Raw genomic sequence first — 57671 nt, forward strand, 5'->3', positions numbered from 1 at the left:
GGCTGCGCTCCGGCTGCCTGTCGAGCCGGTCCCGGTCGAGTTGCTCGCTGAAGCTCAGATCACCGTCATCGCCGTCCGCCACGACGTCACCGCCCGCCCGCGTTCTGCCGCCGCGCCGCGCGCAGCGTCACCAGGTCCGTCACCGCGATCAGCGGGATCGCAAGCAGCACGAACAGTACGGCCGCGACCACGTAGGGCGTGAAGTTGAACGCGTCCGCGGTCTCGATCTGCGCGGCGCGCACCGCGTCCACCAGGCCGGCCACCGACACCAGACCCACGTCCTTCTGCAGCGCCACCATGTCGTTGAGCAGCGGCGGCGCGACCCGGCGCACCGCCTGCGGGAGCACCACGTGCCGCATCGTCTGCCGGTAGGTGAGCCCGAGCGAGCGCGCGGCCGACCACTGGCTCGGGTGGATGCTCTCGATGCCGGCCCGGAACACCTCGGCCAGGTAGCCCGCATACGTGATGATCAGCGCGATCGCGCCGAGCACAAGCACGCTCGGCGTGCCCTGCAGACGCAGTCCCGGCACGCCGAAGGTCAGCAGGTACAAGCCGATGATCAAAGGCATGCCACGAAGCGTGTACGTGTACCCGGTGGCCATCGCCCGCAGCGGGAACAGCACCGCGCCGCGCGTGGTCCGCAGCACCGCGATCAGCATGCCGAGCAGCAGCGCGCCGGCCGCGCACACCACGAGCAGCTGGATGTTGAGCCAGAGGCCGCGCAGGATCGGCGGCAGCGAGTCGAGCGCCACCTGCGGATCGAGGAACGACGCCCGCACCCGCGGCCAGCCCGGCGAGCCGGTGACGAGCAGCACGACAAGCGCGCCCGCCACCGCCGTCGAGACCGCGCCGACGATCACCGACTGGACCGACTGTTTGCGCCGGTAGGCGAGCCGGGCCCGCTGCGCCTCACTCGGCGCGTAGGCCTCACCCGGAGCCTGGTCGAGGGCGGTCACGACAGCTCGGGCGCGCCCGCCACCTGGGCGAGCCACTGCTTCTCCAGGCTGGTCAGCGTGCCGGCGGTGCGCAGCGAGTCGACCGCCTGCGTCACACAGCCGGTCAGCGGAGAGCCCTGGTCGAGCACGAGGCCGAACTGCTCCGGCACGCCCACCTGCGGCATCTGGCCGACGATCTTCGCGTCGGTCAGCTCGGCCGCGGTCATGTAGAACGCGGTCGGCAGATCCACCACCAGGCCGTCGATCGTGCCGTTCTCAAGCGCCTGCTTCGCGTCGTCGTTGCTGTTGAACACCTGCGCGGCCTGACTCGGCTTGATCAGGTCGGTGATCGCCTGGTAGCTGGTCGTGCCGACCTGCGCGCCCAGCTTCGCGTCCTTCAGCCCGGCCAGGGACGTCGCGCCCGCGATCGGCGACGCGTTCTTCGCCACCACCGCCTGCCGCACCAGGTAGTACGGCGACGAGAAGTCGACGGCCTTGCGCCGCTCCTCGGTGATCGAGAACTGGTTGATGTCGAGGTCGAACGCCTTCGGCCCCGGCGCGATCGCGCTGTCGAACCGCACCCGCGCCCACACCACATCGTCCTTGGCGTAGCCGAGCGCGCCGGCGACCGCGTAGGCCACCGCGGACTCGAAGCCCTCGCCGTTCTCCGGCTTGTCGTCCTTGAACCACGGCTCGTACGCCGGCTGGTCGGTGCCGATCGTCAGCTTTCCCGCAGTAAGCGTCCTCAGCGAGGCCGGATCGCAGGACAGCGCACCGCCGCTTGTCGTCGCCGCGGGCGCCGCATCGGTGCCGGAGTCCTCCGGAGCACACGCGGACACCCCGGCGACCGTGGCGAGCAGCAGGGCGGCGGCGGACACGGAGGTTCTACGCATGGTGGGAAGCATATTGGCTGCCCGGGTGTCCCGGGGCCGGAGGGGGCTGCGAGAATCGTCTCCCGTGAAGACCTTCGACGAGCTGTTCGCGGAACTGCAGGCAAAGGTGGCCGCCGGGACTCCCGGGTCCGGCACCGTGGCGGCGGTCGAGCGCGGCGTCCATGCCATCGGCAAGAAGGTCGTCGAGGAGGCGGCCGAGTCGTGGATGGCCGCCGAGCACGAGGGTCCGGAACGTGCCGCCGAGGAGATCTCCCAGCTGCTCTACCAGGCCCAGGTGCTGATGCTTGCCACCGGGCTGGAGCTGAAGGACGTCTACCGACATCTCTGATCGTGCTGAGGTCGGTTCCCCCTTCTTTCTCCCTGGAGTCTCCCGCATGCTGCGCATCGCCGTGCCCAACAAGGGCGCCCTCTCCCGGCCCGCAATCGAGATGCTTCGCGAGGCGGGCTACCGCCAGCGTGGTGACGACCGTGACCTGGTCTGCCAGGACACCGCCAACGACGTCGAGTTCTTCTATCTCCGGCCGCGCGACATCGCGGTCTATGTCGGCTCCGGCGACCTGGACCTCGGCATCACCGGCCGCGACCTGCTCCTCGACTCCGGCGCCCCCGCGCTGGAGATCATGGACCTGGCGTTCGGCGGCGCCGCGTTCCGGTTCGCCGCCCGCCCGGAGACGCTGCAGTCCGTCGCCGAGATCGACGGCCGCCGGATCGCCACCGCGTTCCCCGGCGTGGTCGGTCACTACCTGGCCGAGAACAACCTCAAAGCCACCGTGGTACGCCTCGACGGCGCGGTCGAGAACGCCATCCGCCTGGGCGTCGCCGACGTCATCGCGGACGTCGTCGAGACCGGCGCCACGCTCCGCCAGGCCGGACTTGTCACGATCGGTGAGCCGCTGCTGCGCTCCTCAGCGATCCTGATCGGCCGGGCCGGCGCGCCGACCTCCCAGGAGCACGGCGCCGCCCAGCTGCTGCGCCGCCTGCAGGGCGTACTTGTCGCCCGCCGCTACGTGATGCTCGCCTACGACGTACGCGCCGACCTGCTCGACCAGGCGACCGCACTGACCCCCGGCATAGAGTCCCCGACCGTCTCCCCGCTGCACCGCGAGGGCTGGGTCGCCGTCCAGGCCATGGTCCTCCGCGCCGACATGCACCGGATCATGGACGAGCTCTACGACCTCGGCGCCCGCGCCATCCTGGTCACGGACATCGCGGCCACCCGTCTCTGAGCTGTGAGGTGCTACACCTGCCACCGCGGCGGGAGCGTGTCCGCTCCCGCCGTGGGAGCCGGTGGCCGCGGACGCGCTCGTCCTCTCGAGCGCCGGCCTGACGCCGCCACGCTGTCGTAGGCCGGATGGTCACCCCTCGCCCGTCACACGTAGCGTCAGTGTCGACAGGAACAATCGGTAGATCTCGGAGTGTGTGATGAGCTGGACTGAAGCCGACGGCGACGCGTTGTTCCGGCAACCCCCGGGCGACAAGGCCGACGACGAGAAGCAGGGCGCCTTCGACGGCGGCCCCGAGGCCATGCGCCGCCTCCGCAACCCGTTCGAGACCGACCGCCAGGCCGACGAGAAGCCCTCGGACGACGACACCTCCCGCTAGGGCGACTGCCGCAGCCCATCGGCATCCGCGGCGCCCGGCGGCGGCGCCGCGCGGACGGCCTGACGCCCTCGCCGGCCGTGCGGCACGATGAAGACGGATGAGGCGGCTGAGCCCCGTCAGGGCGTGTGCCGCGGTCCTCGGCGGCCCCGCCGGACCGCGCGGTCGCCGCCGACATGCTGCTGAGCTACGTCACCGGCTTCGTACTCCAGGAGCAAGCCGATCCGGCCTCCGCACCACCGGCCGCCGGCGATCTGGCGGCGCTCACCGCGCGCTTCCCGCTGACCATGGGCAACGGCCCGGCTTTCGACCGGGACGTGATGTTCGCCAGGAGCCTGCGCCTGCAGTACGGCGCCCTGGCCCACGGTCAGCGCGGGTAGAGCTCAGGGTGCACCAGGTGGCCGGAGACCTCGCACGAGCCGGCGCTCGGGACCTTCCGGTCGACAGGCGTGCGGACCGCGTCTCATCGGGTACCGGAATGACCGTTTAGGTGGTATCGCCGCGGGTACGCGCCGCTCGTACCGACCACGCCCTAGGTCGTGAACGACGTGGTGGGCCTGCATGGCCCACCGTGGCAGCGCATCCGGCCTGCCGTCTCACCAGACGTCGTCCACTCGGCAGCGAGGCGGCCCACCGGCCGCCGTGCCGGCCCGAGGATGAAGGACCGGCGACGTGGGGCAAACAGAGGAGGATCCATGGATCTGACAGCCACCACCACAATCCGCAAACCCAGGTCCGAGGTGTACGCGTTCTGGCGCGATCTGGAGAACCTGCCGACGTTCATGACGCATCTCGAACGGGTCAGCACGACCGGCGCCCGGACGAGTCACTGGTCCGCCGCCGCCCCGTTCGGCAAGGACGTCGAGTGGGACGCCGAGATCACCGAGGAGACGCCCGGCGAGAAGATCGCGTGGCGGTCGACCGGGAACGCCGACGTGCCGAACACCGGCACGGTCTCCTTCGTGCCGGCGCCGGACGAGGTGAGCACCGAGGTGCACGTGACGCTTGTGTACGACATTCCCGGCGGCTCGGTCGGCAAGGCGGTTGCGAAGTACTTCGGCGAGGAGCCGCACCGGCAGCTCGACGACGACCTGCGCCGGCTCAAGCAGGTTCTGGAGACCGGCGAGGTGGTCCGGTCCGACGGCGCTCCGTGGGGCAAGCAGGCCCGCAAGGAGTTCCCGCAACGCCCGGCGCAACCGCTGTCGGACGCCGAGCTCGCGAAGGGAGCAGAGGCATGAGGGCGAACACCTGGGCAGGCCGCAACAAGGTCGAGGTCCGCGACGTGCCGGACCCGAAGATCCTGAACCGCCGCGACGCCATCGTGCGGATCACCTCCACCGCGATCTGCGGCTCCGACCTGCACCTGGTCGACGGATACGTACCCACGATGCAGGACGGCGACGTCCTGGGTCACGAGTTCATGGGTGAGGTCGTCGAGGTCGGCTCCGGCGTGGACGCCAGTCGCCTGCGGGTCGGTGACCGGGTCGTCGTGCCGTTCCCGATCGCCTGCGGTGCGTGTGCCGCCTGCGCGAAGGAGCTCTACTCCTGCTGCGAGAACACCAACCCGAACGCCGGCATCGCGGAGAAGATGTTCGGCCATCCGGTCGCCGGCATCTTCGGCTACTCCCATCTCACCGGCGGCTTCGCGGGCGGGCAGGCCCAGTACGCCCGGGTGCCGTTCGCCGACGTCGGCCCGCTGAAGATCGACTCCGATCTGACCGACGAGCAGGTCCTGTTCCTCTCCGACATTCTGCCCACCGGCTACATGGGCGCGGAGATGTGCGACATCCAGCCGAGTGACGTGGTGGCGGTGTGGGGGGCCGGGCCGGTCGGGCAGTTCGCGATGGACAGCGCCCGGGTGCTCGGCGCCGCGAAGGTCATCGCCATCGACAAGGAGCCGTACCGGCTGCAGATGGCCGAGCGGGCCGGCCACATCGCGGTGAACTTCGACGAGGTCGACGTACGGTCCCGGCTGCTGGAACTGACAGGTGGACGCGGGCCGGACAAGTGCATCGACGCGGTCGGGATGGAAGCCACCCACGGCAGTGCGCACGTCGCCGCGTACGACCGGGTCAAGCAGGCCGTCCGGTCCGAGACGGATCGCCCGCACGCGCTGCGCCAGGCGATCATGTCCTGCCGCAGCGGCGGCATCGTGTCGGTGATCGGCGTCTACGGCGGGATGCTCGACAAGTTCCCGGCCGGCGCCTGGATGAACCGGTCGCTGACCCTGCGCACCGGCCAGTGTCACGTGCAGCGCTACATGGAGCCGCTGCTGCAGCGCATCGAGCGCGGGGAGATCGATCCCACCCGGATCATCACCCACAGGCTGCGGCTCGACGAGGCCGAACGCGGCTTCGAACTGTTCAAGAACAAGGAGGACAACTGCGAGAAGGTCGTCCTCACACCATGACGGACGACAGCGGTCGTACTGCCGTGCCGGCCTCCGTCGGCAGGCTGTTGTCGATCCGCCGGGTCTCACTGTCCCTGGCCGCGGGTATCGCGGCCGGGGCGGTGACCGCCCTGCTCGGTGCCCCCGAACTGAGCATTCTGCTGGGCTGGATAGTGACGTCCGGGTTGATTCTCTTCCTGGTGTGGCGGATCAGCTGGCCGCAGGGCCCGGACGGAACCGAGCGGCTTGCCGAGGCGGAGAGCCGGTCGCGCTCAACCGACTCGGCCGTCCTGATCGCCAGCGTGGTGAGCCTGGCCGCCGTGACGGAGGCACTTGTGCGGTCCTCCGGTGGCCGGGATGCCATCGCGGTGGCGTCCGTCATCTGCGGCGTCGTCGCGGTCATCCTGTCGTGGGCGCTTGTCAACACGGTGTTCGCGTTCAAGTACGCCCGGATGTACTACCGCGACACCGACGGCGGCATCAACTTCCCCCAGGATTCCCCGCCGCGCTACAGCGACTTCGCCTACATGGCGTTCACCGTCGGCATGGCGTTCGGCGTCGCCGAGACCGAGCCCACCCTCAGCAGTGTGCGGCAGGTGGCGCTCGGGCATGCTCTGCTGTCCTACGCCTTCGGTACCGGCATCCTCGCCGTCGCCATCAATCTCGTCACGAATCTCGGGCAGTCGTCCTGAGAAACCCGCGGCCCGGTACCGGCGGCAGTGCCGGTACCGGCCGTCAGGGTGTGTAGAGCTCCGCCAGCCGGACCGCGACGCCGTCCCTGGTCGTCAGGCGGACCAGGTGCTGGCCTTCGCCGAGCCGCTCGGCGAACTCGCGGCCGGACACCTCGCCCGAGCCGGCGCCCTTCTCGTCAAGGCAGGCGCTCAGGTCCGCCTGGTCGACAAGCGCGAGGACCGCGTCGTCCGCCCGGGGCAATGTGATCGTGGCCTGGCTGTCTGCGGTGTTCCAGGCGTTGGCGCAGCGCCGGTCGTCGAGCGGGATGTGGAAGGCCTCGCAGAAATCCGGATTGATCATGAAGATGACCGGCTCGACGACGACGGCCTGGTTCGTGCCGGCGGTGAAGGAGAGCAGCTTGACGATCGAATCGGTGTCGCCCTTGCTGACGTCGGTGAACGCGGGCACGGCCCCGGCGGACGGCGACGCGGACATGGACGGCGACGCGCCCGGGTCCGCACCGTCCGTCCCGCACGCGGAGAGCAGCACGACGATCGGCAGCACCAGCGCCAGCGCATGAGACTTCACAGCGTCCGGATCTCCACATTCCTGTAGGCCACGCTGCCGGTCGGGGCCTCCGCGTCCGGCTCCGCCTCCAGCCCGAGGCGGAACCAGCCGGTGACGGCCCGCCGGTCGTCGACCGCAGCCGTTGCGATTGTGGCGCCGTCCACGCGCACGGTCGCCACCTCGTCCCGGATCTCCATCGCGACGCGGTGCTCGCCGCCGCCGGCAAGCACCGCGGTCTCGGTCGTCCCGATGTCCTCGGCCCGGTCGTCCGCGTGCCGCTCGACACCGATCGCATCCGCGCAGAGCCTGAGCAGGTAACCGTTGTACTCGTCGTCCGCGGTCAGCCGGAACGCGACGAACGCGCAGCTGCCCGGCTCCAGCAGCGCCACCGTCACGGCGATCGACGAGTCACCGGCGAACAGGTCGTCCGGCCCGTCGCAGGCGTGCCAGACCGGCTCCACGTCGCTGATGACCAGACGCCCGCCGGTGTACGCGCAGCTGCCGTCCTCGCTCGTTGCCGCGGGCCACTGGCCGGGCCGGTCCAGCCGGTCGATGATCACCGGCCCGTTGCCCAGAGCCGGTGCCTGCGGTGGCGACGACGGCGCGGGGAGGACCACGGCGGCGGTGTCGTCCCGCAGCGCGGCCCACGCCCCCGCCGCCCCGGCCACCGCGACCGCGAGCACGCCGGCCAGCACCGCCGCGAGCACCCGCGCGGGACGGCGCCCCCGCCGGCTCTGCGCGCGCGCCGCCTGGGCGGCCACTTCCAGCTCCGGCCGGCCGGTCAGGTCCGCCACGCTGTGCGATCCGGTGTCGAGCAACAGTTCCAGCAGCTCGGGCGCGGTCGGCCGGTCCACCGGGTCCTTGGCAAGCGTGCGCGCCACGATCTCGCGCAGCGGCGACTGCAGGGCGCCTTGGCGAGCCGAGGGCGAACAGCACGTTGCGCGGCTTGAGATCCCGGTGGATGACGCCGGCCCCGTGGATAGCGGTAAGCGCGGTCGCCACCCCGATCGCCACGCTGTGCAGGTCGCCGCCGGACAGCGGGCCGCGCTCGGCGACCACCTCGCCCAGGCTGGGACCGTCCACGTACTCGACGACCAGGTACGGCGTGGTGTGCTCCGGGTCCGCGTCGAGCACGGCCGCAGTGCAGAACGGCGGCACCTGCCGGGCCCGGCTCACCTCGCTGCGGAACCGGCCGCGGTACTCCGGCTCGTCGGCCAGATCGGGGCGGATCGCCTTCACCGCGACCATCCGGCCGTCAGCGAACTCGCCGAGAAAGACGGCTCCCATGCCGCCCTCGCCCAGGCGGCCCAGCAGGCGATATCCACCGAGTTCACGGGGATCGCCGGGACGCAGCGGATCAGCCATGCCGGTCCTCGTGGCACATGGCTGGTCAGCGTACCGGACCCGTAGGCTTGGGACATGATCACACGAGCGGACGTGGACGCGGCGGCGATACGGATCGGCGGCCGCGTACGGCGTACCCCGGTGCTCGAGGTGGCCGACTCCGGCGCGACAATGTTCAAACTGGAGCAGTTGCAGCACACCGGCACGTTCAAGGCGCGCGGCGCGCTGAACCGGATCCTTGCCGCGTCCGAGAGCGGCGAGCTGACCGGTGCGGGCGTGGTCACGGCGTCCGGCGGGAACGCGGGCATCGCGGTGGCGCACGCGGCCGCGCAACTGGGCGTGCCTGCCGAGATCTACGTGCCGGTGATCTCGTCGCCGGCCAAGGTGCGGCGGCTGCACGAGCTTGGCGCGGTGGTGGTGCAGGTCGGCAACGAGTTCGCGGAGGCGTACGAGGCCGCGCGGAAGCGGGTCGCCGACAGCGGGGCCACGTTCTGCCACCCGTACGACCAGCCGGACATGGCGGCCGGCGCGGGCACGCTCGCGCTTGAGCTGTGGGAGCAGACCGGCGGGTTCGACACAGTGCTTGTCGCGGTCGGCGGCGGTGGCCTGTTGGCCGGCGTCGCGGCCGCGCTTGAGGGCCAGGCCCGCACGGTCGGGGTCGAGCCGACCGGCGCCCGCGCGCTGCACGACGCGCTCGCGGCCGGACGCCCGGTGGACGTGCCCGTCTCCGGGGTGGCGGCGGACGCGCTCGGCGCGCGGCGGGTCGGCGACATCGCGTTCGAGGTGGCGCGCCGGACCGGCGTGCGGTCGCTGCTTGTCGAGGACGCGGACCTGATCGCGGCCCGCCGGCACCTGTGGGACCACTACCGGATCGTGGTCGAGCACAGCGCGGCCGCCGCGATGGCCGCGCTCACCTCCGGCGCCTACCAGCCGGCCGGCGGCGAGCGCGTCGCGGTCGTGCTCTGCGGCGCGAACACGGACCCGTCCGACCTGGTGTGAGCCCGCTGTTCCCCGCCCCGGACCGTCGTGCCGGCCACGATCTCCGCGGTACCTGCGGCGCGCTGCTCGCCGGGCGGCACACGCCGCCGCGCGGTATCTCCTAGGCTCGCTCCTCGTGGAGCTCGAGTTCAGCGGTGAGATGTGGTTCTGGCGCGGGCCGGCGCCCTGGCACTTCGTGACCGTACCGGATGAGGAGGCTGCGGTGTTGCGGTCCGCCGCGGCCGCGGTCTCCTACGGCTGGGGCATGATCCCCGCCGCCGTCCACATCGGAGGCACCTCGTGGGAGACCGCGCTGTGGCCGAAGGACGGCCGCTACATCGTGCCGATCCGGACGAACGTCCGCCGCGCCGAGAACCTCGATGTGGGCGACGTCCTGACACTGCGACTGTCGGTGGCTTGCGAGGTTCCCCTACGCTGAGGCGATGGACGGGCTCTCCGTGTTCCTGCTCTGGCTGATCGCGCTCCTCCCGCCGGTGGCGCTCGCGATCGCCGGCAACCGCCTGACCCGGCACACCCCCGGCGAGCACGCGGTCGCGGTGTACTGGTCGGCCGGCCTCGCATTGACAGTTGTCGCGGCGCCAGCCGTGTTCTCCGCGGCCGGCACGGTCGCCGCGATGGGCGGGGCCGCGCTCGGCGAGGGTCCCTGGCTGGTCATGGTGGCCGCGCTTACCGGCGCGGCACTGACGCTGATCTCCACTGTCACGCTCGGCATCGAGCTGCTCTTCCTGCTGCACCGCCCGTCGGCCGAGCCCCCGGCCGCCCCGGCGGAGCCCGCGTTCGTCCCGCGCCCGCAGCCTCCGGCGCCGGCTCACCTTTAAGTTAGAGGTTCTTACTAAAGCGTTGACTCGTGCGCCCAAGCGGTTATAACCTCTAACCGCAGGAAGGAAATCTACGAAGGAGCCGCCGTCATGGCAGGAAAACGCCGCATACCGTTACCGCTCACCATCTCCGCCTGGGCTGTCCCGGTCCTCCTGCTCGGGCAGTTCGCGCTTGTCGCGGTCGTCCCGGTTATCACCGCGGTGATCGTCGCCTTCACCCGGACCACGGACCGCGCGATCCGGATCGCCGCCACAGTGCTCGCCGCCGTCTACGCGGTGCCGCTGGCCGCCTGGATCATCCGGCCGGAGGGCTCGCCGAGCCTGTCCAAGCACATCCACCCGGTCGCGGTCGCGCTGATCGTCGTCGCGTCCCTCGCGCTGATCGTCGCCGTCCACCGCCCGCGCACCCGCCTCGAAGGGGCCACATCATGAACCGCACCGCCGACCGCATCGGACGGGGCCTGATGGGCTTCGACGCAGTCACCACGCTCATCCCGCTGGTCAGCGGCCTCCTGGTGCTCACCACGGTGCCCGACGACCGGATCATCACCGAGGCCTGGCGCACGTTCGCCTACGCGGTCTTCGCCGGACTCTGGGCGATCCTGGCGATCTGGCCGCGCACGCTTCCCGGCCTCTGGGAGATCCTGATCTTCCAGAAGACCGCGATCACCGTCTTCTCGCTCGCGATGCTCGGCAAGCCGGAGGCCGCACAGACCGCGGTCGTGGACAGCATCCTGGTGGTGACGACCGTGACCGCCTACCTGCTCTGCCGCGGCTGGACCCCGTGGCAACAACTCCGCAAGCGCTAGCCATCGTGGCCCTGTCGCCCCGCAAAGGGACGGCAGGGCCAGAATGCCGTCGTTGTGACAGATCACAAACAACAGGCCAGAACCATCAGCCGGTACGCGCGTCCCGCGCGCGACGACCGCACCGGCACCGCCCCCGGCTCAGTGGCGGGCGTCGCGTGCGACCCCGTCCGGAATGCCCTCGGTCCCCACGCCGTCCGGAATGCCGCTCTTCCACATGTCGATCTCCATGGGACAGAGCCTTCCGCACACCGAAATAATCGACATGAGCCGACATACTCACCCGCACTAGGCTCGCGGCCATGGCGGATGACGACAGCTTCCGGCGCACTGTGGTCGCGGTCTGGGGCGACGAGGGCGCACGCTGGCTGACCACGCTCCCCGCCCGCGTCAACGACGTGGCAGCACAATGGGGCCTGACAGTCGGCACGCCGTACCCGCTGAGCTTCAACTGGGTTGCTCCCGCCCGCCGTGCCGGCGGCGAGCCGGCGGTGCTCAAGCTCGGCGTGCCCGGTGCCCGGCATCTGCGCGCGGAGCCGGCGGCGCTGACCGCGTTCGGTGGCGACGGCGCGGCCCGGCTGCTCGCCTACGACGAGGAGCAGGGCGCGCTGCTGCTGGAACGCGTCGAGCCCGGCACCACGCTCCACGCCGTTCAGCGGCACGACGACGAGGCCGCCACCGCGGTGTTCGTCGAGGTCGCCCGCCGCCTGCACCGCCCCGTCCCGGACACCGGCGCCGCGCTCGAACCGGTCGAGGACCACGCACTCGACCTCGCCGCCCACCTGGCCCGTCACCCCGGCGACGACCTGGTCGCCCACGCGCTCGGGGTGCACCGGGAACTTTGTGCCAGCACGACCACCCGCGTGGTACTGCACGGCGACCTGCACCACGCCAACATCCTGGCCGGCACGCGCGCACCGTGGCTGGCCATCGACCCGCACGGCCGCACCGGTGACCCCGCCTCCGAGGTGGGCGCGCTGCTCTACAACCCGGATCCGTGGGTACGCGACGACGCGCTCACCCGCCTGGTCCCGGACCGGATCGCGCAGGTCGCGGACGGCCTGGCGCTGCCCCCGGACCGCGTGCTCGCCTGGGGCTTCGTGCTGAGCGTGCTCTCCTGGGTGTGGCACGTCGAGGACGGCAGCGACTACGAGGGCCGGGAACTGGACATCGCGCGGCTGCTGCGGCCGAAGCTGCCGTAGAACCGCCGCCGAGCTGGGACGATAACGGCATGGCGGGAACCAGGCGGGCGGCGGCGCGGAGCCAGGTGACTCTTGACGGCCCGAAGCTGACCGGTCTCGCGCTCGGCCTGCTCCCCCAGCTGGTGCTGCTCACCCTGCTGGCACTGAATCAGGGCAGCGAGTTCTCCCCGTTCTACTCGTTCCTGGCGATCGGCGCGGGCGTGCTGACCGCATCGGCAGGCGGTCTGGCCACCATCGTCGACAGGTCCCGCCGGATGGGCATCGGCCTGGCCCAGGGCACCGGCGCCGGAATCGTCCTCTTCTTCGCCGGCGCCGCGATCATCCACCCCTGAGGCCGGTCAGCCGGCCCGCACCGCCTGCCGCATTCCGTAGCGCGGCGCGCGCGTCTCCCGCGCGGCGGTACGCCCCGCAGAGCCCCACAAAAGGGACCGGCGTGAAAAACGCGTCAAGAAAGCGCGGCGGCCCGTATGCAACGCGTCAGGTTTCCCCGCAGCGGCCGTAACCAGGCGTTTCATTGCGTTCGCGACCGGCGCCCCCGCCGGTGGCGACCGTCCCCCACGTGAAGGAGTCGCACGATGCCCGATCTGGCGTTCGTGCTCGCGACGGTGGCGCTCTTCGGCGCGCTCACCCTGCTGCTGCGGGCGGTGGAGAAGCTGTGACCGCCGTCAACGCGATCGGCCTCGCGCTCGCCGCAGCCCTCGCCGCCTACCTGCTCGTCGCGCTGTTGTTCCCCGAGAAGTTCTGAAGAGGCTGCTGAGATGAGCACCACCGTCGCGGGCGTGATCTTCATCGTCTCGCTCGTCGCCGCCGTCGCCGCGGTCTACCGCCCGTTCGGCGACTACATGTTCCGCGTGGTATCCCAGCGGAAGCACTCCCGGGTGGAGCGTGGCATCTACCGGATCGTCGGCGTCGACCCGGACGCGGACCAGAGCTGGGGCGTCTACGGCCGCAGCGTGCTGGCGTTCTCCGCCGTGTCGATCCTGTTCCTCTACGCGTTGCTGCGCCTGCAGCAGCACCTCTGGCTGAGCCTGGGCATGGCCCCGGTCACCGACCACATCGCCTGGAACACCGCTGTCAGCTTCGTGACGAACACGAACTGGCAGGCGTACTCCGGCGAGTCGACAATGGGTCACCTGGCGCAGATGGCCGGCCTCGCCGTGCAGAACTTCGTCTCCGCCGCGGTCGGCATCGCGGTCGCGGTCGCGCTGGTCCGCGGCTTCGCCAGGTCGAAGACCGACCAGCTGGGCAACTTCTGGGTCGATCTGGTCCGGATCACGCTGCGCATCCTGCTGCCTGTCGCGGTGATCGGCGCGGTCATGCTGATGGCCGGCGGCGTCGTGCAGAACCTGCACTCCGGCGTCGATGTGGAGACGCTCACCGGCGGCACCCAGACCATCCCGGGCGGCCCTGTGGCGTCCCAGGAGGTGATCAAGGTGCTGGGTACGAACGGCGGCGGCTTCTACAACACCAACAGCGCGCACCCGTTCGAGAACCCGACCACCTGGACGAACTGGCTGCAGCTGTTCCTGATCCTGCTGATCCCGTTCAGCATGCCGCGCGTCTTCGGCCGGATGGTCGGGCAGAACCGCCAGGGGTACGCGATCGCGGCCGTGATGGCGCTGCTCGCGTTGACGAGCATCACGCTGACCACAGTCTTCGAGCTGCACGGCGCGGGCACGGTCCCGACCGCGGTGGGCGCCGCCATGGAGGGCAAGGACGTGCGCTTCGGCGTGGCCGACTCCGCCGTGTTCGCCGCGGTCACCACGCTCACCTCGACGGGCGCGGTCAACTCGTTCCACGACTCGTACACCGCGCTCGGCGGCATGATGCCGATGCTGAACATGATGCTCGGCGAGGTCGCGCCCGGCGGTACCGGCTCCGGCCTCTACGGGTTGCTCGTGCTCGCCACGATCACTGTGTTCGTGGCAGGCCTGATGGTCGGGCGCACGCCGGAGTACCTGGGCAAGAAGATCGGCTCCCGCGAGATCAAGTTCGCGTCGCTGTACTTCCTGATCACGCCGATCCTGGTGCTTACCGGCACCGCCGCCGCGTTCGCAAGCGGCAACGCGTCCACGGCCCTGAACACCGGCCCGCACGGGCTCTCCGAGGTGCTCTACGCGTTCACCTCCGCGGCCAACAACAACGGCTCCGCGTTCGCCGGCATCACAGTCAACACCGGCTGGTGGGACACCGCGACCGCGCTTGCGATGCTTCTCGGCCGCTTCCTCCCGATCATCTTCGTGCTCGGCCTGGCCGGCTCGCTCGCCCGGCAGGCGCCGGTCCCCGAGTCCGAGGGCACGCTGCCCACGCACCGGCCGCTCTTCGTCGGCATGGTGGCCGGCGTGACCGTCGTGCTTGTCGCGCTGACCTTCCTCCCGGCGCTGGCGCTCGGCCCGCTCGCGGAAGGCCTCTGATGCGCCCGCTCCCCGGCGCCGGCCCGGAGACCGTTCCGGAAGTCCGCGCGGAAGCGGCCCCGCGAACCCGCGCGGCAGCGCGCACAGCAACCGTCACGGAAGCCCTCACCGAAGCAGCACTCCCCGCGAAAACCGGTAGGAAGTCATGAACACCAGCACTCTCGCAGCGCCGGAGACCCCGGCCCAGGACGACGTCCCGGTGCCACGCACGTCGGTCGGCGGCGGTCTCCTCGACCCGAAACAGCTGCTCCGCTCGCTGCCGGACGCGGTCCGGAAGCTCGACCCACGCGTCATGTGGCGCAACCCGGTCATGCTGATCGTCGAGATCGGCGCCGTGTTCACCACGGTGCTCGCGGCCGCGGACCCGTCCGCGTTCGCCGTCGCGATCACGGTCTGGCTCTGGCTCACCGTGATCTTCGCGAACCTGGCCGAAGCGGTCGCGGAGGGCCGGGGCAAGGCCCAGGCCGCCACGCTCCGCGCCGCCAAGCAGGACACCGTCGCGAACCGCCTCAAGGGCTGGAGGCCCGGCGCGCGGCCTGCCGACTACACGGACGAGGGCGTGGCCGCGGGCGAGCTGCAGCAGGGCGACATCGTCGAGGTCCGGGCCGGGCAGATCATCCCGGGCGACGGCGACGTGGTCGAGGGCATCGCAAGCGTCGACGAGTCCGCGATCACCGGCGAGTCCGCCCCGGTGATCCGCGAGTCCGGCGGCGACCGGAGCGCTGTCACCGGCGGCACCAAGGTCCTCTCCGACCGGATCGTCGTCAGGATCACCCAGAAGCCCGGCGAGAGCTTCATCGACCGGATGATCGCGCTTGTCGAGGGCTCGAACCGGCAGAAGACGCCGAACGAGATCGCGCTCAACATCCTGCTCGCCGCGCTCACCGTGATCTTCCTGCTCGCAGTGGTGACGCTGCAGCCGCTGGCGATCTACGCCAAGGCCTACCAGGGCGCGGCGCCGGACACCGCGGCACTCGACGGCAACGGCGTCACCGGCATCGTGCTCGTCTCGCTTCTGGTCTGCCTGATCCCGACCACGATCGGCGCGCTGCTCTCCGCGATCGGCATCGCCGGCATGGACCGCCCGGTGCAGCGCAACGTGCTCGCGATGAGCGGCCGCGCGGTCGAGGCGGCAGGTGACGTCAGCACGCTGCTGCTTGACAAGACCGGCACGATCACGCTCGGCAACCGGCAGGCGTCCGAGTTCCTCCCCGCACCAGGCGTGACCGAGACGGAACTTGCCGACGCCGCGCAGCTCTCCAGCCTGGCGGACGACACGCCGGAGGGCCGCTCGGTGGTGGTGCTGGCCAAGAACTTCGGCTTCCGCGAGCGCACCATGGCGCACGCCACGTTCGTCGAGTTCACCGCCCAGACCCGGATGAGCGGCGTCGACCTCCCGGCCGCCACCGATCCGGACCCCGCGAGCGCCACGGACCCCGCGAGCGCCACAGCCCCCGCGAACGGCGCCGTGCGCCGGATCCGCAAGGGCGCGGCCGGCTCGGTCACCGCCTGGGTTCGCGAGAACGGCGGCACGCTCTCTCCGGACATAGCCACGCTTGTCGAGCGGGTCAGCGCGTCCGGCGGCACCCCGCTCGTCGTCGCGTCACACACCGACGGGCAGCCGGCCCGCGCGCTCGGCGTGATCCACCTCAAGGACGTGGTCAAGCCCGGCATGCGCGAGCGCTTCGACGAGATGCGCCGGATGGGCATCCGCACCGTCATGATCACCGGCGACAACCCGGTGACCGCGAAGGCGATCGCGGCCGAGGCAGGCGTCGACGACTTCCTCGCCGAGGCGACGCCGGAGGACAAGCTCGCGCTGATCCGCAAGGAGCAGGAGGGCGGGCGGCTGGTCGCGATGACCGGCGACGGCACGAACGACGCGCCCGCGCTGGCCCAGGCGGACGTGGGCGTGGCGATGAACACCGGCACGTCGGCCGCGAAGGAGGCCGGCAACATGGTCGACCTCGACTCGGACCCGACCAAGCTGATCGAGATCGTGGAGATCGGCAAGCAGTTGCTGATCACCCGCGGCGCGCTCACCACGTTCTCCATCGCGAACGACATCGCCAAGTACTTCGCGATCATCCCGGCCATGTTCGCCGGCGTCTACCCGAGCCTGGACGCGCTCAACATCATGCGGCTGGACAGTCCGACCACGGCGATCCTGTCCGCGGTCATCTTCAACGCGGTCGTCATCGTCGCGCTGATCCCACTCGCGCTGCGCGGCGTGCGGTACCGGCCGAGCAGCGCCGCCGCCCTGCTCTCCCGCAACCTGCTCGTCTACGGCCTCGGCGGCATCGTCGTCCCGTTCATCGGCATCAAGCTCATCGACCTGCTCATCTCCACGATCCCGGGAATCTGACATGCGTCTTCCATCCTGGCTCTCCCAGCACCTCGCCGCGCTGCGTGCGCTGCTCTTCTTCACCGTCGCGCTCGGACTCGCGTACCCCCTGCTGCTTGTGGGGGTGGCCCAGCTCCCGGGTCTCAGCGGCCGGGCCGAGGGCTCGCTCATCACCACGGACGGGACCGTGCGAGGCAGCGCGCTGATCGGCCAGCACTTCACTGACGCGGACGGCAACCCGGTCCCGCGCTACTTCCAGTCCCGGCCCTCGGCCGGCGGCGACGGCTACGACCCGCTGAGCACCGGCGCCTCGAACCTCGGCCCGGAGAGCGTGGTGGACGCGCCGGACGCGCCAGGCCTGCTCACCCAGGTCTGCGCCCGGAGCCTGGCGATCGGCGCGCTGGAGAGCGTGGACGGGTCCCGTCCCTACTGCACCTCCGACGGCGTGGGCGCGGTGCTGAGCGTCTTCCGCGCGGACGGTCTCACCGGCGCCGTCACCCGCGCGGTGAGCCTCAACCAGCTCTGCCCCACACCACCATTCACAAGCACTTTCGAGGGTACGGCCGTGGAGTGCGCGAATCCGGCCGAGGACTACTCCGGGGGCGTGATCACGCCGGTCCACGGCGACGCACCTGACAACGCGACGATCCCCGCCGACGCGGTCACCGCGTCCGGAAGCGCGCTCGACCCGCACATCAGCGTCGCCTACGCGCGCCTGCAGACCCCGAGGGTGGCCCGCGAGCGCGGTCTCACCGAGGCCGACGTGACCGCGCTGGTCGAGGCGCACACCGCCGGCCGCGCGCTCGGCTTCCTGGGCGAGCCCGCCGTGAACGTGCTTGAACTCAACCTGGCGCTTGACGCGCGAGCCTGACGATCGGGGGTCCTTCGCGCCGCACGCGAGGGACCCCGCTCGCGAGTGAAAGGATCGGCCCGTGGCACGCGGACAACTGCGGATCTACCTGGGCGCGGCCCCGGGCGTGGGCAAGACCTACGCCATGCTCGAGGAGGCGCAACGCCGGGCCGGGCGCGGCACCGACGTGGTGATCGGCTTCGTGGAGACGCACGGGCGGCCGATGACCGAGTCGATGATCGGCGCGCTCGAGGTCGTACCCCGGAAGGCGGTGAACTACCGCGGCGCCGCGTTCACCGAGATGGACACGGACGCGGTGCTCGCCCGCCGGCCCGAGATCGCGCTTGTCGACGAGCTGGCGCACACGAACGTGCCGGGCGGCCGGCACGAGAAGCGCTGGCAGGACATCCAGGAGCTGCTCGACGCCGGCATCGACGTGCTCTCCACGGTGAACGTGCAGCACCTGGAGTCGCTCAACGACGTGGTCGAGGAGATCACCGGCGTGCCGCAGCGGGAGACCGTGCCGGACGCGATCGTCCGCGCGGCCGAGCAGGTCGAGCTGGCCGACCTGACGCCGGAGGCGCTGCGCCGCCGGATGGCGCACGGCAACGTCTACCAGCCGGAGAAGATCGACGCGGCGCTCGGCAACTACTTCCGGGTCGGCAACCTCACCGCGCTGCGTGAGCTGGCACTGCTCTGGCTTGCCGACAAGGTCGACGACCAGCTTGACCGGTACCGCGCCGAGCACGAGATCGCCACCACCTGGGAGACCCGGGAGCGGGTGGTGGTCGCGCTGACCGGCGGGCCGGAGGGCGACACGCTGATCCGCCGCGCGGCCCGGATCGCGGACCGGACCAAGGGCGCGGAGCTGCTTGCCGTGCACGTGGCCCGCAACGACGGCCTGGCCGGCGCGGACCCGGCGCTGCTGGCCACGCAGCGGGTGCTCGTGGAGAGCGTCGGCGGGTCGTACCACCAGGTGGTCGGCGGTGATGTGCCGGCCGCGCTGCTCACGTTCGCCCGCGGTGTGAACGCCACCCAGCTGGTGCTCGGCGCGAGCCGGCGCGGCCGGGTCGCGCAGTTGTTCTCCCCCGGCGTCGGCGTCACCACCACGGCCCGGTCCGGCAGCATCGACGTGCACCTGGTCACGCACGAGCGCGCCGGGCACGGGCGGCGGTCGTTCGACGCGACCACCGCGCTGTCCCGGCGGCGGCGGATCGCCGGGTTCGCGCTGGCGCTGGCCGGCATGCCGCTGCTGACCGTCGGCATGCACCTGCTGCCGCAGAGCCTGACGCTCGACATCCTGATCTTCCTGGCCGCGTCGGTCGGCGTCGCGCTGGTCGGCGGGCTCTGGCCGGCGCTGCTCGCGGCCGTCGGCGGGTCGCTGCTGCTCAACTACTTCTTCACGCCGCCGACCGGGCGCTTCACCATCGCGGAGCCGGACAACCTGCTGGCCCTTGTCATCTTCGTACTGGTGGCCGCGTCGGTGAGCGCGGTCGTCGACCTGGCCGCGCGGCGCACCCGGGAGGCGGCCCAGGCCAGCGCGGAAGCCACCACGCTGGCGCTTGTCGCGGGCAGCGTGCTGCGCGGCGCCCGGCCGCTTACCGCGCTGCTGGAGCGGCTCCGGGAGACGTTCGGCTTCACCGCGGTCACGCTCCTGGAACGCGACCCGGAGTCAGGCAGCCGGCCGGACGTGCAGCGCGACCCGCAGTCCTGGACCGTGGTCGCCGGCGTCGGCGGGCCGCCGTGCGCCGCGCCGGCCGAGGCCGAGGTGGACGTGCCGGTCGACGACACGCTCAGCCTGGCGCTGCACGGCGCGCCGCTTGCCGCGGACGACCGGCGGATCGTGGAGGCGTTCGCCGCGCAGGCCGCGCTCGCGCTGCGCCAGGAACGGCTGGCCGCGGAGGCCGCCACCGCCCGGCCGCTCGCCGCCGCGGACCGGATGCGCACCGCACTGCTGGCCGCGGTCAGCCACGACCTGCGCACGCCGCTCGCCTCCGCGAAGGCCGCGGTGACGTCGCTTCGCAGCGCGTCCGGGGAGCACGCGGAGGTCGCGTTCGACGACGAGGACCGCGACGAGCTGCTGGCCACCGCGGACGAGTCGCTTGACCAGCTGACCCGGCTGGTGGCGAACCTGCTTGACATGAGCCGGCTCCAGGCGGGCGTGCTCGGCCTGTCGCTCATCGAGATCGGGCTCGAGGACGCGGTGCCGCGCGCGCTCGACGAGCTGGGCCCGGCCGCCCACGCGGTACGCGTGCACATCCCGCCGGACCTGCCCGAGGTGCCCGCCGACCCCGGCCTGCTCGAGCGCGTGCTCGTCAACCTGGTGTCGAACGCGCTGCGCTACGCCCCGCCGGACGCGCCGCCTGTGGTGTCCGCGAGCACGCACGGCGGCGAGGTGGAGCTGCGCGTGATCGACACCGGGCCGGGCCTGCCGGAGGAGGAGTGGGACAGCGTGTTCCTGCCGTTCCAGCGGCTCGGCGACCGGGACAATCACAGCGGCGTCGGGCTGGGGCTGGCGCTCTCTCGCGGGCTCGCCGAGGCGATGGGCGGCACGCTCACGCCCGAGGCGACCCCGGGCGGCGGCCTGACCATGGTCCTGGCGCTCCCGGCCGTACCTCCCCCCGGCTACCGCCCCGGCCACCCGCCCCTGACCGGCCTGAAGGCCGTACCCCCGTCTGATCTTGATCTGGAGCAGGAATGACACGCGTCCTCGTGGTCGACGACGAGCCCCAGATCCTCCGCGCGCTGAGGATCAACCTCAAGGCACGGGGGTACGCCGTGGAGGTCGCCGCGGACGGCGGCTCCGCGCTGCGGGCCGTCGCGCAGCACCACCCCGACCTGATCGTGCTTGACCTCGGCCTTCCGGACATGGACGGCGTCGAGGTGATCCGCGGCGTGCGCGGCTGGACCGCGGTGCCGGTGATCGTGCTGTCCGGGCGCGCGAGCAGCGAGGAGAAGGTCGCGGCGCTCGATGCGGGCGCCGACGACTACATCACCAAGCCGTTCGGCGTGGAGGAGCTGCTGGCCCGGATCCGCGCCGTGACCCGCCGGATCAACGCCACGGGTGAGGCCGCGCCGGTGGCCCGGATCGGGAGCTGGACCGTCGACCTCGCGGACCGCACAGTACGCGGGGACGACGGGGAGGAGCTGCGGCTGACTCCCACCCAGTGGCACATTCTCGAAATCATGCTCCGCAATCCCGGCAAGCTGATCAGCCAGCGTCAGCTGTTACAGGAGGTGTGGGGCCCGCAATTCGAGACGGAGACCAACTATCTGCGCCAGTATCTGGCACAACTACGCCGCAAGTTGGAGGACGACCCCGCCCGCCCCCGGCACCTGATCACCGAACCGGGGATGGGCTATCGGTTCCGCCCGTGACTTAACGCTTGTTGAACGCCTCGACCACGTTGGCCGGGATGCGGCCGCGCTCGGAAACGTCGTAACCGTTCTGCGCGGCCCAGTCGCGAATCGCCTTGTTCTGATCGCGATTCGACCGGACGGTGCCACCGGTGACGCGGCGTCCGCCACGCTGCACCGCGACCGCGCCGCTGCGCCCCACGCGGGTGCCCGCCGCGATGTAGGGATCAAGAACCTTGCGGAGCTTACCCGCGTTCTTCTCGGAAAGGTCAATGGTGTAGGTCACGTCGTCCAGCGCGAACTCGACGGTGCGGTCAGCCTCGCTGCCGTCGAGGTCGTCGGTCAACAGCGTGATGACTTGCTTAGCCACGGTGGCTCACTCCCGGTCAGGAAGAACAATGCAAACGGATGGGGTACCGAAATGAAGTCTGCCTGAACCGTGCAATATCGCGCAAGCCGCCGGGAAATCAATGCGCGCGGACTATTGCTCGGCAATCAAGTCGCGGACACTATACGCCCAGCTCAATCGCCCTTCTTGGCCCGCCAACTCGTACCAGGCGATCGCTTCTTCAATACTGTTACGAGCTTCGATGCGATAACCTGCCTCGTTCAGGATCTGCGCGTGCTCGACCAGCACATTCGCCAGATCCAGCTCGGCCGAGGGGCGCGCCGCCGCCACCCTGCGCTGGACCTCGACCGCCTCCCGGGCGTCGTTCACCGCCGCCCCGGACCGGCCTGCCCGGCTGTTCGCGACCGCCAGGTTGCGCAGCGCCACCGCATACGCCGGGCCGTCGACGAGCAACTCCCAACCTACGGGAATCGGCCCGGCTTTCGATGGCGAGTAGAGCACCGCACCGTCCTCCGCGGCGGCCCGGAACAGATCGGCAGCCTCCGACATCGCCCGGGTCGCCGACTCCACGTCGCCCGCTTCCGCAAGCATTTCCCCGAACCGCACCAGCGTGCGCGCCAGCCCGGTCCGATGACGCGGCGCGTCGAAGATGGTCTCCCGATACGTACGCACCGCCTCCGCGATCGGCTCCAGCGCTTCACCCACCCGGCCGTCCGCTTCAATGGCCGCGCCCAGGCGCACCAGCGCATCCGCCAGATACGGCCGGTAAAACGCCGGATCCGCCGGCACCAGCTCCCGGAACAGCGCCGCGGACTCCGCCGCCACGTCGATCGACGCCGTCACTTGTCCGACGCGTTGTAGGAAATGCGAGCGGTTGTGCAGCAGTCCGGCCGCGGCCATGATGTGGGTCGCATTCTCCGGCGAGATCTCCCGCAGCCGCCGGATCGTGCCGCCCGCGATCCCGCTCGCTTCCAGCGCAACGCCGTAACGCCCCTCGGCCGCCGCACCCTCCATGACCGCGACCTCGGCCCGCAGTCGCGCCGCCAGCTCCTCTTCGGTCGCGTTCTCCACAGCCATACGCTGCTCTATGCCCCATGGATTACCACCTCACACGGGCTTCGCTTTCCGCGATCCGTTCCGCCCGCGCCTCCACTACCTTTCAAAGCAGGCGATGCCGTTCCACGAAACGCCGGAAGTCATTGCCCGCACACGGAAGTCGCATGCCTGTTTCACCAAGGCTGTCCACAAGATTCCCGGCGGCGACCATGGTCAGCTTCCCGTCACGGCACGCGGCGGCAAGCAGCCAGATCGTGCCGTGCACCGCCACACCGTACGCCCGCCCGGTCCGGGTCGCGTCGCGTTCGTCAATCAGCGCGGTAATCGACAACTCCTCCGCGACCGCGAGCACGCTTGCTTCACCGACATGTCGTGGCCCGGCCCCGACCCGGCTCGCCCACGTCGCTAATCGTTTGATCCGGTCGAGCGTGTCGAGCGGCACGGTCTGCAACCAGTCCACCTCCAACACCTGCCGGAGTTGGGGATGAGCCGATAGCCCGTCTCGGATCTCCAGGCGTACCGGATCGGGAACGAAGGAGCTCAGGCCCGCGCGCAGGTCGCCGAGCACGTCAAGCCGATCGGCGCGGGCGAAGTAGCTGAGACAGGTCGTGTCGAAGACGAGAGCTGATATGCCGGAACGATCGGTCACGGGGCCTCGTCCTCGTCGTCCAGGGAGGGAAGGTCGTCGGCCTCGAGCTGGCCACGCAACAGTTCCAGCGTGCGCGCCGTAGTGATCAGGCCACGGGAGCGCGCCTCCAGCACGGCGTGGGCAACGGTGGGCGGCACCCGCAGCCACTCCAGATCGGGCTGAGGTGTCCAGCCGGTCGCATCGAGCAGTTCCGCCTTGGTCGGGGTCAGCGACTGCAACCGGGCAGCATCGGCGTGTGTCACAACACCGGCACGAACGGCCTGGCGGACCGCGAGCGTCCACGAGACCCGGTACGAGCCGGCGAGCCGGACCAGTGCCTGACGCGCGAGCGCACGCCCCTCAGCGCGAATCGCATCGACAGGCAGCAGCAGCTCCGCGGCATACCCGTCGATGATCGCCTCGCGGCGCGAACGTGACGTGTGGACGCCGAGATCGCTTGAGTACTCGTCACCGAGCAGCACGTGCCCCAGCTCGTGCGCGGCGGTCGCCCGTCGCCGTCCCGGCGGCCCGAGTCGGCTGATCACGGCGGCGGCCAGTTCACCGTCGACCACCGAAGCGCCGTCACCCGGCAGGTCGATCACCGCGACCAGCAGGCCCAAACGCTCACAGACGGCCATCAACGACGGAATCGGGCCCTCACCCAGGCCCAGCCGCCCCCGGGTCCAGCGTGCGGCCTCTCGAGCGTCATCGTCCGTGATGAGCGCCCCCTCGTGCACGAGAAGCGGCTCGAGCGGCAGGAGGCCAAGCGTCCGCAGTTGCTGCAGATCCCGCAGCCAGGCGGTGAGTGCGCTCTCCAGCCGGAGCGACTCACGACCGGCCTCGGTGGTCTCCTCCTCGAAGATCGGCGTACGCCGGGACAGCACCGGGGGACGCTCATGGAGTAGATGTCCAAGCGGCACGTTGAGCGACTCGGCCAGCCGTACCAGCTCGACGGCGTCCACGCGGCGCGATCCGGCCTCGATCTTGGCGACCATCGTCCGGTCCAGGCCGATTCGGCGACCGAGCTGATCTTGCGACTGGCGGGCCGCCAGTCGAGCCTCCCGGACCCGCTGGCCGATCTCCGCCCATTCGGACTGCGCAGTCATAGTGCGATAATCGCACACCCGGCGGGCCGGCGTACGTCTCGCGCCCGCCGCCGTTCGGACGGCGACGGAACCGATCCACCGGCGGGACTACTCACCACGGTTCACTCACGCTCGGCACCGAATCGATCACGGCAAGTGGAGGCATGCTGGTTCGGTGACAGCGAACACGGAGTCTGTGCTGCCCGAGCTGCGCACGATGTGGTGGGAGACCGGGATGCGGCGCCGGGCGGACGCCGGCCTGTTCGGCGTCTTCGCGGAGCTGCCCGCGCTGGTCCGGCGCGCGGTCGCGGTGAGCTGGCGGGCCGACCGGCTGCGTACCACGATCGTGGCGGTGTCCACCGTCGGCGCCGGCGTGATGGCCACGTTCGGGCTGCTGGCGACGCAGCGGGTGCTTGTGGAGCTGTTCGCCGGCGGCCCGACGCCGGACCGGGTGACCGCGGCACTACCCGCACTCGGCGCGCTGGCGGCCGCGACCGCGATCCGGGCCGGGCTCGGCATCGCCACCGCCTATGCGCAGAACGGCCTCACGCCGCGGGTCAGCCGGGAGATCGAACGCGGGCTGTTCGAGGTGACCACGTCGGTCCGGCTGGACGCGTTCGACGAGGACGCGTTCGCCGACGACATGGAACGCGCCTCCCGCGGCACCGACTCCGCAATCGGGCTGGTCCAGGGCGTGATGAACCTGCTTGCCGGCGCGGTGTCGATGGCCGCGGTCGCGGTCGCGGTGCTGCTCATCCACCCGCTGCTGCTTGCCGCGCTGCTTGTCGCGACAGTGCCGAACGCGTGGGGTTCGCTTCGCGCCGGGCACCAGCGCTACCGCACCTACATCGCGGGCTCGGTACGCCGCCGGCGGCTGTGGATCCTGCACCGGCTGATGGCGGAACGCACCTCGGCCCACGAGCTCCGGTCGTACGGCCTGCGCCGCTTCCTGCTCGACCAGTACGACCGCGTGATGGACGTGGAGACCGCGATCCAGCTCGCGCTCGCCCGCCGCGTCACCACCTCCACGAGCGTCGGCGCGGCCATCGGCGGCGTCGCCACCGGCGCGGTGTACCTGCTGCTGGGGACGTTGCTGCTCGGCGGGCACATCCCGCTCTCGGCCGCCGCCACCTGTGTTATCGCAGTGCAGGCGGCGCAGCGGGCGCTGAGCACCATGACGTTCCAGATCGACCGGGTCTACACCGAGGGCCAGCACTTCGGGGACTACACCGGGTTCATGGAGCGGGCGGCCGCGCACATGCCTCGCGGCGGCGAATGGCCCGCGCCCGGCCCGCTGCGGTCCCTGTCGGTGCGCGGGGTGACCCTCTGTTACCCGGATCGCTCGTCGCCCGCGGTGGACGACGTGACGCTCACCGTGCACGCCGGTCAGACCGTGGCGTTCGTGGGCGAGAACGGGTCCGGGAAGTCCACGCTGGCCGCGATGATCGCGGGCTTGCGGGAGCCGACACGCGGGGAGATCCGCTGGAACGACCGGCCGCTCGGCGACTGGGACCCGGCGGCGCTCGGCGCGCGCGTCGGGGTCGTCACGCAGGACTACCACAAGTGGCCGTTCACCGCGGCCACAAACATCGCTGTCGGTGACCCGGAGGCCGTGCCGGACCAGGGGCGGATCGAGTCGGCGGCACAGCTCGCCGCCGCACATCACATGATCGAAGAACTGCCGCACGGGTACGAGACGCTTCTCGACCGCACGTTCGCCAAGGGCCAGGACCTGTCCGGCGGCCAGTGGCAGCGCATCACCGCGGCCCGCGGCTTCCTCCGCGACGCCGAGCTGCTCATCATGGACGAGCCGTCCTCCGCGCTCGACCCGCGTGCCGAGGACGCGCTCTTCCAGGCGATCCGCGACCGCCAGGGCCGCGCCACCACAATCCTGATCACGCACCGCCTGGCCAACGTCCGCCACGCCGACCACATCTTCGTCCTCGACAACGGCGCCCTCGTCGAGTCCGGCACCCACGACACCCTGATGAGCGCCGCGGGCCCTTACGCCGACCTCTTCACCCTGCAGGCCGCCGGCTACACCGCCTGACCCGGCGACGGCGGGGCGCTGCTCAGACCGCGAGCGGCTTGACCGTGCCGACGCCCTTGTCCGCCTCCTTGCAGGCCTGCTGCGGGGAGCTGACGAAGATCGCGGCGGTCTCGTCCGGCGGGAAGATCCGGAAGCCGCGGGTCTCGGTCGGTTCGCAGCCGGCCGCGCCGGTGTCGGCGAGCAGCAGGTCAGTCGCGGCGGAGTCGCCCGGGTTGAGCGTAAGCTTCGCGGCCGTGTCGCCCTCACGCTTGAAGTCGGCGCCGACCTGGGTGCTGTCGTCGCCGGTCACGAACGAGACGCCGGGGAAGCCTTCAAGCGTGCACGGCATCGCGGACGCGTTGGTGAACGTGAGTCGCTCGCCGTGGTGGCCGGCCGCGCCGCCACCGGTGGCCGGCGCGATCGTCACGGTCAGGTCCGCGGTGTGGCACCGGCCCGGCTCGGCCGGGTTCGGTGGCGCGGTGGCCACCGAGGACTCGGCGGACGGGGCGTCGGCGGCGGCCGCCGAGTCGTCGGACGTGCCGCACGCGGACAGCAGCAGCACCAGCCCGGCCGCGGAGATCGCCGAAACTCGTACCCTCAAGCTCTTCATGTTTCGATTGATCCCCGCGTGCCACGGTCACGAAACCCGTCGGACCCGCCAGAAAGCGACACCGGCGGCCGCGGCCGCGAGCGTGGCGAATCCGGCCAGCTCCAGCCACTGGAACGTCCAGTACCGGTCGCTGGGCTGGTAGGTCACGGTCAGGTAGAGGTCCAGATCCTGGATGCACGAGGTGGCCTTCTCCGGGCCCTCGCCGCGGAAGCAGGCGTCGACCACGTCCCGCGCCGGGGCGGTGCCGTCCGCGAAGAGCAGTTGGACCGCGCCGGTGAGCATCCACGCGCCGGGCAGCGCGTAGCCGTCCACCCAGACCTGGCCGTCCTGGTTGAGGCTGAAACCCTCCGAGTACTTCATCGCGTTCTGCGCGTCGAACGCGATCGTCTCGGTGATCGGGCTGCGCAGGTGCGGCCGGACCGCGAACGGCACCGCGATCTGCACCGCCGTGAAGACCGCGAGCGTGACCGCCATCGCCGGCACCGTGCGCCGGACCAGGAGCCCGATCGTGACGCCTGCCACGAACGCGAACGCGGCATGCCCGAGCGGCGCCACGTTCCGGCTGGCGAACTCGATCGCGCCGAACCAGTTGCCCATGATCAGGTCCCACGGGCTGGCCGCCCAGGTGAGCAGCAGCGAGAACGCGCCGGTCACGGCCACCGTCAGCAGCGTGAGCAGGCTCAGCTTCACCGCGAGCCAGCGGACCCGGGTGATGCTCTGGCTCCAGACCAGGCGGTGGGTGCCGGTCTCCAGCTCGCGGGCGACGAGCGGCGCACCCCAGAACAAACCGGCAAGCGCGGGCACGGCGATCAGTACCAGGTCCGCGAGCAGCAGGAACATGTCGAACCGTTCCTTGAACCGGCTGAACGTGGCGCCGTCCACACAGGACGCACAGCCGCCGAGGTCGGTGCGGTAGCCCTCGCGCAACGCCAGCCCCAGCGCCACAAGCGCGAGCGCGGCCACGGCCAGCGCGGCCAGCGCGACAAGCGTCTGGGTGCGGGCCTGCCGCCAGGTCAGCCAGATCATCGCGCCACCTCAAGCGGGCGATCGACGGCGCGGCCCAGGTAGGCGAGCACCAGGTCCTCAAGTCCGAGCGGCTCCGCGCCCGGCACGCCGCCGGGCGAGCGGACCACCATGCTGCTCTGCCGGGTGCCGTGCTCGGCCTGGATCACCTCCGCGTCCGCGGGCAGCGCGCCGAAGTCGCCGCGGTCGCCGACGATCCGGACGTGCTGCTCCAGCAGGTCGTCGACCTCGCCGGCCACCTGGACGCGCGCGGCCGCAAGCACGATCAGGTAGTCGCAGACGCGCTCCAGGTCCCCGATCAGGTGCGAGGAGAGGATCACGCTGATCCCGAGGTCCGCCACGAACTCCATCAGGCTGCTCAGGAAGGTGCGCCGGGCCAGCGGGTCGAGCGCGGCCACCGGCTCGTCGAAGAGCAGCAGCTCCGGGCGCTTGGCCGCGGCGATCGCGAGCGCGAGCTGGGCGCGCTGGCCGCCGGAGAGCCGCCCGGCCCGCTGCCGCGGGTCCAGCCCGAGCGCCGTGATCCGCGCCGTGGCAAGCGCGGTGTCGAACCGCGGGTTGAGCCGCGCGCCGAGCCGCAGATGGTCAGCGACCGACAGGCTCGGGTAGACCGGCGTGTCCTGCGCGACGAACCCGACGCGGGCCAGCTGGTCGCCGCCGGGCCGCCCGCCGAGCACGGTGATGCTCCCCTCGTCCGGCGTCAACATGCCGGCGGCGAGCCCGAGCAGCGTCGACTTGCCCGCGCCGTTCGGCCCGACCAGCCCGGCTATCCGACCGGCCGGGATGTCCAGGTCGACGCCGGTGAGCGCGGCCCGCCGCCCGTACCGCTTGCCGAGGCCTGCTGCGGTAAGCACCGACACGGTCATCGCCCGGCCTCACTCGTCGAGGCCACCGGAAAAACCTCGCGGATCGTGGCCGCGAACAACGCCTCAAGCACATCCGCATCCAGCCCCGCCGTGCGGGACCGCTCGATCAGGTCCCGCAGCTCGCGCCGCAACGGCTCGTGCGCGGCAAGCGACTCCCCCGCCGGCATCCCGGTCACGAACGTGCCCACCCCCGGACGCGGCGACACCAGCCCTTCCCGCTCCAACTCCCGATACGCCTTCAGCACCGTGTTCGGATTGATCGCCAGCCGTGCCACCACGTCCTTCACCGTCGGCAGCTGATCACCGACGCTCAACCGCCCCAGCCGCAACGCCTGCCGCACCTGCTGCACCAGCTGCAGATACGGCGACACCCCCGACCGCGCACTCAGATGAAACTCGATCACGCCTGCACTCCATTCCACTAGGCTGCTAGCACTATAGGAACGTAGCACTATCCACAAAGTCAACCCCAGAACCACAATCCTCATCCGGTACGGCCGAGGGGCGGGAGAGTGCACTCAGAGGCGAAAAGCACGGCGGGCGTGGCAATCGATCTGCCACGCCCGCCGCGTACCCGCGAAGAATTTCTATGCCTTTTGGATCTCGCGGATCGCGAGGGCGGCGCCGAGGGCGGCGACAGTGGAGGCCCAGCCCTTGTCCTCGATCGAGTCCTCGAGGCCGGCGCGGTCGCGGGCCTGGCCGAGCGACTCGACGGTGAGGACGCCCTGGCCGACCGGGGTGCGGGCATCAAGGGAGACCCGGGTCAGGCCTGTGGTGACGGAGTCACAGACGTACTCGTAGTGGGACGTTTCGCCGCGGATGACGACGCCGAGCGCGACCACGGCGTCGCACACCTCGGCGAGCGCCTGCGCCACCACCGGGATCTCGACGGAGCCGGCCACCCGGGAGACGACGACGTCGCCCACGCCGCAGGCCTCGGCGGCGGCCTCGGCGCGGCCGACCATGTGGTCGACCAGCTCGTGGTGCCAGCGGGCAGCGACGATGCCGAGCCTCAGGCCGCCCGCCTCGACGGTGCTCAGCTGCGGATCTCCGAATCCTGCCATGTCAGTGCTCTCCCTCGTGAGATCAGGCGAGTCCGTTGAGAACCTGCTCGTCGGCCTCGTCGTAGGTGTGACCCATCCGGTCCCGCTTGGTGCGCAGGTAGCGGACGTTCTCCGGGTGCGGGCGGACCGGCAGGCCCTCGCGGCCGACGATCTGCAGGCCGTACCCCTCCAGGCCGGCCCGCTTCGCGGGGTTGTTCGTCAGCAGCGTCATGGTGCGCACGCCGAGGTCGTAGAGGATCTGCGCGCCGGTGCCGTAGTCGCGGGCGTCCGCGGGCAGGCCGAGCTCCAGGTTCGCGTCCACCGTGTCCAGGCCCCGATCCTGCAGCTGGTACGCCTGGAGCTTGTGCAGCAGGCCGATGCCCCGCCCCTCGTGGCCGCGCACGTAGAGCACCACGCCCCGGCCCTCCTTCGCGACGCGGGCGAACGACGCGTCCAGCTGCGGGCCGCAGTCGCAGCGCTGCGAGCCGAAGACGTCGCCGGTGAGGCACTCGGAGTGCACCCGGACCAGCACGTTCTCGCCGTCGCCGATCTCGCCGAAGACCATCGCCACGTGCTCGGCGGTGTCGAACGCGACCCGGTAGCCGAACGCCCGGAACACACCGTGCGGCGTCGGGATGCGCGCCTCCGCGACCCGCTCGACCTGCTTCTCGTGCCGGCGCCGGTACGCGATCAGCTCCGCGATGGTGATCAGCACGATGCCGTGCTCGGTGGCGAACGCCTCCATGTCCGGCATCCGCATCATGGTGCCGTCGTCGTTGACCATCTCGCAGAGCACGCCGGCCGGGTGCAGTCCGGCCAGCTCGGCCAGGTCGATCGCGGCCTCGGTGTGGCCGGGCCGGCGCAGCACGCCGCCGGGACGCGCGCGAAGCGGCACCACGTGGCCGGGCCGGGACAGGTCGGTCGGGCTTGTCGACGGGCTGGCCAGCAGCCGCAGCGTGTGCGCGCGGTCCGCGGCCGAGATGCCGGTGCTGACACCTTCGCGGGCGTCCACGGTCACCGTGTACGCGGTGCCGCGCCGGTCCTGGTTGGTGTGGTACATCGGCGGGAGTTCCAGCCGGTCCGCGTCCGCCTCGGTGAGCGGCGCGCAGATGTAGCCGGACGTGTAGCGGCGCATGAACGCGACGAGCTCCGGCGTCGCCTTCTCGGCGGCGAAGATCAGGTCGCCCTCGTTCTCGCGGTCCTCGTCGTCCACCACGATCACGGCGCGGCCCTCGGCGATCGCCGCGACCGCCTGCTCGATCGTGCCAAAGCCAGTGGTCATCGCGGGTCCCTCAGCATCTTCTCGACATATTTTGCGATCACGTCGACCTCGAGGTTCACCGGATCGCCGATCCGCTTGTGCCCCAGTGTGGTCAACTTCAGCGTTGTAGGGATTAGTCCGACAGAAAATGATTTTTCCGTTACATCCGTCACGGTGAGGGAGACGCCGTCGATGGTGATCGAGCCCTTCTCCACCACGTAGCGGCTCAGCTCGACCGGCAGGGAGAACGTGACGGTCTCCCACTGAGCGGCCGGCTCGCGCTTCTCGATGTGCCCGACGCCGTCCACGTGCCCCTGCACCAGGTGCCCGCCGAGCCGGCTGCCGAGCAGCGCCGCACGCTCAAGGTTGACGGGGCTGCCGGTGGACAGCCCGCCCAGGCTGGAGCGGCGAAGCGTCTCGCCCATCACGTCGGCGGTGAACACGCCGTCGCCGAAGTCGACCACGGTCAGGCAGACGCCGTTGACCGAGATCGAGTCGCCGTGCTTCGCGTCCTCGCTGACCAGCGGCCCGCGCACGGTCAGCAGGGCGGAGTCGTCGCTGGTCCCGGCGAGGCTGACGACCTCGCCGAGTTCCTCCACGATGCCGGTGAACATGGTTGGCCTACCCCTTCTCGTCGACGCCGGAACGAACCGGCACGCCGCGCATGATGTCGGAGCTCGCCCGCTCCTCAGCCGAAATATCAGCTTTTTTCGTCTTCTGTGGCGTGATGCGCTCCAGGTGGGCCGTCAGGCTCGCCTGCGTCTCGGGGGTCCGGAACAACGGCACCGCGGTGAACCTGATGTCCGGCCCGACAAGCGTGATCTCGGTGAACTCAAGGTCGATCGGCTCGCGCAGGATGCCGACGCCCACGCCGTTGCTCAGCTCCTTGCCGGACAGCGACGGCCGGCCCGCACCGAGCAGCTTCGGCGCCATGTAGCCGATCACCCGGTCGACCAGGCCCGCGGAGAGGAAACCCGCGGCAAGCGTCGGCCCGCCCTCAAGCAGCGCCGCGCGTACACCCCGCTTGTACAGGCCGCGAAGCAGCGAGCGCAGGTCCACCAGGCCGTCCTCGCCGGTGCCGACCTCGGCCGCGGTCGCGATCCAGGTGTCGGCCAGGCCGTCGCGCACCCGCGCGTCCGCGGGCGTCTCACCGTCGCCGTCCACCACCACGCGCAGCGACTGGCGGATGGCCAGGCTCCCGTCACGGACGTTGCGGACGGTCAGGCGCGGGTTGTCGGCAAGCACGGTGCCGACGCCGATGATGATCGCGTCCGCCTCGCCGCGCAGCTGGTGCACGTCTATCCGGGCCGCCTCCGAGGTGATCCACTCCGAGGAGTTGTCCACCGCGGCGGTCCGGCCGTCGAGCGTGGAGGCGACGCGCCAGGTCACGTAGGGCCAGCCCCGGCGTACCGCGGTCAGCCAGGCCACGTTGCCGGTGGCGGCCTCCTCCTCGCGTACCCCCATCTCGACCTGGATCCCCGCGTCGCGAAGCGTCGCGGCACCGTGGCCGGCGAGCGGATTCGGATCGGTGACCGCGATCACCACACGGCGGATGCCTGCCTGCATCAGCGCTCGGGTGCACGGCCCGGTGCGGCCGACGCTGTCACAGGACTCGAGCGTCACCACAGCGGTGCCGTTCCGGGCCCGCTCCCCCGCGTGCGCAAGCGCGACGATCTCGGCGTGCGGGCCGCCGGCGTAGGCGTGGAAGCCCTCGCCGACCACCCGCTCCTGCGCGTCAAGGATGACGCAGCCCATCACCGGGTTCGGGCTGGTGGTCCCGAGACCGAACGCCGCGAGCGCGATCGCATGCCGCATCGCCTCGTCCTCGGCCCGGCTCGCCATGGCTGTCGTCTCCCCTCGCTCGCGGTGTCAGCACGCGCAGCGAGGGTTCTTGTCACGGGGACGCAGAGGGTACGGCAAGCCGCACCCCTCGATCATGCCCTGATGAGGGCACGGCCGATCGTCCGCGCGCTGTCTCCCATCCGGACTGTCTGACCGTGGCCGTCTTTGGCCTGGTCAACCGTCGGCCCTGGGTTCTCACCAGGTCCACCGGCCGTGCAGAGCACGTCCGGGTCGCGGGCTGACCGCTCCGATGAACGGAACGGATCACCGCCGGTTCGGAATCTCACCGAGTCCCGCCAGCGCGTGGTGGGCTACCCCTGAGTCTTACACGTATCGCCGCGATCGTCTCCCACCGGGGGATCTACGTCACAAGGTCAGACGTTGTTGCGGCGGTCGACCGCGACGTACGACCCGGGCTGGTTCTTGGCGGTCTTCTTCATGTCCGACGCGATCGCCATCACCATGCGCGGGTCGTCGAAGCGGCGGCCCTCGCGCGCGGTCGCCACGCCGATGGAGAGCGTGACAAGCGCGGCGCGCTGCTTGTTGCCCTTCCGGTCCGGCACCTCGATGTAGCCCTGCCGGGCGTGCTCGGGGTCGTAGAGCTTGTCCGCCGCGCGCTCGAAGTCGACCACCAGGTGCTGGGTGAGCGGCCGGATCTGCTCCGGCGTGCAGATGAAGATGAAGTCGTCGCCGCCGATGTGGCCGAGGAAGACCGGCGGCAGGCCGACCTTCACCACCGCACGGTGCAGGCTGCGCGCCATCGCCTGGATGAACGCGTCGCCGCGGTCGAAGCCGTAGACGTCGTTGACGGCCTTGAACCGGTCGATGTCGATGTAGCCGACCGCGTAGTCCGCCCCGCTGCGCATGCGGTCGCTGATCTCGCGCTTCATCCGGCTGTTGCCGGGCAGCCCGGTCAGCGGCGAGACCTCGCGCGACTCCTGGTTGCGGCTGAGCGTGTTGCGCACGCGCGCGACAAGCTCGGACGTGTCGAACGGCTTGACCATGTAGTCGTCCGCGCCGGCCTTGAGCCCGTTGACCTTGTCGATGGTCATGCTCTTGGCGGTGAGCATGATGATCGGCAGCGTGGCGGTGATCGGATTCGCCCGCAGACGGCGGGTCAGTTCGAGACCGTCGATCTCCGGCATCATCAGGTCAAGCACGGCGAGCGACGGGCGCCGCTTGTCGATCTCCTCAAGCGCCTGCCTGCCGTCGTTCGCCACGACCACGTCGAAGCCGTCGAGCTTCAGGTTGAGCGCCACGAAATGCGCTATGTCCCTGTCGTCGTCGACCACGAGTATCAGGTCACGGCCGGGGTCGGCCCCGAACTCGTCGCGCTCCCCGGTGCTCATGGCCGGACTGACCCGAGGGCGCGGAGTTTCCTGATCGCCTCGGCCGGGTCCTCCGCGCCGTAGACCGCGGTGCCGGCCACGAACGCGTCCGCACCGGCCTCGGCCGCGGCCGCGATGGTGTCGGCCGCGATGCCGCCGTCCACCTCCAGGCGCAGCTCCAGGTGGCCGGCCTCGATGCGCTGCCGGACGGCGCGGACCTTGTCGAGCGTCGCCGGTAAGAACTTCTGCCCGCCGAAACCGGCCTTGATCGTCATGATCAGCAGCGTGTCGAAGTGCGGGAGCAACTCCAGGTACGGCGTGACGTCGGTGTCCCGGTCGATCGCCAGCCCTGCCTTGGTGCCCGCCGCGCGCAGCGTCTTGGCAAGCGCGACCGGGTCCCCGGTGGCCTCGGCGTGGAACGTGACGTTGTACGACCCCGCCTCCGCGTAACCCGGCGCCCAGCGCTCCGGGTCCTCGATCATGAGGTGCACGTCGAACGGGATCGGCGTCGCCTTGCGCAGGCTCTGCACCACGGGCAGGCCGATCGTCAGGTTCGGCACGAAGTGGTTGTCCATCACGTCGACGTGCAGCCAGTCGGCCTCACCCTCGACCGCGCGCGCCGCGTCGGCGAGGCGGGCGAAGTCGGCGGCCAGAATGCTGGGGGCGATGATCATCGACGGCGCGTCCACGATCGCCAGTCTACCGAGTAACCGGCCTGTCGATCACCGGTGGCGCTAGGTGCTTGATCCCGACGGCCTACGGCTGGGCGACCCAGGCGCTGTAACAAACGTGGGATGGCCGCCTGACGGCATGTCGCAAACGCCCACGGACAACACCGGTATGAAGGCGCGCACGCCGCGCACCCAGACGACTGCTGACCGCGCCTCGCTCCGGCCCTCACGCCGATACAGCGCCTAGGCTGGCGGGGAAACCGCGAACCGAGGGGAAACAACCGCATGCCACGCACGATCGCCACGAACACCCGGGTCGGCCGCGACGAGTTGCTCGACTTCGCCCGGCCGCGGCACCACGCCGTCCTGATGACCACGCGCGCGGACGGCCGCCCGCAGTCCTCGCCGGTGACCTGTGGCGTCGACACGTCCGGCCGGATCGTCATCTCCACGTACCCGGACCGGGCCAAGGCCACTAATGTCCGGAAAAATCCGCAGGTGTCGGTGTGTCTGCTGTCTGACGAGTTCAACGGCGCATGGGTGCAGATCGACGGCACCGCCGAGGTCATCGACCTGCCGGACTCGGTCGAGCCGCTCGTCGAGTACTTCCGCTGCATCTCCGGCGAGCACCCGGACTGGGACGAGTACCGCGCGGCCATGGTCGCCCAGGGGAAGTCGCTGATCCGCGTCACGATCGACTCCTGGGGCCCGATCGCCACCGGCGGCTTCCCCGCGCGCCTGGCCGACAACTGAGTCCGGCCGATTACCAGGAGATGACCGCCGGGTGAACCGAACGCTCCGGTCCGTCGTAATAGCGGGCTACGCCGGAGCGAGGAGCGCCCATGCCGGTCCCGACCCTGTTCGACCTGTGCCCTGACGGCTGGTTCGTGCCGATCCCCGGCGGAGTGTTCTTCCAGCCCGGCCGCGACACCGGCCTTGTCGACCTGATGGGCCTGGTCAAGGCGATGCGAGCGGTGCGCCCGGCCTCCGGCGACGGCGTGATCGTGCTGTCCGACGCCGCACTGTCCCGGCCGGAGTCGATCGGGATCCTGCGCCGTACCGTGGCGGATCTGGCCTCGGTGCGGGCCGGCGTGACGCTCGGCGCGCTGCCGGGGAGCACGGCCGGCCCGGACAGCTGGCTGGCGGTCACCGACACGATCGGGGCGCAGGCGTACCTGCCCCACCTGCCGGGCATGGAGTCCGCCCCGCGCCTGATCCCGGTCGATGCCCAGGACCATGCCGTCGCGCAGGACCGTGCCGTCGCGGTGCGGGTGCTGCCCCAAGCGCAGGCCGCGGCCCGGGAGGCGCTGTACACCGCCGCCCGGCTCGCGGCCGACACCTCGACGGCCCCGCTGGCACGGTTACGGGAACTGACAGGTGCGCTCCCGCTGCCCGAGTTCCTGCTTGCGGCCGGCATGGTGCTCACCGGCGCGCCGGACGCGTGGGACCCGGCGCGCGTCACACCACTCTCCGTGGACGAGGTACGGCGGCTGTTTCCGGGCGGCAGCACGACGGCCCTGACCGCACCCGCGGCCCTGGCCACGACGGCCGCGGCGCCGGGCACGACCTCGCTGCTGCACACCACCGGCGCGTCCGGCCCGGAGCTGACCTGGCTGGCCGCGGACGCCGGACGGCTCTGGGCGGTGCGCGGACCCGGCGACGTCACACCTGCCGACGACGCGTTCCTGAGCCGGGCCGTCGCGCGCGGCGCCACGATCACCCCGTTCCCACCTGCGGCACAGGTCCTCCAGGAGGCGCTTGACGCGCTGCCCGCCTGGAACCGCACTGATCCGGACTGCGCCGACCGGGTGGCGTTCGTGCTCGGCCGGCTCGGCTTCCCGATGGCCGCAACGGTGCCGGAGGGCCTGCGCGCCCGGGACGCCGTCGCCGACCGTTTCGGCGGACACTTCCTGCCGCCCGGCGACGCCGGTGACCTGACCGCGATGCGGGTCGGCGCGCTCACCCCCGTCTGGCTCGTGCCGGACGCCGATCCGGCGCACCTGGTACTGCTTCATCGCCTCTCCAGCCGGGACTTCCTGCTCGTGGAGACGCAGGACCGGGTCACACCGATCACTGTGGACGCACTGACCGGCACCGTGCGGCTGATCGGCGACGTGGACGGCAGGCTGCTGCAGATGGACCTGCGCACCCGTACCCCCGTCAGATCTTCGATGCCCGTCGCGGACAGCGCCGTGGACGGGTGGCGCGATCCGGCGACCGGACCCCGGACACCGGGCATGGCCGGCGGCGCGCAGGAGATCTTCCCGGACGGCAGCGCGGACCACTTCTTCCGGCTCGCGCAGGCCGCCGGCTGGAGGCGTCCGCAGGGCGCACTGTCCCGGACGCTGCACCTGTCGGAGAGCACCGCACCCGCGAAGACCGCCCGCGACTTCGTCAAGCACGTGGTGAGCGGCCGGAAGCCGGTCCCGGACGCGCTGCCGGTGGACGGCACCCACCTCTACCGAGCGGTCGTGAACGGCACCGAGGTGACGGTCCGCGCGGCGCTGGACCGGCAGGGCCGGCTGGTCCGGGCGATGACACCGCTGCCGTTCGAGGCGGCCCTGGCCGGGCGCGGCCTCGGCTGGCTGCTGACCGACCTGGCCCGGGCCGGCTGGTCAGTGACGCAGGGCAGGACCGAGTCCGTCGACCGCAGCCGGATGCGGATCGTGATCAAGGACGCGAGCGTACGGACGTTCCTGAACGCGCACTTCACGACGCTGCAGGAGCCCGGTTTCTATGATCACCTGCTGTTCCGGACCGCCGACCCGGAGATCCACGCGAAGCTGCGGGCCGAGGCGGTACGACTCCGCGATCGGCTGCTCGACACGGAGGCCCCGGACTGGCTGACGCACTGGGCGGGGCTGGCGCGGATGCTGACCCAGCACGCCGGAGTGCCGGACCTGCGGGACATCCGCCGGGAAGACCCGGACTCGCACCGAGCGGGGCTCTTCTCGCGCGATGACTGGTCGATGGGGCTGCAGGCGGACCGGCCGCTCGACGAGATGCTGAGCACGCTTGTGCACGAGATCACGCACGTCGAGCAGGTGTCGATGGCGGCCCGCGCGCTGCGGACCCAGCCCTGGCGGGAGTGGGATATCCACCCCGAGGTGCTCAGCGAGCTACTGCGCACCGCGGTCACCGGTGACCGCCGGCACCCGATGGCGGCGAGTGAGTGGGACGGGTACGAGGGCTTCACCTACGACGCGCCCGCCGCGCTGGCGAGTCTGCACGCGATTCGGACGCCGGCGCCCGAATCGGTGACCCTCCCGGACTCCCGGTTGCGCGGCCGCCTACGCGCCGACAGGGACCGCTGGCAACGGGTGGAGGCGCAGGTGCTGGCCCGGGTCCGGATGGTGGCGCTTGAGGCGTCCGCGTACCGGGTGCAGGAGACGTTCGACGCGGCCGGCACGATCCGGGACTGGAGCACCTCCGTCTCGTTCCCGCTCCCCCATGGATTCGACAGGTCGCCGCTGGGCCGGGCCGGCGTGCTGATCCACCCGGCGGGCCGGCCACCCGCAGCGGCACCTGACCGGCGGGCGTCAGCGGACCGGCCGCTTGTGGTCGTGGTCGTCCCGGACGGTGACGACCCGCGCGCGCTGATCCGGCACCTGGCCGCGGAGGCGCCGGAGAACGCGCTTGTGGAGCTGGTGCCGGGCCTGCCGATGTCGCTGCGGACCGCGATCGAGCTGACCCGGCTGCTCGGCCCGGATCAGCGGCTCGCGATCGGCGTTCGCGCGGTGGACCGGCCGGAAGGGCCGTGGGCGCAGCACTTCGTGGCGTACGGGGGCAACCATCGGCCCGCGCCCGGTCCGTTCGCCTCCTACTTCCAGGTGCTCCAGGAGCCGGCCGACCTGCTCCGGCACCGGACCGGCATCTGGGCCACCGGGCAGGTCCGGCACCCGGTACTGCCCGGATTCGACCTGGTCACGGTGGGGAAGCGGCTGTGGATCGGGCCGGCCGGCGCAGAGCCCGCGATCGAGGACGGCGACCCGCCGGTGGTGGTCGGCGCGCCGGGTGCGGAAACGCCGTGGCGGGTCTGGCGGGTCGCGCAGACGATGGTCACCGAATACGCGGTCGCGGCCGGGCGACAGCTCACCCCGGACCTGATCCGGATCCACCGGCCGGTGCTGATGCCGTCCGCCCGCCCGGACGTCTCGCGCGCCGCCGTGCACGCGATCTCGGCCGAGGACCGGCGGCTCTTCGGCCGGCTCTTCGGCCGCCCGGACGCCGTCGACAAGGAGCGGCTCGCCGGTCGGGCGGACGATGGCGCGTTCACCGCGTACCACCTGGTCGACGCGCTGCTGGACACGTCCGAGGTGAAGGTCTGGGTGTCGTCGCCTGACGACGAGGCCGTGGCCGTCGCGGACGCGCTGGCCCGCGACGTGATCGGCCGGGACGGCCCGGAGGCGCGACGTGAGCTGCTGGCCCTCACCTACCTGACAGCGCTCGCGCACGGCGTCACGGCCGTGACCGCCGAGCGGATGCGGCAGACCGCCCGGCTGCTGGCGGCATTCACACCCGCGGAGGCGCTGCGGCGCGGTCGTGACTGGGTGGCTGACACGCTGCACGCGCTCGACCCGGCCACGGCCAGGCCCGGCCCGGACGACGCCCGGCTGGGCCGCCTCCTGCGGCGCGCGCTGGAGAAGGAGTCACAGCCGCGGGCAGAGCCGGTCGCGCTGCACCGGGTAGCCGCCCCGGTGGAGTCCACGCACCAGCCGGTCGTCGTGCTCGGCGGCTGGCGGTCCGCACCCGCCGCAGGCATGCGCGAGGCCGTCCGGGTCCACGCCGCGCGGGCCGGCCGCCCGGTGATCGCTGTTGATCTGGCCGGCCCGCCGGACACGGTCACCACAGTTGTCGCCGAGCTGCGGGACGTGGTGCGCTGGCACGCACGACTCGGCCCGGCGCCACTCGTGGCCGCGACGGACGCCACCGCGCACGGCCGTGCTCTCTTCGACCGGGCGGTGGCCGAGCTGCGCCCGGTGACGCTCACGCCGTTCGACAGGAGCTGGGTGCTGCGGGACGAGGACGGCCGGACCGTCACCCGGGCGTCCGCGCTCGCCGAGAACGTGTTCCAGGCCGCCGGCGCGCTTCCCCGGGCCGCGAGCCCGCTGCCGGCGGCGCTGACCCGATGGCTGAGCTTGCGTGAGTTCGGGCCGGCCGAGGAGCATCACCGCGAGCACGCGGACGCGCTGCACACCACAGGGGTCGCGGACGACCTGGCCTGGCTGGCCGGCACCGTCCCGGACGACGCCCGGCTCGCCGCGTTCCGCACCGCGCTCGAGGTGGCCCGGCGGGCCGGCGGCGTCCCGGACGCGCGACTGCGGCCGGTCGCCACCTCGTTCCTCACGGTCGAGCCGGCCTACGATCCGGCCACGCGCGGCCCGGCGCCCGTCACCTTCGTCTACGACTATCTGACCGCGACCGGCGGGCGCCGGGAGCGCTTCCCCTGGGACGGCCTGCTCTTCCAGCTCCTGATGGCCGGGGAGCTGAGCGGGGAGCAGGCGCTGTCGCTGATCCGCGCCACCGCCGTCACGCCGGCCGATCACGCGAACGCCGTGGTGCTCGAGGTGCTCCTTGAGATCCGCGACCTGCCGGAGGCGCTGCTGGGCGAGGACCCGATGACGCACCCTCGCCTGCGGGAGCTGCTGGGCCGGCTCGGCCGGGTGGCACAGGGCGCCGGTGGCTCCTATGCGGACTGCGTCGACCCGGTCGACCGGACCGCGTGGGTGGGCCGGATCGACGGCTACCGTGCGCGGCTCACCGCGTCCGGCGACGCGCGGCGCGGCGAGCTGCTGGGCGTAGCGGCGTACGTGCTGTCGAACTGCTGAGTCCCACACCGCGCACCAGGCCGGCGCGTCGGCGACTGCGGTCGATCGTCTTATCGGCCGCCCGGACAATCCGGCGCTGAACCGAAGCAGCGGGCGTCTCGTTGTGAGGTCACCGACCGTGTGTGGGAGTGATCATGGCCGTTACATCCCTGTCCGAACTGTGCCGAGACGGGCGCTTCGTTCCGGTGCCAGGTGGCGTGTACTTCCACCCCGGCACCATGGCCGACGCGGTCGACCTGCTCGCGCTGACCAGGGCGATGAGCGCGACCCGACCCGCAGCCGGCGGGGCCGTCGTGCTTCCGGACGCGGCGCTGGAACGGCCCTCGGCACTGCGGGCGGTGCGGATCGCGCTGGAGACGATGCCGTCCGGCGCGGTGCTCACCGGAATGCCCGGCAGCCCGACCGGCCTGGACACCTGGCTGGCCGCGGCGGACGTGACAGGCGCGCATGCGTACCTGGCGTACCGGCCGGGCATGCCGCTCTCCCCGCGCGTCGTCCCGGTGGACGCGGCGGACCGGGAGACCACAGGCACACCGGCTGCGGTCCGGGTCCTGCCACGCGCGGACGCCGCAGCCCGCGAGCTGCTGCACTCGGCCGCCCGGCTCGCACAAGATCAGACCCAGACACCCCTCGCACGGGTACGGGAGCTGGGCGCGTCGTCGTCGGCCGCGTACCTGATGGCGGTCGGCATGGTGCTCACCGGCTCGACCGGCGACTGGGACCCGGCCCGTCTCACCCCGCCCACGGCCGCCGAGGTCTGGACCCGCTTCGGCACCGGCACCCCGGCCACCGCAGACGTCGGGGCGGCGCTGGCAGCCGGGACCCGCGCGCTGGTCCGCGTCTCCGGCCGGCTGTTCTGGCTGATCCCGGACGGCGACTCGGTCTGGGCGGCCGGTCCGGGCGGGCTGGTGCCGGCCGGACCGGAGGAGCTGGCCCTGGCCGGTACCCGCGGCGCCGTCGTCGCACTGCATCCACCGGAGTCGAGCGACGGGGAACTGCTGCGCCGGGCGCTTGACGTGCTGCCGCCGTACGACACGGGCGTCCCGGACTGCGTGGACCGGGTGGCGTTCGTGCTCGGCCACCTCGGCACCCGCATGCGGGCCGCAGCCGACGACGGCCTGCGCCCCCGCGACCTGCTCGCCGCGCGGATGGGCGGGCGCTTCCACCCGCCGGGCGCCGCGGACCGGCTGAGCGCACTTCAGATCGGCGCGATCACACCTGTGTGGACGGTCGACAAGTCGCACATGGTGCTGGTCCACAGGTCCGGCGAGCGGAACTACACGCTTGTCGAGACGCAGGAGCCGGGGCGCAACCGATTCCAGCACTTCACGTTCGCGGACGGGAACGCGGGGCTGCCGACGGCGCTGCGCGGCCCGGTCCGCCTGGTCGGGGACGCCGGCGGCGCGCTGTTGCAGGCCGCGGTGCGTACCCGCGAGGTGTTCTCCGGGCCTGACGGCTCGGCGACCGCAGAACGGCTGATCGACGCGTTGCTCGACCCGGCCATCGGGCGCCGCGAGCCGGGACTGGTCGGCACGGAGCTGGAGACCGCGATCCGGGTCGGCGTCGGCCGGGATCGGACCAGGTACCCGGGCGCCATGCAGGGCGAGAGCCTGTCCGGCGAGACGCTTGCCACCATCCCGTCGCTCGGGCTGACGTTCAAGGTCGACGTGGCTCCCGTGGAACTGGGCCGGTCCGGCACCTGGTACATGTCGGCCGAGCAGGCGAAGGACGCCGGCGACCCGGTGGTGCGCAGCGAGTGGTGGGACGTCGTGGAGGTGGTCACCGACCCGGGCGCGGCCGTGCCCGAGGAGGTCGGCTCGGTCCACTTCGGCACGCTGCAGCTGCACCAGCTCGGCAAGGCGGCCATCCGCTGGCTGCAGCATGCCGGCCGGCATGGATTCACCGTCGGGCAGGCGTTCCAGCCGCACGCGCACGGCGACCGGCTGGCCGCGGTGTTCGACGCGTGGCACCACACACAATCGCCGGGCAGCCCGCAACGGCGGGTCGGCGACGCGCTCATCGCACCCGGCCGGACCACAGTCAGCAAAGACCGCTACATCGCCGGCGAGACGCTGCACTTTCCGGAGCACATTCATCCATCCAACATCTACCTCCAGGCCACGCCGGACTCCGGACCGGCCGGGCTGCCCACATTGCTTGACCTGATCCAGCTCGACCAGGCCGGCACCGACTCGCAGGGCGAGCCGCTCGCCTTTCTTCAACGGTCCGCGGCGGGCGTCGCCCAGCTGATCGCCACACGGTTCCTGGAGGACCGGGCCGGGCGGCCGCTCACCGACGCCCAGCTCGGCTGGCTGCTGCGCAGCGAGGAGACGAACATGATGCGCGGCGCGATCACCACCGTGCTGACGCATGTGTTCGCCAAGCCGTACGCGGCGATGACCGAGACCGGGCCGAAGAACGGGCTGCTGAGCCTCAGCCGGCACCATCTCAACAACTACAACCTGTTGATGAGCGTGGCCACCGGCCTGTGGACGCGGGACCACGCCCTCCAGATCATCGATTGGATCGAGGAGGCGCTGTCGGACGAGATGGCAACGCTCACCTCGCCCGGCGACTCGTTGCTCGACGAACAGTGGGACAGCAGCAACGGGGATGGGCCGTGGAGCGGCCGGGAGGTGCTCCTGGCTTTCTTCACCAACTCCGGCCTGGACTACTCGCACCACCGGCTCATCGACCGGACCCGCACATTCGAGCCGCATCGCGGGCCGGGCGAGATGGGCTGGCAGTACGCCCACGAGATCCGCAGCGTGCAGAACCTGGTCGACCCGGTCGCCACCGGTGACGCCATGATGCGGCTCGACGACACGGACACCGCACTGCGCTGGGTGACCTGGGCCGCCGAGCGCGCCCTCCGGGCCGCGAAGGCTGCCCGCCGATGGAATTCCGAGGTCGGGGGCCTGAACCGGGCGATCGCCGCGATCGCCACGACCGAGATCCCGCCGGAACCGCCCCGGGAGCTGTGGCGGCGGGACGCCACGGACGTCGTGGTGGAGGTCGGCCGGGCCGCGTGGCGCACGGGAACCACCCCGGCCGAGCGCCTGGACGAGCTGATGCAGATCGTGGAATGGCTTGCGGAACACGCCGAGCGGGTGATCGGCACCGGACGGGCCACGAATGCCGCGCTGGCACGCAGTTCCTGGGATTCCGCCCGGTACGCGGTGGAGGTCGCGACGACTGTGGTGGCGGCCCGCGACGTGCGATGGGCGCACAGCCAGCTCGACTACACCGAGGTGGCGATCGCTCGCGCGAGCGAACGGCTTGCCGCGCTGGCCCCGGACGAAAACCTGTTCCCGCCGGGCCGACTCCAGCCCGACGCCGTGCCGCTGCGCCAGATGCTCGACGATCTGGACGACGTGTTCCCGGTAGGCGATCCGGACTGCGTGGAGCGGGTCACCGCCGGGCTGCGCCTGTTACGCGGCACGCCGGTGCAGGCCACCGTGGACGGCGCGCTCGGCTGGGATGAGTTGTCCGGTCTGGTGGGCGGCTGGTTCGGCCCACCCGGCGGCATCTCACGGCTGCGTGACCTGGCGGTCGGCGCGCTCACTCCCGTCTGGGCGGTGCCTCGGCAGCTGCCGGCCGGGGCCGGTGACCTCAGCACGCCCGAACGCCACCCGCACATGGTGCTCGTCTACCGCCGCGACGCGCACCGCTTCCGGCTGATCGAGACGCAGGCCCGCGCGTCCGGCCGGCCCCGGTTCGAGGACTTCACCGTCGGCGGCGGGCGACTCCCGGAGGTGCTGCGCGGCACGGTACGGCTGGTCGGCGACGCGGACCTGGCGCTGCGGCAGCTGTCGGTACGCACCGGCGTGGTGTCCGCGGCCACACCCGGCTCGGCCGCGCCGGAGCGGACCGCCGGCGCGCTTACCGACCCGGCCACCGGTGCGCGCGCACCGGGGCTGGTCGGCGAGGAGCTGGAGACGATGATCCGGATCGGCGCGCCGCGGCTGCCCGATCCGAAGACCGGCATCATCCCCCGCGGCGACCTGTCAAGCGCGACGCTCGGCACCGTCTGGTCGCTTGGGCTGGAGATCAAGGCGGACGAGACCGAGGTCGCGCTCGGCAGGTCGGGGCGCTGGTACCCGACCGAGCAGCACCTGGCCGAGGCCGGCGACACCCTGGCCCGCATCGAGGGCTGGGACATCGTCGAGGTGGTCACCGAGCCCGGCGCGGCGCTCGACGAGGAACTGGCCGGGGTCCGGCTGACCGCGGCGCAGCAGCACCGTTCCATGAAGGCGGCCACCCGGTGGCTGGAGCACGCGGGCCGCCACGGGCTCACCGTCCGGCAGGCGCTCGATCCCCGGGCCGCGGACCGGACGCGGCTGCTCGACGACTGGGCCGCGACACGGCACGGGGACCGGGAGCGGGCGGACGCGCGGGCGTTACGGGCCGCGCTGCTCCAGCCGGGCAACGTGCGGATCGGTGGCCTGACCGCCGGGAAACGACTCCACTTCCCGGAGAACGTGCACCCGGCTTCGTACTTCTACCAGGCGACGCCGGACTTCGAGCTTGCCGGTCTGCCCACCATGCTGGAGATGACGCAGCTGGACCAAGCCGGCACCCGATCGCTTCCCGAGGACGTCGCGCTGCTGCAGATCGAGGCGCTCGGCCTGGGCGGCCGGGTCGCTGAGGAGTTCCTGCAGTCGCTTGCCGAACGCCCGCTGCGGGACGACGAGATCACCTGGCTGCTGCGGTCCGAGGAGGCGACCGCGCTGCGGGGCACCGTCGCCACCGGCGTCACCCAGGCGCTCGCGATGTCGTTCGCGCGGAAGGGCAGGTTCAACCCGAAGAACGGCGCGCTGCTGCTCAGCCGCGCGGACCTGATCGAGTACGCCCGGCTGCCGGGACTTGCCGCGAGCTGGATGACCGAGCACGCCGACCGGATCCTCACCCGGGTCCAGGACGAGCTGGCGGACCGGCTGAAGGTCCTGCGGCACCGGGGCGTGCACCCGCTCGACCGGGTGGAGGCAAGCGCCGACGGCCAGCCGGACTACACCGCGCGGGCGCGGCTGCGCTCGCTGTTCTCCGCGGACCGCCACGCCCGGCTGACCCAGCCACGGATCTACGGCGGGATGAAGGCGGTGGCCTCGCACACCGGCCCGCCCGGCGTCGGCCGGCAGTACCCGCTTGAGCTGCGGCACGTGCAAAACATGCGGGACCCGGCACCTGGCGGCGACAACCGGATGACGCTTGACGACACCGACACCGCGTTCGACTGGGTGCTCCACCTGTCGGACGAGGCACACGGCGACGCACAGCGGGCCCGCGAGTGGAACGCACGGCAGGGCGGGCTCCTCGAGGCGATCGCGCGGCTTGAGGACGGCGAGGCCCCGCCGGAGCCGGAGCCGCGGCCGGAGCTGACCCGCCGGGACGCGGACCAGGTGGCCCGCCAGGTCGGCGACGCGCGCTGGCGGGTCGACGATCCGGCGGTACGGCTTGCGGAGTTGCAGTGGGTGGTCACGGCCGCCGGCCCGGTGGTGCTGGAGGTGTCGGCCGGCACGGAGACCGCGGTCCGGGCCGTCTACGCGTCGTGGCTGTCGTTCCGCCGGGCGGTCAAGAACGCGGCCGCGATAACCGGGCTCCGCGACGCCCGGACCGCGCACCTGGCGCTCGACTTCGCTGAGGTGGCGCTGGACCGGCTGGCCGAGCGGGCCGAGGCGGTGGCGCCGCAACAGAAGGCATTCTTCGCGCGCCTGCTGCCGTCCGACCGGTTCAAAATCAAGAACGCGCTTGATCAGGCGGAGCCGTGGGACGGCACGCCTGACTGCGTGGACCGGGTCGGCGCGGTGCTGCGCACCATCGGCGCACCGATGCGGTCCGCGGAGACCGACGGCCTGCGCGGCCGGGACGCGCTCGCCGCACGGCTCGGCGGCTGGTTCACGCCGCCGGCCGGCCGGGACCGGCTCGATGAGCTGCGCGTCGGCGCGATCACACCGGTCTGGGTGCAGCCCCTGATGGCCGAGGACGGCACCGCGGCGGAACAGTCCGTGCGGGCGCACCTGGTGCTCGTCTACCGGCACGACGACCAGCAGTTCACGCTCGTGGAGACGCAGTTCACGGACGCGGCGCGGTTCGAGGACTTCACCATCGACGAGCCGCCCGACGTGCTTATCGGCACGCTGCGCCTGGTCACCGACGCGGACGGTGGGCTGCGCCAGGTGGTCGTCGCCACCGAGGAGCCGATCGCCGGGCCGCCCGGCCGCGCCGCGCCCTCGGTCATCGGCCGCACCGAGGACGCGCTGCTGGACCCGCGGCGTGCCCGCCGTGAACCCGGCCGGGTGGCAGTTGACACCCGCCCGGCCACGCCGCAGCCCGCCGGAACCGGCAAGCCGCCGGCGCCGGTAGCGGTACCGGTTCTGGGGCTCGGCCGCTGGGACGACGCCACGATGGCGCGGATCCGCGAGCTCGCCCCGCAGGCGGGTCGCCCGGTGATCGCCGTCGACCTGTCGGGCACGCCGGCGGCGGTCACCGCCGTGGCCGGCGAGCTTGGCGAAGCGCTGCGCTGGTACGCCCGGATCGGCCCGCTGCCGCTTGTGGTGGCGTCGGAGGCGACCGCGCACGGCCGGCGGGAGTTCGAGGAGGTGCGCGCGCGGTGGCGCCCACCAGCGCTGACGCCGGAGCCGGCCGGGTTCGACCGGGTGTGGCGGCTGCGCGACGGCGACGGCGCCTCGGTCACGCTCGAGCCCACGATGACCGCCGCCGCGTTCCGGGCCGCCGCCGTGCTGTCGGGGTCTCCGGCGCGCACGCTCCCGGCGCCGCTGATCGGCTGGCTGTCGGCCTACGATCCTGGCCCCGCCGAGGCGTACCAGCGCGGGAATGTCGCTCTTCTGCACGTCGACGCGGTGAGCGATGTGCTGCGTGGGCTCGCCGAGGCGGACCCGGACGACGTGCGCCTGGCCGTGTTCCGGACCGCGCTTGAGGTGGGGCGGCGGGCCGGTGGGCTTTCCGGGGTTCGGCCGCGCCCGTCCGTGACCTCTACGCTCGCCGTCGAACCCGCCTACGATCCGGCCGAGCGCGGCCCGGTCCCGGTCTCGTTCGTCTACGACTACCTGGCCGTGCGCGGCGGCCGCAAGGAGCGGTTCGCCTGGGACGGGCTGCTGTTCCAGCTGCTGCTGGCCGGCGAGCTCGACGACCGGCAGGCGCTGGCGCTGGTACGCGCCACCGCGGTCACCGCCGCCGACCTGGCGAACCTCGCGGTCGTCGAGGTGTTCCTGGCGCTCCGCGACCTGCCCGCGCATCTGATGGACGAGGACCCGATGACGCATCCGGAGGTCAGGCCGATCCTGGAACGGATCGGCCGGCTGACCCGCGGCGCGGGCGGCTCCTACGCCGACTGCGTCGATCCGGTGGACCGGATCGCCTGGATCGGCCGCCTCGACGCCTACCGCGCGGTCCTTGACGCGGTGGCGACCGGGGAGTCCGGCAAGCGGGCGGAACTGATCCGCGTTGCCGCCGATCTCCTCTCGCACTGCTGAGTTGTCACCGGGCATCACGTTGGACGGGCAGCACATCCGTTGAACCGACTGCTGCGGTGTCCCGTTATCAGGGCACCCCGCACGAGGAGTGACCTTGCCCACGTTAGCCCTGCCTGACATCTGCCGCGACGGACGTTTCGTGCCGATCCCGGGAGGGGCGTACTTCCATCCGGGCAGGATTGACGAACCGGTCGACCTGCTGGCGCTGACCAGGGCGATGAGTGCGGCACGACCGGCGGACGGCGGCACCATCGTGGTGCCGGAGGCCGCGTTGCGCCGCCCCGGCGCACTGCAGGCGGTGCGGATCGCGCTCGACGAGATGCCGGCCGGCGTGGTGCTCGCCGGTCCGGACGGCGGCCTCGTCGGCACTGACGACTGGCTGGCCGCGACGCAGGCCACCGGCGCGCAGGCGTACCTGCCGTACGTACCCGGCACGGTGTTCTCATCGCGCGTGGTGCCGGTGGACGCGGCCGGCCGGGAGACCTCCGGCCCGCCGGCCGGAATGCGGATCCTGCCGCCCGCACACGCGGACGCGCGCGACCTGCTGCGCACGGCCGCGGACCTGGCCCGGGACCTGACACGGCCGCCGGCCGACCGGATCAGCGAACTGACCGCGTCCCGTTCGCCCGCCTACCTGCTGGCCGTCGGCATGATCCTGACCGGGCGCCCGGACGCCTGGGACCGCGGGCGGGTGACACCACCGACGCTCGACGAGGTCTGGCGCGCATTTGAAGCAGGTGGCGCGGTCGACCTGCCCGGCCGGCCCGCGCTGGTGCGCACGCCCGGCACGCCCGGCTTCACCAGCGAACGGCTGACCTGGCTGTTCACCGGCGAGGACGGGACGCCGCGCACGGTGTCCGCGGACGGGATCGCGCCGGCGGACGAACCGTTCCTGGCCAGGATGCGGGCGCCGGGCACCCTTGTCACCCGGTTCGGGCCGCCACCGGCCGCGGACGTGCCGGACCACCCACCGGCGTTGACCGCAGTGATGGACACGCTGGCGCGCTGGGACGGCGACCCGGACTGCGTGGACCGGGTCGCGCACGTGATCGGCGGGCTCGGCGGCCTGGCCTACGCGCCCGGCACCGACGGCCTGCGCCCGCGCGAGGTGCTTGCCGCGCGGATGGGCGGCTTCTTCGGCCCGGCCGGCGGGCCCGGGCTGCTCGGCGGCCTGAGCGCCGGCGCGGTCACGCCGGTCTGGGTGCAGCCGGTCCCGATCCCGGACGGCCTGTTGCGGCCCGGCAGGGTCGCGCACATGGTGCTCGTCCACAGTCACGGCGACGGGCGGTTCACGCTTCTGGAGACGCAGGCCGACGGCGTGGCCAGGTTCCGGCCGTTCACGCTGCGCGACCGGGTGCTTCCGGACGCGCTGACCGGCACGCTCCGGCTCGTGCAGGACGGTGCGGGGCGGCTGCGGCAGACCGAGGTGACCGGGCGGCGTACCGTCTCCGCCCCGGAACCGGCTCCCCGGGACCGCGGAGCGCTCGCACTCACCGATCCGGCCACCGGGCGGCCCGACCCGGAGGGCGTGGGCGAGGAGATCGAGCCGATGGTCCGGATCGGCCGGGCACGCCTGCTGGACCAGAAGCCGCCGGCGCCGGCGTTCAGCAACTCGTTCGAGAACCTGACGTTCGTCGAGCTGCCAAGCGTCGGCCTGTTGCTCAAGGGCGACACGAAGGTCGCCGTACTGGGCCGGTCCGGCCGCTGGTACGGCAGCCGGATGCAGGCCGAGAGGGCTGAGGGCCGCTACCGGCGGGCCGAGGAGTGGCGGATCATCGAGGTCGTCACACACGTCGGCGCCGCGCTGCCCGACGATCCGGACCACTACCCTCCCGCGACCACGCTGCACACCCGCGCCAAGGTGATGGTCCGCTGGCTGCAGCACATGGGCCGCTACGGGCACACGCTCCAGAGCGCGCTCAGCCTGACACCGGAGATGGTGACGCACTTCGGGCAGTGGGCACACAGTCTCTCCCGCCACGAACAGGCGGCCGCCTGGGAGATCCGCGACGCGCTCATCGAGGTCGAGCCGGCGGACCTGCCGAAGGCCGCACGCGAACAGACGCTGTTCCATCCGGAGCACACCGCACCCGTCAACCTCTACCACTCGACAGTGGACGTGTCGCTGGCCGGCATCCCGGCGCTGCACGCGCTGCGGCGTCAATGGGTCGGCAGGCGGGACAAGTTCTACGACGAGATCGTCCGGGTCGACCAGGTGGTCGCCGATCACGCCATGAGCGTCGCCCGGACGTTCCTCCGGCAACTCGTCGACGGGCCGCTCGACGAGCACGACGTCACCGAGCTGATGCGCAGCGCCGAGGCCCACGAGCTGCGCGGCGTCCTGCAGGTGGTGCTCACCCACCTGATGACGAAGGCGTACGCCAGCCGGCTGAAGCATGTCGGGCTGCACAAGAACGGCATGCTCGCGCTGAGCCGGTACAACCTGGACGACATCAGCGACTACCTGCCCGGCGACGTCAAAGACTTCCTCACCCGGAACTTCGACACGCTGGTCCGTGACCTGGACCGGGCGCTCGCGCGGCGGCTGCCCGGCCTGGCCGGACGCGGAGAGCGGTGGACCGGGAAACGCATGCCGCTGACCTTCAGCACGGCCCGCGCTCCCCGCTACAAGCACGTGCTGCGCGGCGCGCTGCTCGGTGACCCGGACCGGCTGACCTCGCTCGCGGAGATCGTCGGCGGCATGACCCTGCTTGACGACACGGGTCTGGTCCCCGGGCAGCCGAAACGCATTCCGTTCGAGCTGCGCCTGCACCTGCCGGCCCGGAACGCGCACGACCCGGCCGAGGGCATGACCACGCTGGAGGGCACGGACGCGTACCTGGAGCACTCGCTGTACGTCTCCCGGACCGCGGAGCAGGTCGCGGACGAGGCCCGCGCGTGGACCGCGGCGAACGGTGCGGCCCGGGACGTGGCGGCCCGGCTCAGCGCCGCGCACGGCGTGCTGACGCCCTGGCAGGGCAAGGTCTACTACGACCCGAGCGGCGCGCTGTGGGAGAAACGGAACGGCGTCTGGGACCATCCGGTGCAGCTGGTGGGCGAGGTCGGCACGTCCGGGCGGCTGGACGGTGCGCGGGCGATCGTGCAGCACGAGTCCGGGCAGCGGCGCGGCTCCCGCCGGCCGGTGCTGGCACTGCTGTCCCGCAGTCGATGGGCCCGGTGGCGGCGCGGGGAGGAGCTGGAACGCACCTCGACGTACCTGGTGGTGGCCCGGCCGTACGGCCACCTGGTCCGGGTCCCGGTGCAGCGCGACGGCCGGACGACCGAGGCGTGGCTTACCGCGGAGCAGCTCGCGGCGCTGCTCTACGCACAGAACATCGGCACCCGGTTCGCGATGCGGGCGATCGACGGCGAGTTCGGGCCTGGTTTCGTCAACCGGGTCAGCGCGGAGTACTCGGTGCTGTACTCCGCCGACCGGATGCGGAACCTGCGCGTCTACCGCGTTGCCGGCATCCGCTACGACGCGGCCCCGCCCGCACCTGCAGCGGTGCTCGCGCCCGGCAAGGACGGCCTGCTCGGCACGCTCGACCCCGCACTGCGCGCGATCAAAATCGCCGATCCGTCGGTACGCCGGCTGGTCAGCGGTACGGCGGACGCCGCGACCGCATGGTCCCTCGCGACCGCCGGGCTGACCGGCCTGCGGGCGGACTTCGCCGGGCTCACCGAGCCGGAGCTGCGCGCACGGTTCCGCGACCTCGCGCTTGCCGCCGACAAGGCGATGGAGCTGGTCGGCGAGCTGGTCCCGGACCGCGACCACCCGGTGGCCGGCCTGCTGCTGCGGCTAGACGCGCTGCTCGGCACGCGCCGGTTCCCGGGCGGCGAATGGCCGGCGACGGCAGCGCCCGCGCTCACCGCGGCGGAGCGGCGGGTACGCGCCGCCACGGACGTGCTGTCCACACCGGACATCGGGCGGATGCTGCTACTGCTCGGGCGGACGGTACGCGCGAGCGACGCGGACGGGTTGCGCGGGCCCGACGCGGTCGCGGCGCGGCTGGGCGGCTGGTTCGGGGCGGCGGGCGGCGCCGGGCGGCTGGCCGGACTGCCGGTGGGCAGCGTGACACCGATCCGGGACGGCGATCGCCTGCTGCTGGCGCAGCGGGCCACCCACACGCGCTTCGTGGTGATCGATCCGGCCGCGGAGGGCGACGCGCGATTCACGACGGTGCCGCTGTCAGCGCTGATCGAGGGGGACTCGACGCGGCTGCCGGAGTCGCTGCGGGGCCCGGTGCGGCTGGTCACGGACGCGGACGGCGCGCTGCGGCACGTCACTGTGGAGACCCGGCGTGCCGGTGCGGCAGCACCGGAGTCGGCCACGCTCACCGCGGCTGACCGGCTGGCCACGGAGACGGCCACAGACCGGCGGCAGACCGTCCGGACAGCGCCGCCGTCATCGGTGAACCAGCCGGATGCCGCAGACGGAACGCCGGTACTCCCACTCCAGGACGCCGATCCGGAGCGCGGCGTAGACGAGCCGCCGGCGCGCGTTCCCGGCGGACCGCCGGTGCGGGTGGTGGGTGAGTTCAGGGCCGGCGCCGGTGTGCTCGACCGCGTCCGGGCCCATGGCCATCTGGCCGGGCGCCCCGTGATCGCGGTCGGACTGGCCGGCGCGCCCCCAGCGGTGGAGACCGTGATCGGCCGGCTCGACGCGGTGCTCCGCCGCTATGCGCGGGCCGGGCTGACGCCGTTGGTGGTGGCCCCCGAGACGACCGCGACCGGCCGACAGCGGCTCGACGAGACCCGCGCGCACCGGCCGATGTTCTCCCTCACCCGGGAGGCCTCCGGTTTCGAGGCGGCCGTGTGGCGGCTCCGCGCCGCGGACGGCACACCTGTCACCCAGGCCGCCGCGCTTGACGCGGCGCTCTTCGAGGCGGTCGCGAAGCTGCCCGGCTCGACGTCCCCGTTGCCCGGCCCGCTCACCGGCTGGCTGCTGGCCGAGGGACCGGCCGAGGCCGAGGCGCTCCATCGCGCGCACGCGGCGGCCCTGCACGGCCCGGCGACGGAGACCGTACTGGCGGGCCTGGCCGAGGCGGACCCGGGTGATGTGGAGCTGGCCGCGTACCGTGTCGCACTCGATCTGGCCCGGCGGTCCGGCGGTCTGCCGGATCCGGGCGTGGCCCGGCTGCGGCCGTCCGCGACCTCGATCCTGGCGGCCGAGCCCGCATATCGGCAGGCCGACGGCGCACCTGTCACTGCGGTCTACGACTACCTGGCCCTGACCGGCGGCAGGCGGGACAGATATGCGTGGGACGGGCTGCTGTTCCAGCTGGTGCTGGCCGGGGAACTCACAGGCGGCCAGATGCTGGCGCTGATGCGCGCGACCGCGGTCACCGCGCCGGACCTGGCGAACATCGCGGTCGTCGAGGTGTTCCTGGCGCTGCGCGATCTGCCCGGGTCGCTGCTCGGCGAGGACCCGATGACGCATCCGGAGATCGTGCGGATCCTGGAGCGGATCGGCCGGGTGACGCGGGGCGCGGCGGGCTCGTACGCGGACTGTGTGGACCCGGTCGACCGCACAGCCTGGATCGGCCGCTTCGACGACCTAGCCGCGCACTGGCGGTCCACCGGCGACCCGGCCGACGCCCGGCGCGCCGCCCTCCTCCGGCTCGCCACCGACCTGCTGGCGAGCTGCTGAGCCGCGGGCCCGGCCGCCATCCCGCCGCCGGCCGTCGCGAGCGGCCGTTCGGGTGCCGGGCAGGCGTCACCCCGCGGCGAGGTTCCCGCCGGCCCGAGCTGGTAACCCGGACCGGCGCGTCGCCACCGATCTGCTCCCGTGCCGCTGGAGTGGTGAGATAGGGGAGTTCCCGACTGGTCTGGAGTGCGACGGTGCCCACTCAATCGATGCTCGACATCATCTGCCGCGACGGCATGTTCCTGCCGGTGCCCGGCGGGGTGTACTTCCACCCCGGGCAGACACGCGCGAGCGTCGACCTGATGGCGCTGATGCGGGCGATGGGCGCGCCCCGCCCGGCCACCGGCGGCGCGATCTTCGTACCCGGCGCCGCATTGTCGAGCGGTTCGGCGATGCAGGCGCTGGGCCGCACGCTGAGCACACTCGACCGTCCGCACGACGTGGTGATCGCGCCGGTGCCGGGCGACCCGCTCGACCCGCGGATCTGGCTTGACGCGGCGGAGACGGCCGGCGCTCAGGCGTACCTCCCGCCGCTGCCCGGCACCGGGCCCTCGGCGCGACTCGTCCCGGTCGGCCCGGACGACCGGGAGACCGCAGGCACGCCGATCGCGGTGCGGATCCTGCCTCCCGGCGACGCCACCGCCCGTGACCTGCTGCGCACCGCCGCCCGCCTCGCGGACGATCACACCCGGACACCCCTTGCGCGGGTACGGGAGCTGGGCGCGTCGACGTCGGCCGCGTACCCGCTGGCGGTCGGCATGGTGCTTGAGGGCGCGGCCGGCGACTGGGACCCGGGGCGCCTCACCCCGCCCACAGCCGACGAGGTCTGGAACCGGTTCGGCGGCGGCGTGCCCGTGCCGGACGGCGACCTGACCGGCGCGTTGCTTGCCACGCCCGGCTCGCGCGCACTCGTCCGCACGTCCGGGCTCGGCGGGGATCGGCTGACCTGGCTGATCCCGGACGGCGGAACTGTCTGGGCCACCGGCCCGGACCTCGCGCCGGTCAACCCGCGGCTGCTGGCCCAGGCCGGCGCCGTCGCGTTCCACCCCGCGATCGCCCCGGGGCCGGCCGCGCCCGCCCTGCCGGAGTTCCTGATCTCCGACCTGACGGTCGTGCCCTCGATCACCGTCACCGAGCCCGGCAACGACGGCCCGAGACCTGTCGGTCTGGTGCGGACCTTGATGGATCGCGGCGCGTCAAGCGACGGCCTGATCGGCGTGGACTACTTCGGCGCCGTCCGGCCGGCCAGGACGCCGTCGTACGCGCGCAACCCCGGAACGGTGCCGACCACCGCGCTGCGCGACTACTTCGACCGGCTTGACCGGGCTCGGAACGCCGGTGCTCCCGCGCTCGCCGATCTGGGGCTCGCCGATCTGGCAGAGAGCGATGACGGCGTCTGGCGGAACGCGGCCGGCCAGGAGATGCCGCTGCACATACCGAACGTCTGGTTCGGCGAGCTGGACCCGGCCGATGAGTCGGTCGGAAAGTTCCTGGACGGCGTGGCGAACCAGACCCGTGCGATGAGTCCGCACGGGTTCGTCAGCACGCTCTGGGTGAACCGGCAGCCGAGCCCGGCGGCGCTGAGCTGGGCGCGCGACAACGGCGTCCGTCTCATCCGGGCGCAGGACGTCTACCACGAGGGCAATCCACTCGATCCAGAGGTGACACTTGGCCTGGCCGCGCATACGCCGGAGGGGGCCGCGACCTCGGTGGACGTCTTCCGCTGGCGGCTCGTCCACGACTTCGGCGGCCTCTATCTGGACGGCGACGCGCGGATCCCGGACCCGGCCGCGACCGTGGCGGAGCTGCGCCGTCGTTTCGACGAGAACGGGTGGGCGCTGCAGGAGAGCCCGCCGGGCGAGGACGGTGCCCGCGCGTTCAACAACGCTGCCATCATGAGCGCACGTCACCACCCGGCGCCGGGGTTCTTCCGGCAACGGATCAAGGACAACTACCGGCGCCCGCAGCGTGAGCTGATGAGCAGCCTCTGGGACGGCTTCGCCGGCGCGGACGGCGGCCGGGAGCTCGCCGGGTCACCTGAGGTGGACGTGTGGCGACGGCCCACGTTGTGGCTGGCGAACCCGGAGTTCTCCGGGCCGGAGGACGCCGACCTACCACCCGCTTTGTTGGCGCCGGACGGCAATCTGCCCGGCCTGCTCAGCATCGCGTACGGCCTGGACGGCACCTGGATCAGCCGGGACCCGCTGACGCCACGTCGCACCTGGGCCGACGCGGCCCGCGACGAGATCCTGCGCGATCTGGCGGCGCGGCTGGTGTGGGCGCTCGGATTCCGCGACGGCGATCTGCACCTGACCGAGGTGGCATCGGTCGTCGCCGGCCTGCGCGATCCGGCGAGCGCCTGGCGCGAGCTGCTGGAGCCGTTCCTCACCGAGCCGGCGCTGCGCGACCGGATCCGTACCGTCACCGACCGGACGATGATCGGCGATGCCAACGGCGAGGTCCGGGTCGGTGTGGTCCCGCTGCCCGCTGACCTGCGCGTGGCGCTCGGCCTGGGACCCGAGCCGGACCGGGGACAACCTGCCGGTGGCTGGCGGCTCGGCGAGCTGATGCGCCCGGCCCAGCTCGCGGAGACGCCGGTGCTGCGCTGGACCGGCGTGCAGGGCCCCGGCTCGGTCCGCGACGCGACGGAGGTTACTGCCGGCCACACCACACCGGCCCTGGCACGCGCGGCAGCCGGCCTCGTGCTGCTCACGGCCGCGCTCGACGCCCGGCTCGGCCCACTGTTCGCGGACGGCCGGAACCCCGCCGTAGCCGCGATCTGGAGCCGGTTCCGAGACGCGGCAAGGGCCCGCATCACGCACGCACCGGACATCTGGCTGCGCAACCTGGCCGGGCAGTACCACTCGACCCGCGAGCGCATCTACGACCAACTCCGGCTCGACCCCGGTAACGTGCTGCTGCCACCGGCGGTGACGGTTATGTCCCGCCTGTTCGGCGACGGCCCGCAGGTCCCGGACCCGGACGATCCCGCGCAGGCGGTGGCGCTGTCCACAGTGGCGCCGTGGATGTCCGGCGTGCTGCTGCGGGACGCGTTGAGCGGGCTGCCGCCCTGGGACGCGCAGGCGCCTGACTGCGTCGACCGGGTGATGTCCGTGCTCAGCGACCTGGAGATCCCGCTTGCGGGCTCGGCCACCGGCGGCCTCCTGGGCAGGGACGCGCTCGCCGAACGGCTGGGCGGCCGGTTCCTGGCGCCCGTCGACGCGCTCCGCCTCGATGCGCTGCGGATCGGCGCGATCACGCCGGTGTGGGCGATCCACCGCACCGATCCGGCGCACATGGTGCTGGTGCACCGGCTGGACAAGACGCGCTTCACGCTCGTCGAGACGCAGGAGACCGGCGACGACCGGCTCCAGCCGTTCACGCTCGCAGATCGGGGCGGGCTGCCCAGGCCGCTGACCGGCATGATCCGGCTGCTCGGTGACGCGGACGAGGCGCTGACCCAGGTGGACCTGCGCACCCGCGCGACAGTGGCCGGCCGGCCCGGCTCGGCGGCGCCGGCGTCGGACCGCACCGTGGAGGCGCTCGTCGATCGCGGTGTCGGCCGGAGCGAGCCGGGTATGGCCGGTGGGAGCGCACAGCAGCCGGGCGTGGTCTTCGAGGACGACAGCGCGGAGGACCTCTACCAGCTCGCGCGACGCCTCGGCGAGGTCGGGACCAGATTCCAGCAGACGTTCACCTCCCGCGCACAGCGGCACCGGGAACTCG

43 protein-coding genes, 2 pseudogenes and 1 riboswitch (1 of these 46 only partly in view) are annotated in these 57671 nt (G+C 72.1%); of the genes and pseudogenes, 26 read left to right on the forward strand and 19 right to left on the reverse strand.

Annotated elements, in window-relative coordinates; genetic code table 11:
- Positions 1-86 precede the first annotated feature (86 nt).
- Together ACIA8K_RS30805 and ACIA8K_RS30810 are read right to left on the reverse strand one after the other, a co-directional pair.
- Positions 87-956: an amino acid ABC transporter permease gene (locus tag ACIA8K_RS30805; RefSeq protein ID WP_396065554.1), complete on the reverse strand. Its 870-nt coding sequence runs from the start codon at positions 954-956 to the stop codon at positions 87-89.
- Positions 953-1828: an ABC transporter substrate-binding protein gene (locus ACIA8K_RS30810; RefSeq protein WP_396065556.1), complete on the reverse strand. Its 876-nt coding sequence runs from the start codon at positions 1826-1828 to the stop codon at positions 953-955. Before ACIA8K_RS30810 ends, ACIA8K_RS30805 begins: the two co-directional genes overlap by 4 nt.
- Positions 1829-1892: 64 nt before the next feature.
- On the opposite strand from ACIA8K_RS30810, the gene ACIA8K_RS30815 reads away from it, so the two are divergent.
- The 7 genes from ACIA8K_RS30815 (at position 1893) to ACIA8K_RS30845 (ending at position 6508) form a co-directional block, all read left to right on the forward strand.
- Positions 1893-2156 carry a phosphoribosyl-ATP diphosphatase gene (locus ACIA8K_RS30815; protein ID WP_396065558.1) on the forward strand — a complete coding sequence of 88 codons (264 nt, stop codon included), beginning with the start codon at positions 1893-1895 and terminating at the stop codon, positions 2154-2156.
- Between the two features lie 46 nt (positions 2157-2202).
- The gene (gene hisG / locus ACIA8K_RS30820; protein ID WP_396065560.1) at positions 2203-3054 is read left to right on the forward strand and encodes an ATP phosphoribosyltransferase; all 852 of its coding nucleotides are present in this window, start codon (positions 2203-2205) and stop codon (positions 3052-3054) included.
- Between the two features lie 196 nt (positions 3055-3250).
- Positions 3251-3430, forward strand: coding sequence for a hypothetical protein (locus ACIA8K_RS30825; RefSeq protein WP_396065562.1), 180 nt, complete (start codon positions 3251-3253; stop codon positions 3428-3430).
- A gap of 125 nt (positions 3431-3555) precedes the next feature.
- A complete protein-coding gene (locus ACIA8K_RS30830) occupies positions 3556-3807 on the forward strand; it encodes a hypothetical protein (RefSeq protein ID WP_396065564.1) in 252 nt (83 codons plus the stop codon).
- Positions 3808-4122: 315 nt separating this feature from the next.
- Positions 4123-4665 carry an SRPBCC family protein gene (locus tag ACIA8K_RS30835; RefSeq protein ID WP_396065566.1) on the forward strand — a complete coding sequence of 181 codons (543 nt, stop codon included), beginning with the start codon at positions 4123-4125 and terminating at the stop codon, positions 4663-4665.
- Positions 4662-5837 (forward strand): zinc-dependent alcohol dehydrogenase, encoded by a 1176-nt coding sequence (locus ACIA8K_RS30840; protein ID WP_396065568.1) that lies wholly within the window; start codon positions 4662-4664, stop codon positions 5835-5837. Before ACIA8K_RS30835 ends, ACIA8K_RS30840 begins: the two co-directional genes overlap by 4 nt.
- A complete protein-coding gene (locus tag ACIA8K_RS30845) occupies positions 5834-6508 on the forward strand; it encodes a DUF1345 domain-containing protein (protein WP_396065570.1) in 675 nt (224 codons plus the stop codon). Before ACIA8K_RS30840 ends, ACIA8K_RS30845 begins: the two co-directional genes overlap by 4 nt.
- Positions 6509-6551: 43 nt before the next feature.
- On the opposite strand, the gene ACIA8K_RS30850 is transcribed toward ACIA8K_RS30845, so the two are convergent.
- The 3 genes and pseudogenes from ACIA8K_RS30850 to ACIA8K_RS30860 form a co-directional block, all read right to left on the reverse strand.
- Positions 6552-7076 (reverse strand): hypothetical protein, encoded by a 525-nt coding sequence (locus ACIA8K_RS30850; RefSeq protein ID WP_396065572.1) that lies wholly within the window; start codon positions 7074-7076, stop codon positions 6552-6554.
- On the reverse strand, positions 7073-7936 hold the full coding sequence (locus tag ACIA8K_RS30855; protein ID WP_396065741.1) for a hypothetical protein: 864 nt from the start codon (positions 7934-7936) through the stop codon (positions 7073-7075). The genes ACIA8K_RS30850 and ACIA8K_RS30855 overlap by 4 nt, the downstream gene beginning before the upstream one ends.
- A 103-nt stretch (positions 7937-8039) precedes the next feature.
- A pseudogene (locus ACIA8K_RS30860) lies at positions 8040-8420 on the reverse strand (serine/threonine protein kinase); the annotation flags it as partial.
- A gap of 54 nt (positions 8421-8474) precedes the next feature.
- Between ACIA8K_RS30860 and ACIA8K_RS30865 the strand changes: the two are divergent.
- From ACIA8K_RS30865 to ACIA8K_RS30925, 13 genes are all read left to right on the forward strand, one after another.
- Positions 8475-9398, forward strand: a complete 924-nt coding sequence (locus tag ACIA8K_RS30865; protein ID WP_396065574.1) for a threonine/serine dehydratase — start codon at positions 8475-8477, stop codon at positions 9396-9398.
- A gap of 115 nt (positions 9399-9513) precedes the next feature.
- The gene (locus ACIA8K_RS30870; RefSeq protein WP_396065576.1) at positions 9514-9816 is read left to right on the forward strand and encodes a DUF1905 domain-containing protein; all 303 of its coding nucleotides are present in this window, start codon (positions 9514-9516) and stop codon (positions 9814-9816) included.
- Positions 9817-9820: 4 nt separating this feature from the next.
- Positions 9821-10216 carry a hypothetical protein gene (locus ACIA8K_RS30875; protein WP_396065578.1) on the forward strand — a complete coding sequence of 132 codons (396 nt, stop codon included), beginning with the start codon at positions 9821-9823 and terminating at the stop codon, positions 10214-10216.
- A gap of 90 nt (positions 10217-10306) precedes the next feature.
- The gene (locus tag ACIA8K_RS30880) at positions 10307-10648 is read left to right on the forward strand and encodes a hypothetical protein (RefSeq protein WP_396065580.1); all 342 of its coding nucleotides are present in this window, start codon (positions 10307-10309) and stop codon (positions 10646-10648) included.
- Positions 10645-11025, forward strand: a complete 381-nt coding sequence (locus tag ACIA8K_RS30885) for a hypothetical protein (protein WP_396065582.1) — start codon at positions 10645-10647, stop codon at positions 11023-11025. Before ACIA8K_RS30880 ends, ACIA8K_RS30885 begins: the two co-directional genes overlap by 4 nt.
- 299 nt (positions 11026-11324) lie before the next feature.
- Positions 11325-12224, forward strand: coding sequence for an aminoglycoside phosphotransferase family protein (locus ACIA8K_RS30890; protein WP_396065584.1), 900 nt, complete (start codon positions 11325-11327; stop codon positions 12222-12224).
- A 29-nt stretch (positions 12225-12253) separates the two neighbouring features.
- Complete coding sequence (locus ACIA8K_RS30895) at positions 12254-12556, forward strand: hypothetical protein (protein WP_396065586.1); 303 nt, start codon at positions 12254-12256, stop codon at positions 12554-12556.
- 323 nt (positions 12557-12879) lie between these two features.
- Entirely contained in the window at positions 12880-12969 is a 90-nt protein-coding gene (kdpF, locus tag ACIA8K_RS30900; RefSeq protein WP_396065588.1) for a K(+)-transporting ATPase subunit F, read from the forward strand.
- A gap of 13 nt (positions 12970-12982) precedes the next feature.
- Entirely contained in the window at positions 12983-14638 is a 1656-nt protein-coding gene (kdpA, locus tag ACIA8K_RS30905) for a potassium-transporting ATPase subunit KdpA (protein ID WP_396065590.1), read from the forward strand.
- Positions 14639-14783: 145 nt separating this feature from the next.
- A complete protein-coding gene (gene kdpB / locus ACIA8K_RS30910) occupies positions 14784-17003 on the forward strand; it encodes a potassium-transporting ATPase subunit KdpB (protein WP_396065592.1) in 2220 nt (739 codons plus the stop codon).
- A gap of 1 nt (position 17004) precedes the next feature.
- A complete protein-coding gene (locus tag ACIA8K_RS30915; protein WP_396065594.1) occupies positions 17005-17853 on the forward strand; it encodes a potassium-transporting ATPase subunit C in 849 nt (282 codons plus the stop codon).
- 61 nt (positions 17854-17914) lie between these two features.
- Positions 17915-20533 (forward strand): DUF4118 domain-containing protein, encoded by a 2619-nt coding sequence (locus ACIA8K_RS30920; protein ID WP_396065596.1) that lies wholly within the window; start codon positions 17915-17917, stop codon positions 20531-20533.
- Positions 20530-21210 (forward strand): response regulator, encoded by a 681-nt coding sequence (locus tag ACIA8K_RS30925; RefSeq protein WP_396065598.1) that lies wholly within the window; start codon positions 20530-20532, stop codon positions 21208-21210. Before ACIA8K_RS30920 ends, ACIA8K_RS30925 begins: the two co-directional genes overlap by 4 nt.
- A gap of 1 nt (position 21211) precedes the next feature.
- Here the strand turns inward: ACIA8K_RS30925 and ACIA8K_RS30930 are convergent, their stop codons facing one another.
- The 4 genes from ACIA8K_RS30930 to ACIA8K_RS30945 all read right to left on the reverse strand — a co-directional run bounded on the left by ACIA8K_RS30930 (position 21212) and on the right by ACIA8K_RS30945 (position 24328).
- Complete coding sequence (locus ACIA8K_RS30930) at positions 21212-21559, reverse strand: Lsr2 family protein (protein ID WP_396065600.1); 348 nt, start codon at positions 21557-21559, stop codon at positions 21212-21214.
- Positions 21560-21670: 111 nt separating this feature from the next.
- Positions 21671-22609, reverse strand: a complete 939-nt coding sequence (locus ACIA8K_RS30935; protein ID WP_396065602.1) for a hypothetical protein — start codon at positions 22607-22609, stop codon at positions 21671-21673.
- Positions 22610-22697: 88 nt separating this feature from the next.
- Entirely contained in the window at positions 22698-23243 is a 546-nt protein-coding gene (locus tag ACIA8K_RS30940; protein ID WP_396065604.1) for a hypothetical protein, read from the reverse strand.
- On the reverse strand, positions 23240-24328 hold the full coding sequence (locus ACIA8K_RS30945; RefSeq protein WP_396065606.1) for a helix-turn-helix domain-containing protein: 1089 nt from the start codon (positions 24326-24328) through the stop codon (positions 23240-23242). Before ACIA8K_RS30945 ends, ACIA8K_RS30940 begins: the two co-directional genes overlap by 4 nt.
- A gap of 196 nt (positions 24329-24524) precedes the next feature.
- Between ACIA8K_RS30945 and ACIA8K_RS30950 the strand changes: the two genes are divergently transcribed.
- Positions 24525-26357, forward strand: a complete 1833-nt coding sequence (locus tag ACIA8K_RS30950) for an ABC transporter ATP-binding protein (protein WP_396065735.1) — start codon at positions 24525-24527, stop codon at positions 26355-26357.
- Between the two features lie 22 nt (positions 26358-26379).
- Here ACIA8K_RS30950 and ACIA8K_RS30955 read toward each other — a convergent pair whose 3' ends face one another.
- The 10 genes and pseudogenes from ACIA8K_RS30955 to rpe all read right to left on the reverse strand — a co-directional run bounded on the left by ACIA8K_RS30955 (position 26380) and on the right by rpe (position 34980).
- A complete protein-coding gene (locus tag ACIA8K_RS30955; protein WP_396065608.1) occupies positions 26380-26937 on the reverse strand; it encodes a DUF4232 domain-containing protein in 558 nt (185 codons plus the stop codon).
- Between the two features lie 36 nt (positions 26938-26973).
- The gene (locus ACIA8K_RS30960; RefSeq protein WP_396065610.1) at positions 26974-27972 is read right to left on the reverse strand and encodes a transmembrane transport protein; all 999 of its coding nucleotides are present in this window, start codon (positions 27970-27972) and stop codon (positions 26974-26976) included.
- A complete protein-coding gene (locus tag ACIA8K_RS30965; protein WP_396065612.1) occupies positions 27969-28832 on the reverse strand; it encodes an ABC transporter ATP-binding protein in 864 nt (287 codons plus the stop codon). The genes ACIA8K_RS30960 and ACIA8K_RS30965 overlap by 4 nt, the downstream gene beginning before the upstream one ends.
- A complete protein-coding gene (locus ACIA8K_RS30970) occupies positions 28829-29236 on the reverse strand; it encodes a GntR family transcriptional regulator (RefSeq protein WP_396065614.1) in 408 nt (135 codons plus the stop codon). Before ACIA8K_RS30970 ends, ACIA8K_RS30965 begins: the two co-directional genes overlap by 4 nt.
- A gap of 183 nt (positions 29237-29419) precedes the next feature.
- Positions 29420-29896, reverse strand: coding sequence for a 6,7-dimethyl-8-ribityllumazine synthase (gene ribH, locus ACIA8K_RS30975; protein WP_396065615.1), 477 nt, complete (start codon positions 29894-29896; stop codon positions 29420-29422).
- A 22-nt stretch (positions 29897-29918) separates the two neighbouring features.
- A complete protein-coding gene (locus ACIA8K_RS30980; RefSeq protein WP_396065617.1) occupies positions 29919-31157 on the reverse strand; it encodes a bifunctional 3,4-dihydroxy-2-butanone-4-phosphate synthase/GTP cyclohydrolase II in 1239 nt (412 codons plus the stop codon).
- Entirely contained in the window at positions 31154-31750 is a 597-nt protein-coding gene (locus tag ACIA8K_RS30985; RefSeq protein ID WP_396065619.1) for a riboflavin synthase, read from the reverse strand. Before ACIA8K_RS30985 ends, ACIA8K_RS30980 begins: the two co-directional genes overlap by 4 nt.
- A gap of 172 nt (positions 31751-31922) precedes the next feature.
- A pseudogene (gene ribD, locus ACIA8K_RS30990) lies at positions 31923-32978 on the reverse strand (bifunctional diaminohydroxyphosphoribosylaminopyrimidine deaminase/5-amino-6-(5-phosphoribosylamino)uracil reductase RibD); the annotation flags it as partial.
- Positions 32979-33102: 124 nt separating this feature from the next.
- A riboswitch (FMN riboswitch) is annotated at positions 33103-33283 on the reverse strand.
- 69 nt (positions 33284-33352) lie between these two features.
- Positions 33353-34327 (reverse strand): response regulator, encoded by a 975-nt coding sequence (locus tag ACIA8K_RS30995; RefSeq protein ID WP_396065621.1) that lies wholly within the window; start codon positions 34325-34327, stop codon positions 33353-33355.
- Positions 34324-34980, reverse strand: a complete 657-nt coding sequence (rpe, locus tag ACIA8K_RS31000) for a ribulose-phosphate 3-epimerase (protein WP_396065737.1) — start codon at positions 34978-34980, stop codon at positions 34324-34326. Before rpe ends, ACIA8K_RS30995 begins: the two co-directional genes overlap by 4 nt.
- A gap of 282 nt (positions 34981-35262) precedes the next feature.
- On the opposite strand from rpe, the gene ACIA8K_RS31005 reads away from it, so the two are divergent.
- The 5 genes from ACIA8K_RS31005 to ACIA8K_RS31025 form a co-directional block, all read left to right on the forward strand.
- Positions 35263-35730, forward strand: a complete 468-nt coding sequence (locus ACIA8K_RS31005) for a PPOX class F420-dependent oxidoreductase (protein WP_396065623.1) — start codon at positions 35263-35265, stop codon at positions 35728-35730.
- 89 nt (positions 35731-35819) lie between these two features.
- Positions 35820-40805, forward strand: a complete 4986-nt coding sequence (locus tag ACIA8K_RS31010) for a hypothetical protein (protein WP_396065625.1) — start codon at positions 35820-35822, stop codon at positions 40803-40805.
- Positions 40806-40939: 134 nt separating this feature from the next.
- Complete coding sequence (locus ACIA8K_RS31015) at positions 40940-48298, forward strand: hypothetical protein (RefSeq protein WP_396065627.1); 7359 nt, start codon at positions 40940-40942, stop codon at positions 48296-48298.
- Positions 48299-48437: 139 nt separating this feature from the next.
- Positions 48438-53948: a hypothetical protein gene (locus tag ACIA8K_RS31020; RefSeq protein WP_396065629.1), complete on the forward strand. Its 5511-nt coding sequence runs from the start codon at positions 48438-48440 to the stop codon at positions 53946-53948.
- A 191-nt stretch (positions 53949-54139) separates the two neighbouring features.
- Positions 54140-57671: the 5' end (the start) of a hypothetical protein gene (locus ACIA8K_RS31025; protein WP_396065631.1), read on the forward strand. The gene runs 6122 nt beyond the window's last position; 3532 of the gene's 9654 nt are visible here — the first part of the coding sequence; the start codon lies at positions 54140-54142; its stop codon lies beyond the right edge, outside the window.

The organism is Catenuloplanes sp. NPDC051500, assembly GCF_044454585.1.
Classification (GTDB): domain Bacteria; phylum Actinomycetota; class Actinomycetes; order Mycobacteriales; family Micromonosporaceae; genus Catenuloplanes.

Bases quoted from the DNA above. Each gene is read 5' to 3' on its own strand.
- ACIA8K_RS30810 (WP_396065556.1), bottom strand. From the start codon at position 1,828: ATGCGTAGAACCTCCGTGTCCGCCGCCGCCCTGCTGCTCGCCACGGTC.
- hisG (WP_396065560.1), top strand. From the start codon at position 2,203: ATGCTGCGCATCGCCGTGCCCAACAAGGGCGCCCTCTCCCGGCCCGCA.
- ACIA8K_RS30825 (WP_396065562.1), top strand. From the start codon at position 3,251: ATGAGCTGGACTGAAGCCGACGGCGACGCGTTGTTCCGGCAACCCCCG.
- ACIA8K_RS30835 (WP_396065566.1), top strand. From the start codon at position 4,123: ATGGATCTGACAGCCACCACCACAATCCGCAAACCCAGGTCCGAGGTG.
- ACIA8K_RS30840 (WP_396065568.1), top strand. From the start codon at position 4,662: ATGAGGGCGAACACCTGGGCAGGCCGCAACAAGGTCGAGGTCCGCGAC.
- ACIA8K_RS30845 (WP_396065570.1), top strand. From the start codon at position 5,834: ATGACGGACGACAGCGGTCGTACTGCCGTGCCGGCCTCCGTCGGCAGG.
- ACIA8K_RS30865 (WP_396065574.1), top strand. From the start codon at position 8,475: ATGATCACACGAGCGGACGTGGACGCGGCGGCGATACGGATCGGCGGC.
- ACIA8K_RS30875 (WP_396065578.1), top strand. From the start codon at position 9,821: ATGGACGGGCTCTCCGTGTTCCTGCTCTGGCTGATCGCGCTCCTCCCG.
- ACIA8K_RS30880 (WP_396065580.1), top strand. From the start codon at position 10,307: ATGGCAGGAAAACGCCGCATACCGTTACCGCTCACCATCTCCGCCTGG.
- ACIA8K_RS30885 (WP_396065582.1), top strand. From the start codon at position 10,645: ATGAACCGCACCGCCGACCGCATCGGACGGGGCCTGATGGGCTTCGAC.
- ACIA8K_RS30890 (WP_396065584.1), top strand. From the start codon at position 11,325: ATGGCGGATGACGACAGCTTCCGGCGCACTGTGGTCGCGGTCTGGGGC.
- ACIA8K_RS30895 (WP_396065586.1), top strand. From the start codon at position 12,254: ATGGCGGGAACCAGGCGGGCGGCGGCGCGGAGCCAGGTGACTCTTGAC.
- kdpA (WP_396065590.1), top strand. From the start codon at position 12,983: ATGAGCACCACCGTCGCGGGCGTGATCTTCATCGTCTCGCTCGTCGCC.
- kdpB (WP_396065592.1), top strand. From the start codon at position 14,784: ATGAACACCAGCACTCTCGCAGCGCCGGAGACCCCGGCCCAGGACGAC.
- ACIA8K_RS30915 (WP_396065594.1), top strand. From the start codon at position 17,005: ATGCGTCTTCCATCCTGGCTCTCCCAGCACCTCGCCGCGCTGCGTGCG.
- ACIA8K_RS30925 (WP_396065598.1), top strand. From the start codon at position 20,530: ATGACACGCGTCCTCGTGGTCGACGACGAGCCCCAGATCCTCCGCGCG.
- ACIA8K_RS30945 (WP_396065606.1), bottom strand. From the start codon at position 24,328: ATGACTGCGCAGTCCGAATGGGCGGAGATCGGCCAGCGGGTCCGGGAG.
- ACIA8K_RS30950 (WP_396065735.1), top strand. From the start codon at position 24,525: ATGTGGTGGGAGACCGGGATGCGGCGCCGGGCGGACGCCGGCCTGTTC.
- ACIA8K_RS30960 (WP_396065610.1), bottom strand. From the start codon at position 27,972: ATGATCTGGCTGACCTGGCGGCAGGCCCGCACCCAGACGCTTGTCGCG.
- ACIA8K_RS30965 (WP_396065612.1), bottom strand. From the start codon at position 28,832: ATGACCGTGTCGGTGCTTACCGCAGCAGGCCTCGGCAAGCGGTACGGG.
- ribH (WP_396065615.1), bottom strand. From the start codon at position 29,896: ATGGCAGGATTCGGAGATCCGCAGCTGAGCACCGTCGAGGCGGGCGGC.
- ACIA8K_RS30980 (WP_396065617.1), bottom strand. From the start codon at position 31,157: ATGACCACTGGCTTTGGCACGATCGAGCAGGCGGTCGCGGCGATCGCC.
- ACIA8K_RS30985 (WP_396065619.1), bottom strand. From the start codon at position 31,750: ATGTTCACCGGCATCGTGGAGGAACTCGGCGAGGTCGTCAGCCTCGCC.
- ACIA8K_RS30995 (WP_396065621.1), bottom strand. From the start codon at position 34,327: ATGAGCACCGGGGAGCGCGACGAGTTCGGGGCCGACCCCGGCCGTGAC.
- rpe (WP_396065737.1), bottom strand. From the start codon at position 34,980: ATGATCATCGCCCCCAGCATTCTGGCCGCCGACTTCGCCCGCCTCGCC.
- ACIA8K_RS31005 (WP_396065623.1), top strand. From the start codon at position 35,263: ATGCCACGCACGATCGCCACGAACACCCGGGTCGGCCGCGACGAGTTG.
- ACIA8K_RS31010 (WP_396065625.1), top strand. From the start codon at position 35,820: ATGCCGGTCCCGACCCTGTTCGACCTGTGCCCTGACGGCTGGTTCGTG.
- ACIA8K_RS31015 (WP_396065627.1), top strand. From the start codon at position 40,940: ATGGCCGTTACATCCCTGTCCGAACTGTGCCGAGACGGGCGCTTCGTT.